Annotated in this window: 44 protein-coding genes (1 of these 44 running past the window's edge); 43 read left to right on the forward strand and 1 reads right to left on the reverse strand. The window is 37.1% G+C overall.

Annotation, left to right across the window (positions count from 1 at the left end; genetic code table 11):
• Window positions 1–20 precede the first annotated feature (20 nt).
• Together HALSA_RS02305 and galU are read left to right on the forward strand one after the other, a co-directional pair.
• Window positions 21–1895, forward strand: coding sequence for a patatin-like phospholipase family protein (locus HALSA_RS02305; protein WP_013405029.1), 1875 nt, complete (start codon window positions 21–23; stop codon window positions 1893–1895).
• 26 nt (window positions 1896–1921) lie between these two features.
• A complete protein-coding gene (gene galU / locus HALSA_RS02310) occupies window positions 1922–2791 on the forward strand; it encodes a UTP--glucose-1-phosphate uridylyltransferase GalU (RefSeq protein ID WP_013405030.1) in 870 nt (289 codons plus the stop codon).
• Window positions 2792–2874: 83 nt separating this feature from the next.
• Here galU and HALSA_RS02315 read toward each other — a convergent pair whose 3' ends face one another.
• A complete protein-coding gene (locus tag HALSA_RS02315; RefSeq protein WP_013405031.1) occupies window positions 2875–4512 on the reverse strand; it encodes a radical SAM protein in 1638 nt (545 codons plus the stop codon).
• Window positions 4513–4796: 284 nt separating this feature from the next.
• Here HALSA_RS02315 and HALSA_RS02320 point away from each other — a divergent pair, with 284 nt between their 5' ends.
• From HALSA_RS02320 to HALSA_RS02520, 41 genes are all read left to right on the forward strand, one after another.
• On the forward strand, window positions 4797–6896 hold the full coding sequence (locus tag HALSA_RS02320) for a phosphodiester glycosidase family protein (RefSeq protein WP_013405032.1): 2100 nt from the start codon (window positions 4797–4799) through the stop codon (window positions 6894–6896).
• Between the two features lie 74 nt (window positions 6897–6970).
• Window positions 6971–7498, forward strand: a complete 528-nt coding sequence (locus HALSA_RS02325) for a hypothetical protein (protein WP_013405033.1) — start codon at window positions 6971–6973, stop codon at window positions 7496–7498.
• A 14-nt stretch (window positions 7499–7512) separates the two neighbouring features.
• Window positions 7513–8523, forward strand: a complete 1011-nt coding sequence (locus tag HALSA_RS02330) for a bifunctional heptose 7-phosphate kinase/heptose 1-phosphate adenyltransferase (protein WP_013405034.1) — start codon at window positions 7513–7515, stop codon at window positions 8521–8523.
• On the forward strand, window positions 8513–8992 hold the full coding sequence (rfaE2, locus tag HALSA_RS02335) for a D-glycero-beta-D-manno-heptose 1-phosphate adenylyltransferase (protein WP_013405035.1): 480 nt from the start codon (window positions 8513–8515) through the stop codon (window positions 8990–8992). The genes HALSA_RS02330 and rfaE2 overlap by 11 nt, the downstream gene beginning before the upstream one ends.
• Before the next feature lie 168 nt (window positions 8993–9160).
• The gene (gene sigH, locus HALSA_RS02340; RefSeq protein WP_013405036.1) at window positions 9161–9787 is read left to right on the forward strand and encodes an RNA polymerase sporulation sigma factor SigH; all 627 of its coding nucleotides are present in this window, start codon (window positions 9161–9163) and stop codon (window positions 9785–9787) included.
• A 1-nt stretch (window position 9788) separates the two neighbouring features.
• On the forward strand, window positions 9789–10529 hold the full coding sequence (locus HALSA_RS02345; protein WP_013405037.1) for a ComF family protein: 741 nt from the start codon (window positions 9789–9791) through the stop codon (window positions 10527–10529).
• Window positions 10530–10630: 101 nt separating this feature from the next.
• Entirely contained in the window at window positions 10631–11221 is a 591-nt protein-coding gene (gene hpf, locus HALSA_RS02350; RefSeq protein WP_013405038.1) for a ribosome hibernation-promoting factor, HPF/YfiA family, read from the forward strand.
• A gap of 351 nt (window positions 11222–11572) precedes the next feature.
• Window positions 11573–13873 (forward strand): inverse autotransporter beta domain-containing protein, encoded by a 2301-nt coding sequence (locus HALSA_RS02355; protein WP_013405039.1) that lies wholly within the window; start codon window positions 11573–11575, stop codon window positions 13871–13873.
• A gap of 449 nt (window positions 13874–14322) precedes the next feature.
• Entirely contained in the window at window positions 14323–16182 is a 1860-nt protein-coding gene (locus HALSA_RS02360; protein ID WP_013405041.1) for a S8 family serine peptidase, read from the forward strand.
• Between the two features lie 31 nt (window positions 16183–16213).
• Window positions 16214–19405, forward strand: coding sequence for a YjgP/YjgQ family permease (locus HALSA_RS12335; protein ID WP_013405042.1), 3192 nt, complete (start codon window positions 16214–16216; stop codon window positions 19403–19405).
• Window positions 19406–19426: 21 nt separating this feature from the next.
• The gene (locus HALSA_RS02370) at window positions 19427–20074 is read left to right on the forward strand and encodes an LptA/OstA family protein (RefSeq protein ID WP_013405043.1); all 648 of its coding nucleotides are present in this window, start codon (window positions 19427–19429) and stop codon (window positions 20072–20074) included.
• Between the two features lie 24 nt (window positions 20075–20098).
• The gene (lnt, locus tag HALSA_RS02375; RefSeq protein WP_013405044.1) at window positions 20099–21568 is read left to right on the forward strand and encodes an apolipoprotein N-acyltransferase; all 1470 of its coding nucleotides are present in this window, start codon (window positions 20099–20101) and stop codon (window positions 21566–21568) included.
• 71 nt (window positions 21569–21639) lie between these two features.
• The gene (locus HALSA_RS02380; protein WP_013405045.1) at window positions 21640–22392 is read left to right on the forward strand and encodes a hypothetical protein; all 753 of its coding nucleotides are present in this window, start codon (window positions 21640–21642) and stop codon (window positions 22390–22392) included.
• A 125-nt stretch (window positions 22393–22517) separates the two neighbouring features.
• Window positions 22518–23180 (forward strand): hypothetical protein, encoded by a 663-nt coding sequence (locus tag HALSA_RS02385; RefSeq protein ID WP_013405046.1) that lies wholly within the window; start codon window positions 22518–22520, stop codon window positions 23178–23180.
• A gap of 148 nt (window positions 23181–23328) precedes the next feature.
• Window positions 23329–24750: a Na+/H+ antiporter NhaC gene (gene nhaC / locus HALSA_RS02390; RefSeq protein ID WP_013405047.1), complete on the forward strand. Its 1422-nt coding sequence runs from the start codon at window positions 23329–23331 to the stop codon at window positions 24748–24750.
• Entirely contained in the window at window positions 24734–25630 is an 897-nt protein-coding gene (locus tag HALSA_RS02395; protein WP_420795043.1) for an MBL fold metallo-hydrolase, read from the forward strand. Before nhaC ends, HALSA_RS02395 begins: the two co-directional genes overlap by 17 nt.
• Window positions 25631–25741: 111 nt before the next feature.
• Entirely contained in the window at window positions 25742–27070 is a 1329-nt protein-coding gene (locus HALSA_RS12340; RefSeq protein WP_013405049.1) for a GGDEF domain-containing protein, read from the forward strand.
• Window positions 27071–27221: 151 nt separating this feature from the next.
• A complete protein-coding gene (gene secA / locus HALSA_RS02405) occupies window positions 27222–29801 on the forward strand; it encodes a preprotein translocase subunit SecA (protein ID WP_013405050.1) in 2580 nt (859 codons plus the stop codon).
• Between the two features lie 5 nt (window positions 29802–29806).
• Window positions 29807–30905, forward strand: a protein-coding gene (gene prfB / locus HALSA_RS02410; RefSeq protein ID WP_238524770.1) for a peptide chain release factor 2 whose coding sequence is annotated in 2 segments (ribosomal slippage) — window positions 29807–29875 and window positions 29877–30905 — 1098 coding nt in all. Because the reading frame shifts where the segments join, the coding sequence is not laid out codon by codon here.
• A 9-nt stretch (window positions 30906–30914) separates the two neighbouring features.
• On the forward strand, window positions 30915–32897 hold the full coding sequence (locus HALSA_RS02415; protein WP_238524771.1) for a DUF5693 family protein: 1983 nt from the start codon (window positions 30915–30917) through the stop codon (window positions 32895–32897).
• Window positions 32890–33951 (forward strand): polysaccharide pyruvyl transferase CsaB, encoded by a 1062-nt coding sequence (gene csaB / locus HALSA_RS02420; protein ID WP_013405053.1) that lies wholly within the window; start codon window positions 32890–32892, stop codon window positions 33949–33951. Before HALSA_RS02415 ends, csaB begins: the two co-directional genes overlap by 8 nt.
• A complete protein-coding gene (locus HALSA_RS02425) occupies window positions 33948–34682 on the forward strand; it encodes a WecB/TagA/CpsF family glycosyltransferase (RefSeq protein ID WP_013405054.1) in 735 nt (244 codons plus the stop codon). The genes csaB and HALSA_RS02425 overlap by 4 nt, the downstream gene beginning before the upstream one ends.
• Before the next feature lie 78 nt (window positions 34683–34760).
• Entirely contained in the window at window positions 34761–35609 is an 849-nt protein-coding gene (locus HALSA_RS02430; RefSeq protein WP_013405055.1) for a YitT family protein, read from the forward strand.
• 36 nt (window positions 35610–35645) lie between these two features.
• Window positions 35646–36869, forward strand: coding sequence for a S41 family peptidase (locus tag HALSA_RS02435; protein WP_420795044.1), 1224 nt, complete (start codon window positions 35646–35648; stop codon window positions 36867–36869).
• Window positions 36870–36885: 16 nt separating this feature from the next.
• Window positions 36886–37548: an L-serine ammonia-lyase, iron-sulfur-dependent subunit beta gene (gene sdaAB, locus HALSA_RS02440; protein ID WP_013405057.1), complete on the forward strand. Its 663-nt coding sequence runs from the start codon at window positions 36886–36888 to the stop codon at window positions 37546–37548.
• A gap of 12 nt (window positions 37549–37560) precedes the next feature.
• The gene (gene sdaAA / locus HALSA_RS02445; RefSeq protein ID WP_013405058.1) at window positions 37561–38433 is read left to right on the forward strand and encodes an L-serine ammonia-lyase, iron-sulfur-dependent, subunit alpha; all 873 of its coding nucleotides are present in this window, start codon (window positions 37561–37563) and stop codon (window positions 38431–38433) included.
• Between the two features lie 137 nt (window positions 38434–38570).
• Window positions 38571–39347 (forward strand): PRC-barrel domain-containing protein, encoded by a 777-nt coding sequence (locus HALSA_RS02450; protein WP_013405059.1) that lies wholly within the window; start codon window positions 38571–38573, stop codon window positions 39345–39347.
• A gap of 266 nt (window positions 39348–39613) precedes the next feature.
• Complete coding sequence (uvrB, locus tag HALSA_RS02455) at window positions 39614–41635, forward strand: excinuclease ABC subunit UvrB (protein ID WP_013405060.1); 2022 nt, start codon at window positions 39614–39616, stop codon at window positions 41633–41635.
• Window positions 41636–41703: 68 nt separating this feature from the next.
• A complete protein-coding gene (gene uvrA, locus HALSA_RS02460; RefSeq protein WP_013405061.1) occupies window positions 41704–44514 on the forward strand; it encodes an excinuclease ABC subunit UvrA in 2811 nt (936 codons plus the stop codon).
• Window positions 44515–44692: 178 nt separating this feature from the next.
• Entirely contained in the window at window positions 44693–46294 is a 1602-nt protein-coding gene (locus HALSA_RS02465) for an ABC transporter substrate-binding protein (RefSeq protein ID WP_013405062.1), read from the forward strand.
• Window positions 46295–46391: 97 nt separating this feature from the next.
• Complete coding sequence (locus tag HALSA_RS02470) at window positions 46392–47381, forward strand: ABC transporter permease (RefSeq protein WP_013405063.1); 990 nt, start codon at window positions 46392–46394, stop codon at window positions 47379–47381.
• Window positions 47381–49177, forward strand: coding sequence for an ABC transporter permease (locus tag HALSA_RS02475; RefSeq protein ID WP_013405064.1), 1797 nt, complete (start codon window positions 47381–47383; stop codon window positions 49175–49177). The genes HALSA_RS02470 and HALSA_RS02475 overlap by 1 nt, the downstream gene beginning before the upstream one ends.
• Window positions 49128–51407, forward strand: a complete 2280-nt coding sequence (locus HALSA_RS02480) for an ABC transporter ATP-binding protein (RefSeq protein WP_013405065.1) — start codon at window positions 49128–49130, stop codon at window positions 51405–51407. The genes HALSA_RS02475 and HALSA_RS02480 overlap by 50 nt, the downstream gene beginning before the upstream one ends.
• Window positions 51408–51554: 147 nt before the next feature.
• Window positions 51555–52172, forward strand: coding sequence for a glycerol-3-phosphate responsive antiterminator (locus HALSA_RS02485; protein ID WP_013405066.1), 618 nt, complete (start codon window positions 51555–51557; stop codon window positions 52170–52172).
• Window positions 52173–52370: 198 nt separating this feature from the next.
• Window positions 52371–53105, forward strand: coding sequence for a glycerophosphodiester phosphodiesterase (locus tag HALSA_RS02490; RefSeq protein WP_013405067.1), 735 nt, complete (start codon window positions 52371–52373; stop codon window positions 53103–53105).
• 57 nt (window positions 53106–53162) lie between these two features.
• On the forward strand, window positions 53163–54191 hold the full coding sequence (locus tag HALSA_RS02495) for a C4-dicarboxylate TRAP transporter substrate-binding protein (protein ID WP_013405068.1): 1029 nt from the start codon (window positions 53163–53165) through the stop codon (window positions 54189–54191).
• A gap of 104 nt (window positions 54192–54295) precedes the next feature.
• Complete coding sequence (locus HALSA_RS02500; RefSeq protein WP_013405069.1) at window positions 54296–54832, forward strand: TRAP transporter small permease; 537 nt, start codon at window positions 54296–54298, stop codon at window positions 54830–54832.
• A gap of 33 nt (window positions 54833–54865) precedes the next feature.
• On the forward strand, window positions 54866–56146 hold the full coding sequence (locus HALSA_RS02505; RefSeq protein ID WP_013405070.1) for a TRAP transporter large permease: 1281 nt from the start codon (window positions 54866–54868) through the stop codon (window positions 56144–56146).
• 53 nt (window positions 56147–56199) lie between these two features.
• Window positions 56200–56607 carry an MgtC/SapB family protein gene (locus HALSA_RS02510; RefSeq protein ID WP_013405071.1) on the forward strand — a complete coding sequence of 136 codons (408 nt, stop codon included), beginning with the start codon at window positions 56200–56202 and terminating at the stop codon, window positions 56605–56607.
• 91 nt (window positions 56608–56698) lie between these two features.
• Entirely contained in the window at window positions 56699–57418 is a 720-nt protein-coding gene (locus HALSA_RS02515) for a glycerophosphodiester phosphodiesterase (RefSeq protein ID WP_013405072.1), read from the forward strand.
• A 169-nt stretch (window positions 57419–57587) separates the two neighbouring features.
• Window positions 57588–57671 carry the 5' portion of a transposase gene (locus HALSA_RS02520; protein WP_013405073.1) on the forward strand. The gene runs 459 nt beyond the window's last position, so the window shows 84 of its 543 coding nt (coding positions 1–84); it begins with the start codon at window positions 57588–57590; its stop codon lies off the right edge, out of view.

The raw sequence follows: 57671 nt of genomic DNA on the forward strand, positions 1-57671 counted from the left end.
TTTTAGAGGAAGTGATTTGTTTGAAAAAAATTCTTATGGCCTTTATGTTTGTTATAATTTTCACTATTTCTTTTCAGGCTGCTGCAGCTGATGTTGATGAGCAGCTGCTTTTAAGTGATGATGCTCAAGAAATAGAATTTGGGGGCGAAATATATATTGTTCAGGATTTAAAGGGCTTTCAGGAGAGATTGAGAGTTGATGATAGACCTGTTGTTGGGCTGGCCCTTGCCGGGGGAGGAGCTAGAGCTATTTCCAATCTGGGAGTGATTAAAGCCCTGGTAGAACATGATATTCCCATAGATTTAATTGTAGGGACGAGTATGGGTTCTATTATCGGTAACCTCTACAGCAGTGGTCTTTCCGTAGAACAGTTAGAAGAAATTATGACAGATACACCCTTTTCTGACCTCTTTCAATTTGGTGGGGGTAGAGCTCTGCTTGAAACTAAAAAGTTAAATCTATTTGCCGAGAGAGTGGCACCAAATAAAAGTTTAGAAGAATTTTTGATTCCAACGGCTCAGCTAAGTTTTGACCTTAAAGAAGGCAGGAAATATTTACTGACCAGGGGAAAAATTTCTGAGGTGCTTCAGGCTGCTTATTCTATTCCCGGTTATTTTCCCATTCATGAATTTAATGACCGCTATTTTATGGATGCCGGGGTTGTTGAATCATCACCTGCCAAGTCGGCTGCTCTATTGGGAGCAGATTATGTGATCGCTACTCATATGCCAACAGATGAAGAGGATGAAGATTATGGTGGTATATTAGCCTCTAGTGGTCGCTTCATTCAGATTCTCCAGGATAAATATACAAGTGAAATCTTATCTGAATATGCAGATTTTGAGATTTCAATCGATGTTGGTAATTATACCTTTATGGATTTTAATTATGCGGCTCGGCTGGTTGAGCTTGGTTATCAACAGACCTTAGAAAATATAGATGAAATCAAATCTGAGCTTGCTGTAAGGAATATTCCTCTCCAAAAAACAGAAGCAAGAGAATACTATGATGTGGATCAGACCTTAAGGGATTTAGAATTTGACAGGCTGGTTACAGAAGCACGTGGTATTAGTCCTTTAATTCATTATGGAAGGGATTATTCATTTTTCCAACCTGAACTTTTCCGCAGTCCTTTAAATGAATTTCAGCTGGGGCTGGAAGCCTATCACAATAGATTGAATTTCTCTCTTTTAGGGCCTGGTTCATCCAGCTGGACCGAAAATTATGAGGCCTCTTTTAGGTTTAAAAAGCTAACAGATAGCCTCGATTATAATCTTCTCTATGGTAGAAATGAGGAGCAAGCTGATGATTATGAGAGTAGACTGAAATTTTTTGGTCAGCGCTTTAATCTTTCAGCCGGTTTTGGCCGTAGAAAAGAAGAAGAATATTATCTACTGGGGAGTAATTTCCGCTATATGGGAGATGATCTACAGTGGAGATCAGAAAACAGTCTTTTTTATCGTAAAGAAGCAAGTGGGTTTGGGGTTTTGAGTTCCCATCTGATTAATTATGATTTAAGTCCTGCCTGGGGAATTGGTTTAAAATCTGTTTACAATAATACCGAGATTGCCAGATCACCTCTGATCTATAAGGGGCAGGAATTAGATGATTATCAGCCTAAATTTCAGGCTGCTTTAAATTTAAATTATAATTATGAGCTTTTGATTCCCTATCAGATTTCTAATTTCTTTCAGATGACCGATATTGGCGGTTACTTTTTTATCGATTATTTTCACGAAGAAAGTTGGGGGGATGGCAGTTTTGCTATCGGCCCGGCCCTGAATGCAAAACTCTATTTGCTCGGTTTAAAACCACTCGAATTAGATCTTTATGCAGCTCACGATTTTGAAGAAAATGATCAGCGTTATGGGATTCAGATAAGTTATAGTTTTTGATTAAAAAATCAATAGGAGGTCAAAGGATGAAGGTAAAAAAAGCAGTGATTCCGGCAGCAGGCTGGGGAACCCGTATGCTACCGGCGACAAAGGCACAGCCAAAGGAAATGATTCCTATAGTAGATAAACCTACTATTCAATATATAGTTGAAGAAGCGGTAGAGGCAGGAATCGAAGATATTTTAATCATAACCTCTAAAGACAAACAGAGTATTGAAGATCATTTTGATAAATCAACCGCTTTAGAAAAAGCCCTAAAAGAAAAGGGTAAAACAGAAATGTTAGAAACTGTCCAGAATATTTCTGATATGATCACCATCCATTCTGTAAGACAGAAAGAACAGAAGGGTTTAGGCCATGCAATCTTATGTGCTAAGACCTTTGTTGGTGATGATCCTTTTGCGGTTCTTTTGGGGGATGATATTATCAGATCAGATAAAGCGGTTATCAAACAGATGATAGAGATCTATGAAGCCAAAGAAACAGCTGTTTTAGGCTGTCAGACAGTTGCTGAAGAAGATGTCAGCAAATATGGAATTGTTAAATACAGCAGCAGGGAAGATGATATTTATGTGGTAGAAGATATGGTAGAAAAACCGGCTTTAGATGAAGCTCCATCAAGGCTTGGGATTCTGGGCCGCTATATTATTACACCTGATATTTTTGAGATCCTAGAAAAAACACCTCCAGGTAAGGGAGGAGAAATCCAGCTTACAGATGCTTTAAGGACTTTGTTGGAGCAAAGAACTGTTTATGCTTATGATTTTGAGGGTAAGCGATATGATGTTGGTAATAAGTTTGGCTTTTTACAGACAACGGTAGAATTTGCTCTGGCCAGAGATGATCTTGGTGAAGATTTTAAAGAATATTTAGTAGAGTTAATGGAAGAACTTTAAATTTAAAGAAGAAAATGCTCAGCTGCTGATCTTAAAAGCGGCTGAGCTGCTTAATATAATCTACCTGGTGAAGAAAGTGGGTTTTAAAAGCGGGAAAATTCCTCTAATTGCTTAAAGTTAAAACTTTCTCCCAGTATTTTTTTAAGTTCCTTTTTAGATTGCGGTTGTTCAACTATTATTTTGGCCGCTCTTTTGGCACCGATGCCGGGCAGGGCTTCCAGTTCTTTTTGTTTTAAATCGCTAAATTTCTGTGGCCACTTAAGGGCGGTAATCGATCGATAACCATGGTCGATGACCTTTACCTCTTTAAAGAAATCATCATTTTTTCCGATCACAGCAGTTAGAATCGGATAGGTTCCCAGCTGTCTGCAGTAATTTAAAGAACCCTTTTGTTTTTCAGAATAGAGGTCTTTAAGGATTACCCCCTTCGGGAAAACCTGCTGCAGCATTTTTTGGTTTATATTTTTATTGATCTTCTGTTTATACTTTTTAAACTGGCCCTGACTGTATTTGACTTCAGGGTAGCTGCCTAAACGGACAACCTGTCTGATATTGATCCTTCTTAAAAGCAGACCATCTTCAAGCAGCTTTTTTAAGAACTGATAGTTGTGATCAAAAGTTTTTTCGCTTTCACCGATAAGTCCATGGATAAAGTTGATTCCAGGCAGTAATTTGGGGATACCTTCTTCCCGCTGCCCGCCGATCTCATTAAGCATTTTGATGGCAAAGTAGTTTTCTTCTACAGTACTGTCGATATTGTTTTTATTGAGGACCACCGGATCTGCTGATTCCAGGCCGAAGGCGGCTGTATCACCGGGGGTATTATAGCTGCTGATGGTTTCGATGATTTCTGCAGCAGTTTCTGGATTTTTGGCTATCTGGGCCGGGTTCATATTATCCATATGCAGTACCTTTAGCTGAGGGTCAGCTTTTCTGATCCCCTGATAAAGATCTTTTATCTGAGCCGGGTTTAAATTAAAACTGCCATTTTTAAGTTCAGCTCCATAGAGGAGGATATCTGTTTGGGCACCCAATCGATAATGGTGAACACCTTCTTCAGCCATTGCTTTAACTTCTCTGCTGATCTCCTCTGGAGAACGGCTATAACTTATTTTTTTTAATCTTTCACTACAGAAGGCACAGTGTTTGGGCCTGGGACAGCCCCTGAAAGTTTCTAATTCTGCGAGCAGATGGGGATAATTGGGATGCTCTTTGACAAGTTTTGCCCCTTTGATAGCCCAGTCACTTATTTTTTCTGCTATCATTTCTTGAGGGATTTCCTTTTTTAGCAGCCGCTGGTAGATATCAAATGCGGCAACTTCTGAGCTTAAAATATCAAAATCATTTTTAAATTTTTCTCTCATTTTCTCAATCAGGGTGATGGGACCACCTAAAACCTTGGTCGGATAAAACAATTTCTGACCGATTTCTTTAATCTCTGCTGCAGAGGCAGGTTGGCCACCAAGATAATGACCGGGCACAGTTGTTCCCGCAATCAAAATGACAATATCTTCTGCTTCAAGTTGATTGAGATGATTTTCTTTATCCTGGCGCAGGGAGTCGATCGTTAAATAGCTGAGCCTGTCTGTTTCGATTCCCGCTTCCAGGAGGGCACCCCAGAGATAACGCACATGGGGTGAAATATATGGTGGTACACCAAGACAGGATGGTTCATCTAAATATCCATCTATGATGCTAACTTTTAATCTGGAATTTTCCATAATTAAATCCTTTCTGAAAAATATTGCCTGCAGTTTGTATTTCTTTTGCTTTTAGTTCTTATCAATCATTATATTATATGAGGCCTGTTGATTAAAGAGAAAATTGGTGAGGGGCGTAAATTCAGTATTTTTTTAGGTATTTTTTGAGAATATTTTTTAATTTGGGCAGGATTTAGACCTTTAAGATGAAATATATATAAGTAGGGAAATAATATTAATTAATATTATTAATAAGAGCTGGTTTACCGCAAACCTGCTTAAAATTCAATTCTGGGGATGAAATTATGCAAAAGCTAAAAAACCTTAAAAAAATTGGTAAATACCTGTTTCTTTGCTTAGCTTTACTCTTGCTTTTCAGTCTGCAGGCAGAGGCAAATTTTTTTGAAAATGGTCTGCAGCACTATATTAATAGTAATCACTGGCTTTCCATACCTGTTTTCCAGCCTGCAGATAGAATTGAGATCAGGGCAGAAAAAGATACAGTTTTAAGGGCTTCCGGACAGGAAGAATTTGAGCTGGAAAAGGGTAGATCATATTTCATCACCCAGGCAGCTCAGAGTAAAGCTGATGGTTGGGCCATTCAACTTTATGCGACCGCAGAGGAAGAAAACGCCCTGCAGATGCAGGAAGAACTTGCTGTACAGTTTGCCGAGGAGATTACTATTGAAAAAGAAGATGAACTTTACAAGGTTTTAATCGGTAATTTTGCCGAACGGGCTGAGGTAGATGAGTTCAGGGAAGATTTAAGGGCCGAAGGTTATGAAGGCTGGCCCAGGTTGATTGATTCAGAAGCAGAGCAGATCAGCAGTGGAGAACTGGGATTTTATACAGCCCTGGGAGAAAGGCTGATGACAGCCTCAATTTTTGAAATAGAGGGCTCTTTTGATGCTAGAGCCAATAAGCTTGAAGGCAAATATTCTTTTAGTCTTTTAGATGATCAGGTTTCTATCCGCCGGCAGACAGATTTAGAAGGCTTAACAGCTTCTCTACTGCAGAATTTTCTCTCAGCTGATGATCCACCAGAAGCTTTAAAGGCCCAGGCAGTCTTATATAGGACTTCCCTCTTATATCAGATTGAAACTCAAGGCACCCAAATGCAGGGGATTAATAATATCGTTTTAAGAGAAGCTGACCCCGTATTTAAAGAGGCTGCAGCAGCAACTAAAGATCTTGTTTTGATCAGAAATGATAGCTTTTTCTATGATGCAGATTTAAGCCTGAGGGAAATCAGAAAACCTAGAGCTGGTATAGTACCTCTGGCAGATGCAGCTTACAATTATCAGGAGATCATCAACTACTATTATGGTCGGGCAGAGATCGCCAATTTAAATGATTTAATGGACAGGGAAAGCAGATTCAAGACCAATATCAGCTATGGTTTAAGCTTTGAAGAAATCAGGGAGATGAGCTGGGAAGGCCCCCGGTTTTTAACCATTATGGAATTGAATCTTAACCTGGATCGGATGCAGTTAAAACCCGTTCTGGCCAGAGATATAGTACAGGGTAGAGAAGATTTAAGCGATCTGGTAGGAAGATATTCTGCTCTGGCAGGTATCAATGGTGGCTTTTTTGACCATACAGGAAGACCTCTTGGTCTGGTATATTTAGATGGTCAACTTGCCAGTGAGCCTCTTCACAGTAGGACCGCTCTCTTGATAGATGAGTCTGGAAAAGCGATGATAGAACCGGTGGACTGGCAGGGGAAAGTTCTTATACCGGAGCTGGAAGCAGAGATCAGCCTGGATGGAGTTAACAGAAAAGCTGAATCAGGTGAGGCTGTAATTTTTAACCGCTATTTTGGTGATCGCATGCCTGAGTTAGAAGACGATTATTATGACATTGTGGTTCGTTCAGATAAAATACTGGGGGTTGAAAATAATTCTAGAAGCAGGACTCCTATTGCACCAAACGGATATATTATCAGGGTTCACAGGGATAAAGAAGCCGTGCTGGCTTTGATTCCTGAACTAAAGGATAAAGAGATCGACCTGGAAATGAAATTTCAGCCTGATTTTGAGCTAAATAATATTCGCTATGGATTAGGAGGAGGACCCCAGCTGCTCAGGGATGGTGAAATAGAAATTACTGGTGAAGCAGAAAGATTCCAGTCTGATATTTTAAATTACAGGGCTCCTAGAACAGCCCTTGGTATTACAGAAAATCAGCGTTTAATAATGCTGACAGTTGATGGTAGACAGCAGGACACGAGTATCGGGATGACCTTAGAAGAACTGGCAGAATTTCTACAGGAACTTGGCGTCAAAGATGCCATGAACCTGGATGGAGGTGGCTCATCTAGAATGGTCGTCCGTGGTTTTACGATGAGTCGTCCCAGTGAACAGCGTTTAATAAGCAATGGAATCATAATTGAAAGTACAAATTAAATTCAAGATATTATTGCTTTAATAGGCTATAATTAGGTATAATAAAAATACAAAGAGATAAAGGAGAATCAAGTATGAAAAAAAAGCTAATTACTTTAATTTTAACCCTATCATTAATTTTAAGCCTCTCAGCAGCAGTTGGGGCAGCAGAACTGGATTCGGTAAACTACATATTGTCAGGTGATTCTTTTGATGTAGATGCGATTCAGATCGAACCTGAATTCCTACTTGACAGCGGGCACTCGATAAAAACCAACTTTGCCTTTGATGGTGATGATTTTTATCTTGGTGCTGATATGGGAATCAATTTATTTAGAGAAGAAGAGTTTAAATTGGATCTTCATCTGATGGTTACCAATGATGTAGATGGTCAAAGTTTTGGTAAGGCCATCGGTGCTTCTGCTAGAACCTTAAATCCTGATGTTAATTTTTACTGGCACACCTACTATTTTATCGATAGTGACCTCGATAACCATGCATATTACAGAGGTGGAGTGGATTATCCGATCAGTGATACGGTTAATTTAGATGTCAGTGTGGGTAATTTTTACTGGGATTTAGATTCAACTGTGCTCAATTTAGGTTTAAAATTTAAATTATAGTTCAGGAGGATTCCATGCAGAAATATGCTTCAGAAGATCTGATTAAATATATAAAGCGTTTTAACGAGAAAAAGATTATGGTTTTAGGTGATGTAATTGCTGACCGTTTTGTGATTGCCGATCCTGACCGCCTTTCCCGGGAAGCCCCGGTTTTAATACTGCGCCACAAAAAAGAAAAAGTACTTGCAGGTGGTGGTGCAAATGCTGCCGCTAATATTGCCAGTCTGGGTGCAGAGGTAGATTTATTGGGGATCAGAGGAGATGATGCCTCAGGTAGAGCATTGATTAAAGAACTGCAGGGGAAGAATATTATAACAGAGGGGATCTTTGTTGATGGTTCCCGTCCTACTGCCGAAAAAACGAGGATTTTGGCCGGAGGAGAACAGATTGTAAGACAGCAGGTCGTCAGGGTTGATAAGCTTGAAAGTTCGGCAATATCTTCAAAACTGCAGTCTTATCTGCTCAAATATTTTAAGGAAAATATTAAAAGAGCAGATGCAGTGCTGTTTTCTGATTATGGTAACGGAATATTTTCTAAAAAAACTTGCAGCAGGTTTATCGATGAGGCAGCAGCTAATGAAAAAATAACTGCTGTTGACTCCCGCTATCAGCTTGATGCTTTTAAGGGGGCGGTAATAGCTACTCCCAACTTAGAAGAGGCTTCTCAGGTTTATGGTAAAGAGATAAAAACTCAGGCTGAGGTAGAAGAGGCTGGAGTTGAGATGAGAAAAAGGCTTAATTTAAAGTATCTGCTGATAACTCAGGGTGGAGCTGGGATGACACTTTTTGCTCCAGATTCTAAAATAGAGCATATTCCGGCTGCTAATTTTTCTGAAGTTTTTGATGTGACAGGTGCGGGTGATACTGTTGTTGGGACATTGATTCTGGCTTTAGCAGCTAAAGCCCCGGTTGAGATCGCGATCAGGCTGGCAAATTATGCTGCTGGAATAGTGGTTCGCAAAAGTGGAGTTGCGGTTGTTAGTGAAGAAGAATTGATAAAAGAAGTGATTAAAAATGGCAGCTAAAATTATGGAACTTGCAGAATTAAAAAAAGAGATCAGGGCAAAAAAGGCGGCAGGTGAGTTGATAGTTTTCACAAATGGATGTTTTGATATCCTTCATGTAGGCCATATCCGTTATTTAAAAAAGGCTGCATCTTTGGGAGACAAACTTGTACTTGCAGTTAATAGTGACAGTTCGGTAAAAGAGATCAAATCAAAGAACAGGCCCTTTGTACCAGAAGAAGAGAGAATGGAGATTTTGGCCGCTCTTGAGATGATCGATTATTTAATACTTTTTTCTGAGCCCAACTGTAAAAAGCTCCTGGGTGCGTTAAAGCCACAGATCTATGTTAAAGGTGGAGATTACAGGATCGAGGATCTACCTGAGGCAGAAACAGTTTTTGCTTATGGTGCTAAGATCGTTCTGATTACTGAGGTTAAGGGTCGTTCAACAACTAATTTAATAAAAAAAATCAGGGAGAGCAGTGATTGAGATGAAATTTATTAAACTGCAGCTTATGATTGTCCTGGTTTTAGCATTACTTGCTGCTGCAGTGCTGGAATTGGGGATCAGTTTTCGGGAACTAATTACTTTTTAAAAGCAAAAGGTAAAAGCAAAAGCAAGTTTAGATTTATTGTTGACCAGATGGGGGGGATTTTCTTGTTTAAAGAGAAGGAAGAAGAAGAGATTATTGAGATGGCCCAGGCTGGCAATGACTTTGCCATTGAGTATTTAATAGACCAGAACATGGATATCGTTTATGCAAAAGCCAGGTTCTTTTTTATCAAAGGTTTAGACAGAGACGATGTTATTCAAGAGGGAAGAGTGGGTTTATATAAGGCAATCCGTGATTACCGGGAAGGAAAAGGAGCTTCTTTTCGAGGTTTTTCACAGCTATGTGTACACAGGCAGCTGGTATCAGCTATTAAAAAAGCTAATAGACAAAAACATATGCCTTTAAATACCTCTGCTTCACTTGATAAAAGTCTTGATTATGGTAATGAAACAGGGAGAACTTTTAATGAAATTTTGCCTGATGAGGGAGAAAATTTAGAAAGAAAATTTATCTGTCAGGAAACCCTAACCACAATCGTTAAGGAACTTTCCAGGGATCTTACAGATCTTGAATGGAATGTATTCATGCTTTATCTGGACAGCAGGTCTTATCAGGAGATTTCAGATCAACTTGATATCAATGTTAAAACCGTGGATAATGCTCTGCAGAGGGCAAGAAAGAAAATTGAGGATCTGCGAGAACATTATAATCTTAAAGGAGTAGTGGGCTAATTTGTTAGAGTTTTTAAAAGATCTTTTTTATCCAGAAAAAAAAGTCTGTCTTGCCTGTGAGCGCAGGTATGACCATTCCGAAATCGAGGGGATGTGTGACCGCTGTTTATCGCGCTTTAGTTTTATCAATCATTTTTGTTCGGTCTGTGGTCGGGAGGTCATTCCTGCTACATTGATCGGTGATCACCCATGTCCTGAGTGTCAGGAAAAGAGGCCACCTTATAATTTTGCCAGAAGTGTATTTACCTATGCAGGTTATCCTAGAGAAGTATTGCTGGAATTCAAATATGGTCATCGACCTGATTTAGCGAAACCTTTTGCTCATATGCTGAGGCTCTATTATCTGGAGTATTTTTCTGATCAAGATATTGATTTTATTATTCCGGTTCCGATGCATGCAGATCGCAAGAGCTACCGGGGCTATAATCAGACAGAAAGGCTGGCTGAAGAGCTGGCAAAACTGCTGAAAATAGAGTACAAGGATGTGTTAAACAGGATAAAAAACAGTTTACCCCTTTATACCCTGGCCAAAGAAGATCGGAAAATAGAATTAGAAGGGGCATTTCAGCTTAAAATTAATCGTGATCCTGAGCTTTTTGCAGATAAAAATATTTTGGTTGTAGATGATATTATCACCACCGGAACAACAGCTTCAGAAATCTCTCACTTTATACTGGATGAACTAAAAGCAAAAAATGTTTATTTCATGACTCTATCTTCTGTACCCGTTCATGTGGAGTAGACATTATTGCATTTTTAAGCAGGAATTGATTATAATTTGTAGAATATAATATATAACAGGTGAATAGTATACAATACTAGATGTGAGAGGATGTGATTTTGATGAAAATTATGACCTATGGTAAAAACATCGACGTAACACCTTCATTAAAAGAACACGCAGAGGAAAAGGTAAGGAAACTGCAGAAGTATTTCAATGGAGCCAGAGAACCACTAGAGTTTAACATTACCATGGAGGTAGAAAAAGAGCGCCACATCGTTGAGGTTACAGGTTATGTACACGGACTTATTTTACGGGCAGAAGAGTCCACAGGTGACATGTATGCTTCTATTGATGGTGTTATGGACAAATTAGAAAGACAGCTTAAAAAATATAAAACAAAGATTAATGATAAATTGATAGAGCGCAAACAGGAATACAAGGAAGAATATAAGGAAGAAAGAAAAGAACAGATTCTTAATAAGGGTATGGAGGCAGAAGAAGAAAGAATCGATACCGAGGTCTTTGAACCCCAGGTTGTAAAAACTAAAAGCTTTCCAATGAAACCAATGAATGTCGAAGAAGCCTGTATGCAGATGGATCTGATAGGCCACGACTTCTTTGTTTTCTATAATGGTGATACAGAAGAAACCAATGTTGTCTACAAGCGTAATGATGGCAATTATGGCTTGATAGAACCAACAATTGGTTAAAAGTATCATAATAGAATTTAATCATTAACTGAATAGCTTGACTTTAAAGCCGTCCTTTAAAAGGGCGGTTTTTTTTATGCTGTGTACTTAAAAAACAGAAGAAGTGTTTATTCAGTAGAGATATATTTTCTATTAATTGTAAAATAAAGAATATATTTTTTTAAAAAATAAATTTTTGCAGGGATTTATTATATTGTATAGAATGTTTATATTGTATAGAACAAAAAATTATTTAGTTAGATGAAAGCCTTTTTTACTTCTAACATAAGTTTAAAAAAATTCAAAAAAGAGGGTGATCGAAAAAACTGCAAGTAGTTTGACGTAAGTTAAATCAAATTGGGAGGAAATAGTATGAATTTTAAGAAAATAACAATAATTACAATAACGATCTTATTTATTATGTTTACAATTATGACAGCAGTTTCTGCAGCAGATGTTCAGCGTTCTCCAAGGTTTAACTTAAGAGGAATTACAGGAGATGACTTTATCGGTCAGGCAGGGATTCTTTATCCTTTTAGAAACAAAGAAGATTCGCTTTGGTATACTGATTTTAGGTATAGAATAAGTGATGATGATGCTGATGAGTGGAATTTAGGGATCGGCTATAGATATAAGTTGGATAATGTTGATGATCATATTGCAGGTGTATATCTTTTCAGAGATAAAAGAGAGGAATATGATTATGATTGGGGTATGTGGACAATTGGTGGAGAGATTTTAACTGATCAGTGGGATTTAAGGCTCAACGCCTATATCTCAGATGATGATGTTCTTTCAGCTCCTGAACTTGATGAAGTAGTAGTCAAAGACAGAAGACTGTTATATCAACAGGGAGCCTATGCGAGTATGCATGGCTTAGATTTTGAAGTGGGAAAAAGATTTACTGATACAGAAGGTATTTTTAATGATGTAGGTATTTATGCAAAGGCTTTTAGATTTTTTGAAAGCAGTACAGAAACTATGACAGGAAAACAACTCCGAGTAGATAAACAGTTTGGTGATCGAGATAAAACCACCTGGAAGCTCGGTTTGCAGTGGCGCGATGATAACATTAGAGGTAGTGATACAGAAGCAACCTTTGCTGTTTCAATCCCATTTGGTGGTAGTTCTGATCTAGAAGAAAGAGCAGGCCAGAACGAAGGGTACAACAGTGAAGATATTTTAGAAGCAAGGATGACAGAACTACCAGAAAGAGACCTTGATATAATAGTTGGAGAATCAGATGCACTTCAGTCAAATAATGATGAAGAAAATACTGCCTTTGATTTTTCAGGTGGAGTAAGACTGGGAACAGTTTGGTATGTTACTGCTGATGGTGATAGTGAAGGTGATGGTTCAAGAGAAGATCCGATCGGTATTGCTAATATAAGTGGAACACAATTGGCAGTTGCTGAATCCAGTAATTCCCCTGGAGAAAATGATGTGATTATTTTACTTGGTGATGATGGCTCTATGGAATTAAATGATGCTACTATAAATCTTCAGTCTGGACAAAAACTTCTCTCACCTGGAGGCTTTCTTACTGTAGCAGCAGATGCTGAAGGCAGCAGGAAAACCCAGTTTAGACCAGAGGGTGAAAGGGCAAAGCTGGAAAATTTAAGTATTCGGTCTGAAGAAGTGGAATCTCAGAGGGTCTCTGGAAATTTAATTGTTTTAGCTGATAATACTACAGTTTCTGGATTGGAAATTAATGTTCCAGGATATACTGGATCTATTATAGGTGGCTCAGGAATAAGTGGAGAAATAAATGTCACCAATAATATTATATCTGGTAGTTATAGCAGTGAATCAATTTTTGAAGAAAATGAAAGTGTTGTATTTAAAGATTATAATGCTATTTCAATTTTACTGCAGCAGGACAAAAATGCTGATATAAATATCGCTGGAAATGAGATTTCTAATTTTTCAAAAGGCATTGAAGTTAATTCGCCAGAAATTCAAGAAAGAGGAGTTAATACTAATCAAATAGATATTAATATTTCTGATAATAAATTAAAGGATATTTTTGCTGTTAACTTTATTAAAGGCGATAATTATATTCTTAATGAATTCAATGCAAATGCAATAGGAATAGCTGTAGATATAAGTAGTAATAATTCAAATGTCAATATTTCTGATAATGAATTAAAGGGGATAATTGCAGCGAACCTTGCTCCTAATATTAATGAAAATGGTATTCTTGTTATTGCAGAAGTAAATGCAGACTCAAATGCAGTTGCAAAAGGTATAGATTTAGATGTTAGCAGTGATAATTCAACTATAAATATTGCTAATAATGAATTAGAGAATATATTTGCTGCTAACTTAATAGAAGGTGATATTAATGCTGATGTAAAATTCAATGCAGTTGCAATAGGTATTGTAGATATAAACAGTGAAAATTCAACTGTAAATATTACCGATAATAAATTAGAGAATATATTTGCTGCTAACTTAATAGAAGGAGATATTAATGCTCCAACAGACTTAATTGCAGTCGCAATAGGTATTATAGATATAAAAAGTGACAATTCAAATGTAAATATTACTGATAATGAATTAAAAGAAATCATAGCTATTAATGCAATTGAAGGTGATAAAAACAATGATACTTCTAAAAAGGATTTTGTAGCAGATATGACATCATCTATTCCAAACATATTTGGCAATTAAAAAATACTTACTCTGCAGGATAATGAATTGAGAGATATGGATTATGGTGTGTGGTTTACAAATATTCAATCAAATGAAAATCTTAGAAATAAAATTATAGAATCCAATATCTTAGATGAAATAAAAGAAAATAAAGTAAGATTTAAAACATTCGAATAAAGTAATTTTCAAAACTAGGCTATATATAAAAGTAAAGAGCCGCATTTTTTAAGAGTGCGGTTTTTTTGCTTTGATGAAAAATGTATTTTATAACTATTTACACTTCATTTCTCCAATAATCTAGGTTTAAATCTTCTATTTTGAGAAATTTAATTATTTCATTTTCCAATTTAAGAAAATAATTGAAATTTTAATCAGGAATCATTGCTAGAATTAAATCACCTGTGTTATAATTAAATTAATATTAGATTAAAGATTGCAATTCAATTCTGCAGTAAAAGGAGATAACTATGAAGCTGAAATCCATTCATTCAAAATACATATTATTATTCTTTCTCATCTTAGCAGCACTTTTATTAATCAGTGGTTGTGATAGGGGTTCAGGTTCTAGCTCCATTTCCGAAACTGCTGTTGTTGTATCATCTGATATAGAATCAGTACAGAGCTTTTATGCTCCACTGGGCTTAAGTGCTGCAGAGATTATTGAAAATTATCTACCTAAAAAGGCAGAGATAACTTTAAGTGATGACAGTACTCAAACTGTTGAACTGCACTGGGAGGCTCCTGAGAACTATGATAGTCAGACAGAAGGAGCCTATTTTTTTAATGGTTATTATTATTTACCCGATGATAGTATTAAAGAAATTACTGCTGAGGTGATTTTAAAAGAAGATATTGCTTCTGTTTCAGGCCGACTGAGCTTTGACTTTGCCTTTGCTTATTCTACTTCAGCTGCTAGCTTTAGTACTTCTACTACTTCTCTCAATAGTGATTCATTGCTCAGCAGCAATGAAGAGGAGTATATCATTGCCTTCAAATCTGGAACTAAGCGTGAAGAAAGAGAAAAAATCATCAGGTCTCAAGGGGCAGAACTAATAAAAGAGCTGCCTTCATTAAATGCTGCGGTAGTAAAATTCCCTCCTTTTGCTGTGAATGCAGAGATGAGTCTCGCAGCTGACAGCAGTGTAAGCTATATTGAGCCTAACTATCAGGTACATATTTTAAGTTATGAAGAACCAAATGATCCCCGGTTTGCTCAGCAGTGGAATTTAGATATGATAGATCTGCCTTATGCCTGGTCATCTCAAAAGGGCAAGAGCAATATTAGAGTGGCTGTAATAGATACCGGAATTGAGCTTGAACACGAGGATTTGGCTGCCAGAATAGATAGAGAATATGCCTATAATTTTATTAGTCAAAATTCTAATGTTAGTGATGGTCATGGTCACGGCACCCATGTTAGTGGTACCATTGGGGCTTTAACAGATAATTCTTTAGGTGTTGCCGGGGTTAGCTGGGCGGGAGAGATACTTCCTTTAAAAGCATTAAATGACAGAGGTTCTGGTAATGTTAGTGATCTTGCAGCTGCCATTTTATATGCGGCAGGACTTGATGATAGAGCTGGCAATATGGAGCCGGTTGATATTATTAATCTTTCTCTGGGAACTAGTAGTGACTCAAGTACCTTAAGAAATGCAATTAATGATGCTGCTGCAGAAGGTGTTATCTTGGTAGCTGCTGCCGGGAATAATCAGGGTAGGATTAATTATCCAGCTGCTTATGAAAATGTCATTGCTGTGGGAGCAGCAGATCAAACTGGGGAGTTGGCATATTATTCAAGTTATGGCCCGGAACTGGACTTTATTGCTCCAGGAGGTAATGACAGCAATTTTGGGATATTGAGTACATATAAAAATAATAGTTATCAAGAATCATCGGGTACTTCGATGGCAGCTCCTCATATTTCTGGACTGATAGCTCTACTGCTATCTGATAATAATTCAGCTTCTGAAGTCAAAGAGATTTTAGAACAGGCCAGTATTCATCTCGGTTTTGAAGAGGAGAGCGATAAAATTGGCTATGGTTTGGTTAATGCCAATTTTGCACTTAATAGGATTGATAAAATAAAAATTATTGTTGGTGAGCGCAGTGGAGATAGTATTGAAGCTGCAGCAGAAACCGAGATATCCATAAAGGGTGGAGATTATTTTATTGGTGATATACCTATAGGTGAGTATTCCCTATTTGCCTGGATAGATATCAGAGATAATGGTCTCATTGAAGCAGGAGATTATCTATTGGAAATATCAGAACTTGATTTCAGCCAGGAAATTAACATTGAGCAGGATCTAAGACTGGTTTTTGATTAAAAGAGCTTTATCAGGGTAGAGGGGTATGTTTATGGACGTTAAATTAATGGATAAATACATCTTAAAAGAAGTAAGCTATCCTTTTTTGCTGGGAGTTTTTATCATAACCATTATCTTAGTTGGCAGCTATTTTTTTCATCTGGCTGATTTAATCATAGTGAAAAATGTGCCCTTTTCCCTTGTGTTCAGACTGCTTTTATACAGGCTGCCGGGGGTGATGGTAGAAACCTTTCCCATCGCTGTTCTCTTTGCAACTATGACTGCTATTAATCGCTTAAATAGAGAAAATGAAATAACAGCCCTGAGGATGGGTGGGGTCAGTATTTTTCGTTTGGTGCTTCCCCTTTTTATACTTGGACTTCTAATAAGTTCATTCACCTTTTTGCTTAATGAGAACATAGTGCCCTGGACCAACCACCAGGCTCAGAATATTATCAGACAGACAATTCTGAAAGATGCGATGCCTGATCCGGAATCAGAGGTCTTTTTTCAGGGGCCTCGAGGCAGGCTTTTTTATGTGAGCAGCTACAATCAAAGCAGTGGAGAATTAAAAAATATAGTTATCTATCAGCTGGCATCTGAAGCTGAGTTTCCGGAGGTGATAACTGCTGTTGATGGTTTGGTAGAGGATAATGCCTGGCTGCTTAACACGGGAATAATCCACCAGTATAATCAGGGTGGAGAAATAATTTTAGAAAGCAAATTTAATCAGATGGAAATAGAGCTGACTGATCAGATGCGGGAGGTTATGGGGACCCAAAAGAGTACGGCCGAGATGAGTCGTGGAGAACTGGGTAGGAGGATTGAGCTTTTTAGAAGAAGTGGGATTGGAGTTAACTCCTTACTGGTCGATTATCATCTTAAACTGGCAGAACCACTGGCAGCTCTACTGTTTATTTTAATCAGTCTTCCGCTGAGTTTAAGTTCTAAAGAAAGCAGTACCTGGAATTTTATTTTAACTATTATAATAGTCTTTTTATATTATGTTGTGCTTTCATTTAGCCGTTCATTTGGGCGAAATGAGGTTTTGTCACCACTGCTTGCTGCCTGGCTGCCAAATCTAATCTTTCTTTTCCTGGCTTTAATCTTAATGTTATGGCGTGATTTCTGGCAGAGAATATTAAATAAAAGTCTGGCTGTGTTTGGGATTACTGCTGTGGTAGCTTTTCTAATCCTTTTGCCTGGTAGTGTTAGGGCTGAAGAGCTGTTTTTAAGTGGAGAAAGTTTAAGTTATGATCAGGCTAATAATCTGCTGGAGATCAGCACAAATATCAGTGGTAGGTACGGGAAATATCATATTCGTTCAGACAGAATTGAGATTCAGCTCAAAGATGGAGAGAGGCAATTATTAGATCAGATCGCAAAGGCGGAACTGGAACCGGGGATTATTTCTGGCTGTGATTTTGATCAACCACATTATTTTTTTGATGCAAAGCGGGTGATAATTAAGCCCGGTGATTATATTAAATTATATGGGGTCAGCTTTAAAGAATTAAATGGGAGGCTGCCCCTTTTTTACTGGCCCTATTTATATATTCCTCTGGATAGAGAACAGCAAAACTTTTTTCCAGCGGTGGGATATCATCAAAGACGGGGCTGGTTTGTTAAAACTAAATATTTTTATAATACCCGCTTTAATCTGCCTGGCAACCTCTATTTAGATCGTTACAGTATTTCTGGTTATGGTGGTGGTATCAAACAGTATGTTATTTATGAAGCCGATCAGCAGGCTTACCTCTATTACTATACTCAGGAAAACAGGACAGATCTCAGCGGGCTTTTTAACTGGGAAGCCGAATATAATCATCTCTATCAAAGTGATAACTGGGATGCAGAATTTAATTATCTTTATCAGGATTATGATGAAAAAACAGAAATAGAAGCAGAGCTTGATTTAAGACGTAGAAAAGATAGAAGCTACAGCAGGATTGAGCTTGATTATGATAAAATAGATTATTTTGAGGCTGATTTTCGTGATTCAGAAGAATACGGGCTTGATTTCTATCAGCGGGATGTTATTTTGGGAGGCTTAAATTATATTATTGATTATCAGCTTGACTTTGATAAAGACCCGGAACTCGGACTATCCAGAGAGGAGAATCGAAGGCTTGATCTTGGCTATAGGTTTGAGAGCGGCTGGAATCTGGGTCTGGAATATTATGATGGAGAAAAAGAAAGTCCTGAGCAGCCATTTTTGAGCCGCTGGGGAGGAGAAGTTTCAGCAGAGAAACTTTTTGGTGATTTTAGGCTCGATATTTTAGTGGAAAGGTATGCTCCTTCTTTTGCTGAAGAAGATGAGGATGAGGTTCGTTTTTCTCGTCTGCCTGAAATAGAGCTCAGCTATAATCCCCGGGGTAGCTTTGATTACCTTTTAGCCTATGGTAATTATTATGAAGATATCAGTGATACTGAAGCTCAGCGTTTTAAGGCTCAGGGCCGTTATAGGAACACCCTTAATGTTTTTTCTAATACATATTTTCGGCAAAATCATCTTTTAGCAGCCAATACATATCTAGTAGAGGGTTTTGATGGCTATAAAAATCAGATCTACAGTGAGAATAATCTGCGTCTGGTCAATAATCTGACGGATAAGTTGCGGTTGACCAATGTTTATCAATATGATCAGCTCTGGTATGAAAGCCCTTTTCGTTTTGACAGTAAAGAAGAAAAAGACTTACTGCAAAGTAGTTTGCGCTATAGTCTTCGTGATAACTATGATTTTAGATTTTCTTCTGGCTATGATTTTTTAACAGAATTATATTCACCGCTTGAAGCCAGACTGGAATACTATCCGGTTAAGAATTGGCAGCTTAATCTTGCCACAAGTTATGACTTGAATGAAAAGCTATATGATGATAATTTAATACTAAGAAGTATTTATCAGTCAAAACGTTTTGAACATAAATTAGGAATGCGTTATGATCTAAATAATTCAGAGTTAAAAAGACTTGACAACAGGCTGGTCTTTGAAATAAGTGGTGATTATGGCTGGTATATTGAGGCAAATCTTAGCCTTGATTATGATTATGAAGAGTGGATTAGGGAGGGGAATATTCAGCTCAAAAAGAATTTTCACTGTCGTGAACTTGCTTTCAGTTATGATTATGTTAGAGAGGAGTTTACCCTACAGTATTCGATAAACCTTTTCCCTTCTCAACCAATTGGTATTACAAAAAGTGATGATGATATGATTTTTGATCTCGGTATAGAAGAACTTTTATAATCTGGCTAGGAGGTGCCATAATTGCATCAAAGCAAAAGGGTTTTATATATTTTAATTATTCTAGTTATTTTTTCACTTTCAATTGGGGCTGAAGAAGTGGTTGAGCCTAGAGAAAGTCAGAGTGTGTATATCAATGCAGAAAGTCTGAGCTATCAAGAAGAAAAGACCATTTTAAGCGGTGGAGTAAGAATCAGAAAAGCTGACACCCTGATAACAGCCCTTACTGGAGATCTTTTTCGTTCAGAACAGCGGATTTTTTTAGAAGATGATATCAGGGCAGAATATCCAGATGGTATTGTAACAGCGAGTTTTTTAAATGCATTCTTAAATGAAGAAGAATATATATTCGAAGAAACAGTCCTTTTAAATTATCGGCTATCTGCAGAAAAAGATATTTTAGTCTTAACAAGTCAGTATCTCAAACTATTTGGGAGTGATAATTCTTTTACAGCAGAAAAAGATGTTGAGATAGATTATGAGGGCCAGAATTTTAGGGGAGATAGGGCAGATTATGATGGTCAGACAGAGATCCTTTTGTTAAGCGGTAATGTAGAAATTGAAGAAGATGGTGACTGGATAAAAAGTGATCGGGCCAGCTTTAATTTAGCAGAAGGAGAAGAAGGTTATACTGCTGAAGGTAATGTGGAATTGATGATCAGGATCGATTAATACTTTTTAGATAGGGGTAATTCGATGAGTTATTTGCTTTTAATAATATCTGCACTTTTATTAAATATTCCCAATTATTTTCCAGGGCTATATTTTTCTGTCTGGTTGGGTTTTATACCATTATTTTATGTTTTTGATAATCATCGAAGCAGGGTGTTTTTTAAAGGCTGGTTGTTTGGCTTTGTTTATCTCACAGCTGCAGCATTCTTTTTAGTAAATCCAGTCAAAATATATACAGAATTAAATATTATGATCATCATTTTAATGCTGCTTATAGTATTTGCAGGATTGGGATTGATCTTTGGACTCTTTTTCAAAGCTTACTTTAGTATTTTTAAGGCTAAAATTAATCCTTTTTATTTTGCTTTAGCCTGGCTAGTTTTTGTTTTTTTAAGATTCAGGCTGCTTTACTTTTTCCCGATTGCTTATCTTGCTCCTACTCAAGCGGAGTTTTCAAGCTTTATTCAGCTGGCAGATATTGGTGGATTCTGGCTTCTGAGCTTTGTCCTGGTTTTTCTCAGTGGATTGCTCTACAGAGTAATTTTTGAGCGTAAGTTAAAAGATTTTTTTCTCTTTGTCTTGATTTTTTTATTAATTTTTGGCTATGGGCAGTTTAGACTAAGACAGTTTAATGACTTTGCAGATCAGATTCAGCTGACAACGATAATTACTAATCTTAGCCAGGACGAGAAATGGGAGGCTGAAGATCAGGGTTCAGATATTGATTTTTTGTTGGATGCGGCCGATTATTCAGAACAAAGCAGGGTTGTAATTACTCCTGAAAGCAGTTTAACTTTTGATTTTTATCGGCATCGACGCGGAAGTGATTTATTAAAATCTGTTGCAGAAGAGTTTGAGACCAAAATTCAGCTTGCTTCACTGGCCTCCCATTCTGATTATGAAAATAGGCTTAACAGTTCTTTTCTCATTTCAGCTGAGGGTGAAATACTGGATAGGTATAATAAAACTAGGCTGGTTTATTTTGGTGAAATATATCCTCTGCAGAATTTATTGAATACCATAACTTCGTATCAATTTTCTTCCCTGGAAGCTGGAGAAGAAATAAGAATCTTTTCTGATGATGGTTTAAGCTGGCAGACATTAATCTGTTCAGAGGTTCTTTACACTGATCTTCTTTACTCAGAAATGCAGGAAGTTGACTTTTTAATTAATCAGTCAAATGAAGCCTGGTTTGATAACAGTTTAGCTTTAAAAAACTTGATGTGGAATTCAGCAGTATTGAGGGCTGTAGAAAGCAGAAGACCACTTGTTAAGGCCGGTAACCTTGCTTTTAGCGGCAAAGTTGAGGCTTCTGGTCTTTATCAAAAAACAGAGTTAAACAGCAATTATCATAACTTAAACATAACTTTAAGTGAAAAAGATTCTTTTTACAGCAGTTATTATAGCTTAATTGAGATCTTTCTTTATTTATTGACAGGGCTATTTATTATAATGTTGTTATTGGTACCAGGTACCAATAACTTTGATCTGTAGTTAAGCTTAGCGGCAGCTCAAGGATTTAACTTTTAGTACCAGGTACTAATCATTAAAAGGAGCTGATTTAAATGGCTAAAGAGAAGAGTTTAAAAGAGAAATTAGAAAAGAAAATGTTGACTAAGTCTGACATACCGATTATTGTTCTATTAACAGTTCTTTTTAGTTTTTTTGTTATCTGGCGGTTGAGGGTATATAGTCCTGATCTTTCTCTTAATCTTTTTTCAGAACTGATTGGTGTTGCTTTCACCCTCTTTATTATTGACACTCTGCTTGTGAGATCTAAAAACAAGCTCTGGAAGCTGGTTCATAAAGATATTGATTATTTAATCAGTCGGAATGTTAACAGATTGAGAGATGGAATTGCAACACGAGTCTTTAAGTTTGAGCCAGATCTAGATTCTCAAGTTTCATTTAATGAAAAGATAGAAGCTCTCAGCAAAGAAAGAGCAGACTTTTTGGCTGAAATGGATGAGCTGGACAAAGATGAGCTCATTATTAAAATCAAAGAAAATGATTTCTTCAATCAAGAAAATTATGATTATTTTGATGAGAAAGCAGAAGACTTTTGGGAGATATTAAATATGAAGTATTCTGAGTATTTGGCACCTGAATTGGTTTCAGAGCTGATTGAACTTCATACTGGACTTAAAGATCTCTGCAGTGCAATTAGACAGCATGCTAAAAGTGATATCCTGAAGGAAAACAAAGACTATTATCGCAGTCTTGGTGTGGAATCTGCAGCCCAAAGTTTGGTTGTTATAATTGAAAATTTAAACCAGCTGAAAGCAGCCGGCTATTCAGAAAACGCAAAAGTCAGCTAATATAGTAGGTACCTGAGTAGGTACCTGGTACCAATAACTTTGATCTGTAGTTGAACTTGCCGGCAGCTCAAGGATTAGAGTTTTGGTACCTGGTACATAAAGTGATGTAAAGAGGAGTGGTAAAAATGGATATTTTAGCAAATAATAATCTATATGAGGTTGAAAAGATAAAGGGGGAGAAGATATTTTTAACTGCGATTTTGGGAGATAAAGAGCAGAAGAAAGAGTTAAACTCAAATGATTATAAAAAAGAGGTTGTTATAGGTGATCTGTTTTTTCTAAGTTCAGATAATAATGGAGATCAGGCAGAACATTATGCCGTTCAAAAAGTTAAGGGAAGATATTCAGAACTTAAAGAGTATATTTATTTAAAAATGAGGATAATGCTGGATTTTTATCGCTATAATTATGCTAAGGCTATTTTTCATGCTGAAGAAAAGCCGGCAGCTTATCAAGAATTCGAAAAAATATTGGCTGAGAACAAAGAAAAAATCGATAACTTCACCACCTATAACAGTGATGAAAAGGTTAAGGCTTTTAACCATACAAACTATGAGCTAACAGAGATCTTAGAATCTGAACTTATTTTTGAACAGGAGGAAGGAATACCTTTTGACTGGCAGTGGAATCTAATGCGAATCTATAAATTGGCTGAAGATCAGTATGTCAGCTTTAAGCAGAGCAGTATTTTTAAAGAAAGACAGCGGGGAGAATATTTTAAGATAGAGAAAAAATATGTTGATACCATGCGAAATTTAGAAGAGGATAAGGATTACTTTCTTGATTAATCTCCCAGCTAATCATTTTCTTGACAAAACTTCTTCTACTGAGATATAATTTTCTTGAACGTCCATAATATTAGGACGTTTTTTTGTGTAAATATATTAAATCATAGCTTTAAATAAAACAGAGATAAATCAAGGAGAGATAATAAAAATGACTACTAAAAACACCAGAGAAATTTCATTTCAAATGGCTTTACTGCCGGTTTTTGTGCTACTTTTAGCTGGAGCTTTATCGGTTTTTGTCTGGGAAGTCGGGATGTTGATTCCTTTAATAAGTGGTGTAGTTGCAGCTGCATTACTGGGAATGTATTATGGGAAAAGCTGGAACGAACTTGAAAACGGACTTAAAAATGGGGTCAGCCAGGCATTACAGCCGGTTTTTATTTTGATTATTGTTGGTTCTATTATTGGGACCTGGATTTTAAGTGGTATCATACCAGCCTTAATATATTATGGCTTACAGATTATTAATCCGGCTATATTTTTACCTCTAGCAGCTTTAATAACTGCTGTAGTTTCTACCAGTACAGGGACTTCATTTACTTCAATCGCCACAGTTGGTATTGCCTTAATGGCGGTTGGTAATGGGATGGGATTTGCATCTGCAGTTACTGCAGCTGCTATAATTTCTGGAGCTTTTTTTGGAGATAAAATTTCTCCATTATCTGATACAACAAACATAGCACCAGCTATCGTGGGGTGCGAACTTTTTGAACATATTCAACATATGCTCTGGGATACCATACCAGCTTTTTTAATCTCCCTTGTTTTATACTATTTTGTTGGGATAAATCAGCTGGTTAGTGCTTCAGCTGGAACTGAAGAGATCGCCAGTTTAATTCAGGGCTTAGAAGGAATTTTTAATATAACACCAATTTTAATTTTGGTACCTATTTTAACAATAGTACTTGCCTTAAAGAAAGTTCCTGCCTTACCAGCTCTAGTCTCGGTTTCATTTATCGGTGGATTATTTGCTTTTATTTTTCAGGGTTCAACTTTAAGGGAGATATTTGAGGCCTTTAGTTTTGGTTACAGTATTGATTCAGGACAGCCGATGATCGATAATTTATTAAGTAGAGGTGGGATCACTTCTATGGGAAGTACTATAATATTGTTGATCACTGCAACTGCACTTGGAGGTATAATGAGGGAAGCAGGAATTCTGGATGCAATTTTAAATAAATTTATTTCATTGATAAAAAATCAGAAGATGCTTGGTTTAAGTGCGATTTTTTCAAGTATATTAATTGGTTTTAGTACAGGAGCCCAGATTTTAGCCATAATTATACCTGGGAGTTTGTTTAAAGAATCATATAAAGAGTTTAATCTCCATACTAAAAATTTAAGTAGAGCTGTTGAAGCTGCAGGTACTGTTGGAATTACCCTTGTCCCCTGGAGTGTACCGGCAGTTTTTGCTGCTAATATGCTGGATGTTGATCCATCAGCCTTTATCCCCTATTTGTTTTTCCCGATCCTGGTTATTTTAATTAATGTTTTATATAGTATTACAGGTTTTACCATGGCTGAAGGAGAAAGTGAAGCAGATTTAAAAGGGAGTGAGATGGTTGGTTGATAGAGCTTTAATTAAAGTTTTAGGAACTGCCCAGGATGCTGGTCATCCTCAGCTTAATTGTCAGTGTTCTCACTGCCAGGCTGCAAGGACTGATGCTTCATTAAAAAGGCTGCAGAGTTCTCTGGCCCTAATCGATAAAAAAGAGCAGAAATCCTTTGTTTTTGATGCAAGTCCTGCTTTTTCTGAGCAATTAGATAATTTAAATGAACTTGTTCGTAAAAAAAATTATAGTGTTGATCACTTAAGCGGAATCTTACTTAGCCATGCCCACCTAGGTCACTATCTAGGTCTACTTTATCTAGGAAAAGAAGCATTAAACACCTCTCAATTACCGGTATATTTAAGCCAAAAAATGTTTGATTTCTTAAAGAATAATGCTCCCTGGTCAGACTTATTTAAAAATGGGAATATCAAAGCTGAAGTTTTTGAATTTGAAAAAGAATATAATTTAACAAAAGAGATTAGATTTAAAGCAGTAGAAATAAAGCATAGAAATGAATATGCAGATACGGCAGCTTTTATAGTTAATACTCAAGAAAAAGCTTTTTTCTATCTGCCTGATCTCGATAGCTGGCAGGGCTTTGAGAGAAAATTTAGAGAAATTCTTGCTGAAGTAGATTATGTGTTTTTAGATGGTACTTTTTTCGATAAAAAAGAGCTGGGTGAACTGAGGGGAAGAGATTTAAAAGAAGTTCCTCATCCTCCAATAATAGAGACGATTAAATTATTTTCTGATTTAAATAAAGCTGAGAGATCAAAAATTTATTTTACCCACTTTAATCATACTAATAGAATACTAGATTTAGATGCTAATAAGTTTGAATATGTTAAAAGCAAGCATTTTAATTTGCTGGAAGAAGGTCAGGAATTCAACCTTTAAGCTAAAACTTCCTTTAGAAAAATAATACTTTTAAGGGAAGTTTTTCTTTTTACAAAGCTGTTCTGATTGTTTATAATTATAATGATACCTTATCGAGAGAAGTTGATATTAATGAAGAAAAATATTTTTAACAAAATTAAATATCTAACGGTCATTATAATAATTATGCTTATTTTCTTTTTCTACTTTTTTGTCTTTCAGCCCCTTAAAAGTGAGCTGGAATCCAGTTTAGATGAGAATTTCAAAAACTCTGTGTCGATTATTGAGCTCAATGTTGAAAATAAATTCAGCAGATTTAAAGAAGGTACAGAAAGCTTATCAAGCAGGACAATGATTAAAAATGAATTATTAGCTTATCGAGATGGAGAGGTCACTTTTAAGGAACTGCAGGATTATACAGAAGATAAGTATGCAGATGGAGCAGGTGTTCTGGATAATGTTATGGCTGCTTTTAGAATTACAGAAGGAGAGCTTGTCACGGCCTGGGGAGATAAGGATTTTTCTAGTTATACTGGGTATTTCAATTATGACAGCCAGGAAACTGAACTAACTGTAATTAGAGATCAGTGTCTGGTGCTTGTTAATTCTCCGATTTTTTGTGATGATAATCAGAAATTGGGCAATGATATTGTATTATTTAATTTAAAAGATTTGATGGAAGAAATAAATCGGCAGGGTTTTGAATGTGTGATAGTTGAAAAAAGCGAACTAGAAAATCCGGGTTTTATTACTAATGAAACAATTAGAGATCACAGAAGAATTTTGGACACAGATTATTATTTACAGGCTGAAATGTCCAAATCTCAACTTTATGAGAGGGTAAATAATCTTTCCACTAGGATTATTGCTTCATTTTCTATTCTTTTATTATTAATTGCTTTAGCTTTTTATAAAGTTGTTAAGGATACTTCTAATGAGGTCATAACTGACTTAGAGAATAAGGTAGCTAAAATAACCAAGATTTCTGAAACCGATGATATGCTGGGTATTTATAATCGCTCTAAATTTATAAACATCTTAGAAAAAGAGATTTACAGAAGTCGAAGATATGATAATGATCTTTCCCTTATCATGTATGATATAGACTGTTTTAAAGAAATCAATGACAATTACGGTCATCAGGTCGGTGATGAGATTTTAATAAAGGTGACTAAAATGATAAAAGATCAGATTAGAAAAATAGATTCTCTGGCCCGCTATGGGGGAGATGAGTTTATGATCATCAATCCTGAAACCAGTTTAGAAAAATCCTATCAGCTTGCTGAGCGTTTGCGAAAAGAAGTCAGCAAAATAGAAACAGAAAAAGTAGCTAGTATAAGCTGTAGTTTTGGTGTTGTGGAATTAGAAGCAGAAGATGATATTGACTCTCTGCTTAAAAGAGCAGATGACGCACTATATCAAGCCAAAGAAAACGGAAGAAACAAAGTCTGCAAATTATAGGTACCTGGTACCTATAATTTTTTTTGAATATTTAATTTAATTCTAATCAAAGCCTGGGCCAGATTGATTGAGTTTTGACCCTTAAGATGGTATAATTACTTTGATTGCAGGAATATTAAACTGTGATAAAACTTTAATAGGAGGAAATTCAATGATTAAGTTCCTCAAGAACTTGTTTAAAGATAAGAATGAGGTAGAATTAGAAAAATTACAACCAATTGTTGATGAAATTAATGAATTAGAACCAGAAATGCAGGCACTTTCAGATGAAGAATTGAAGGCGAAAACAGATGAGTTTAAAAATAGACTTGCAGAAGGTGAGACTTTAGACGATCTTTTAACAGAAGCATTTGCAGTCGTAAGAGAGGCAGCTCAACGCTCAACCAAGGAAAAATTCCGTCATTATGATGTTCAGTTGATCGGTGGAATCGTACTTCACCAGGGAAAAATTGCAGAAATGAAAACCGGTGAAGGTAAAACTCTTGCTGCAACTCTGGCAGTTTATTTAAATGCCCTTACAGAAAAGGGAGTTCATGTTGTAACGGTTAATGATTACCTGGCCGAAAGAGATAGTGAATGGATGGGCCAGATTTATCGTTTTTTAGGGATGTCGGTCGGAGTTATTTTAAGTGGAATGTCACCTGCTGAAAGGCGGGAAGCCTATCAGTGTGATATCACCTATGGTACAAATAATGAATTCGGTTTTGATTATCTCAGGGATAACATGTCATATAAGGAAGAAGACTTAGTACAGCGCGAACACCATTATGCGATTTTAGATGAGGTAGACAGTATTTTAATCGATGAGGCCAGAACCCCACTTATTATTTCTGGTCCGGTCCAGGAAAAAAGTTCAGATTACCGGAAATTCAACCGGGTAATCCCCTATTTAAAAAAGGATGAACACTATGAAATGGATGAGAAAAACAAGCTGGTGACCCTGACCGAAGAAGGTGTTAAAAAGGTAGAATCAAAGCTAAATATAGATAACCTTTATTCAGAAGAAAATTTCAAATTGAACCATCAGCTCAATCAGGCTTTAAAAGCCCATACCTTAATGAAAAAAGACCGCGACTATATTGTTAAAGATGGAATGGTAAAAATAGTTGACGAATTTACCGGTCGGGTAATGGAAGGTCGCCGCTATAGTGAGGGTCTTCATCAGGCTATAGAGGCTAAAGAAGGGGTAGAAGTTCAAAAAGGAAGTCAGACCTTTGCTAAAATTACCCTGCAGAACTATTTTAGAATGTATGATAAGCTGGCCGGTATGACGGGTACAGCTGAAACCGAAGAAGAAGAGTTTATCAAAATATATGATATGCCGGTAGTGGTAATTCCTACCAACAAGCCTCTGGTAAGAGATAATATGCCGGATCTGGTCTTTACTTCAAAAGAGGCCAAATATAATGCGGTAATTAAAGAGATCAAAAGACTTTATGAAAAAGGACAGCCTGTACTGGTCGGTACAGCTGATATAGAAAACTCAGAGACTTTAAGTAGAGCTTTAAAAAGGGAGCATATTCCCCATCAGGTTTTAAATGCTAAAAACCATGAACGTGAGGCAGAGATCATCAAAGATGCGGGCCAGAAAAAAAGTGTCACCATCGCTACTAATATGGCCGGTCGTGGTACAGATATCGTACTAGGTGAAGGAGTTAAAGAACTTGGTGGACTGCATGTCTTAGGTACAGAAAGACACGAAAGCCGTAGAATCGATAACCAGCTTCGTGGCCGTTCTGGAAGACAGGGAGATCCAGGCTCATCTCAGTTCTATGTTTCTTTAGAAGATGATCTATTACGTCTCTTTGGCTCAGATAAAATTAATGGTCTGCTTGATAAAATCGGTGTTGATGAAGATCAGCCTGTAGAACACAAGTTGATCACCAACTCCATAGAAAGAGCTCAACAGAAGGTAGAATCACGCAACTTTGATACCAGAAAAGCTATTCTGGAATATGATGATATCCTAAATAAACAGAGGGAAGTTATTTATGCTCAAAGACGCAAGCTTTTAGAAACAGATGAGCTGCAGGAAAAAATCAATGGAATGCTCAAACAATTAGTTGATGATGTACTGGAGATGTTTATGTCAGATGACCTTCACCCTGATGAATGGGATTTAGAAGGGATGCTGGAATATCTGCACGGAAACGGTCTTGCTAAAGGAGTTGAAGCAACTAATTTAGTTGGTAAATCCAGGGAAGAAATAAAAGAAAAGATCATCATCAATTCTCTGGCTTCCTATCAGGAAAAAAGAGAAAAAGTAGATACAGAGCGTTTTGACAGGATTATTAAATTCCTGGCTTTACGGGTTATTGACAGAAAATGGATGAGCCATCTTGATAATATGGATGAATTAAGACAGGGAATTGGACTTAGAGCCTATGGGCAAAAAGATCCCCTGACAGAATATAAATTCGAATCATTTGATATGTTCAATGAATTAACAGCTTCGATCAGAGAAGATATAGTAGAAACTACCTTTAAAGTCGAAGTAAGAGAAGAAAAAGAAGTGGACAGAGAAAAATTCAATCAGGCACAGCTTAATTATTCTTCACCTGATGCAGCCCTTAGCGGCAATAAAGCAGCGGGTTCAAGTTCAGCCCAGGCCAGCAGAGGTGGGGATGGCAGTGTCGGTCAGCAGACAATCGTTAAAGAAGAAGAACCAGGACGTAATGATCCCTGTCCCTGTGGCAGTGGTAAGAAATATAAAAAATGTTGTGGGAGATGATAACTATGGCAGATAGCTTTGAAGATAGATTAGAAGATCTAAAATCCAGGTTTAAGGATTTGAGTGATTTACTTTGACAAGGATGAACTGGAATCTGAAAAAGCAGCGATAGAAAAAGAAATGGCCCAGAGTGGTTTCTGGGATGATAAAGAAAATGCTCGCCACAAATCTCAGCGTTTAGATAAATTGAAAAAAAGGCTTAAGGTGATTTCTGAACTGGAAGAGAAATTTGATGAAATAGAGATCTATCAGCAATTAGCTGCCGAGGAAGGTGAAAACCTAAGAGAAGAACTGGAACAAAGTTTTTCTCAACTGGAAAAAAAACTGGATAACTTAGAGCTAAAACTGCGTTTAAATGAACCATATGATGACCATAATGCGATTCTCTCTATTCATCCGGGAGCCGGTGGTACTGAATCTCAAGATTGGGCAGAGATGCTGCTCAGGATGTACAGACGCTGGGCTGAAAGTAGTGGTTATCAACTGGAAACACTGGAGTTTTCTGCTGGTGATGAAGCAGGGGTCAAGAGTGTTACCCTGCTGATATCTGGTGACTATGCCTTCGGTTATCTCAAAGGAGAAAGAGGGGTTCACCGGCTGGTCAGAATTTCTCCCTTCGATTCATCTGGAAGAAGACACACATCTTTTGCCTCGGTTGATGTTTTACCTGAGCTTGATGATGAGCTTGAGGTAGATATTGATGAAAATGATTTAAGAATAGAAACCTATCGAGCTAGTGGTGCCGGTGGTCAGCATGTTAATAAAACTGATTCGGCTGTTCGGATAACCCATCAGCCCACAGGGGTTGTTGTTCAGTGTCAGAGCCAGCGCTCCCAGCATAAAAACAAAAATGTAGCGATGAAAATTCTTAGTTCCAAACTGCTGGAATTAAAAGAAGAGGCTCAGGCTGAAAAAATTGAAGATTTAAGAGGGGAACACAAAGAAATTGCCTGGGGGAGCCAGATCCGCTCCTATGTTCTCCATCCCTATAATATGATTAAAGATCATCGGACAGATTTTGAAGAAGGTAATGTGGATAAGGTTTTAGATGGATATCTGGATGAATTTATCGAGGAATATTTAAAATATAAATCAAGACAATAAATGAAATAGGTGAATTACTTGAAAAAGCTATTAATCGCCATAATTTTAATTACAGTTATTGCTGCCGGATTTTCTTTAAGCGGTAGAATAAGAGATATAGATCAGACCGATCAGGTAGAGATAGTTCTGGATGGTGAGGGATATCAGGAATTAAAATCCCTGCTTCCAGAACTTAAATTATCTGAGTTGAAAGAGAATGGAGTAAGTGCTCTGGCGGTTTATCAGCAGAGCATCGAAGATTTAATTGAGATCGGCAGTTTAAGAAGGCTGAAAAATATTGATCTGGCCATGCTTGATAGTGAACTGCGGTCTGAACTGGCAGCTGAGGGAATTGAAAACAACACTTTAAGTGGAGGAGCTCTCTTCGTTCTTCTTTCTGATAGTCTGACAACCCAGGTAGAAAATCTTGGCTCACATTTAAATGAAGACTTTGCCGCTGAAATATTTAAGGCTGGCGATTACAGTTTTCTATATTTTCCCAACTGGAGTGAAAGTTTGCTTGAGCTGAACCTTGCCTTTAATAATCAACACCTCGAAGCTGCCAGAGAGGCAGGCCTTGAGGTTGTTTACAGAAGTGGAAACAAGGTTAATGCAGCAGCTGCTTTGGAGAAAAATCTGCAGCTTATTAACCCTAAACTGATCCTTTTTTCTGGAGAAGAGGTGAGCGGTTTTCCTGCTGAGCTGGTTTCTACTGCCAGGGTAATGCAGGAACAGCAGATCAGCTTTGCTTTTGTAGAACCATTTATAGTCAATCAGGCGGGCTCCAGAGAATTAGCAGAGCTCAATAATTATAATCTTTTAAGAACTCACAGTATGCAGCAGGATGAGGTCGAAAAAGCTTCTCCTCAGCTGATAGTAGACCGTTATTTAAGATCCATCAGAGAGCGAAATGTAAAGGTGATTCTTCACCGCCCTTATTTAGAAGGTACTAATCTTTTTGAGAGGAATTTAAATCTTCTCACTTCATTAACTACTGATTTAGAAAGAGCAGGTTACAGAATCTCGGGAGCTGAAGCCAGCCCCTATTTTACCGGCTCACTTTATAAACTACTTTTAGCTCTGCTTGGTGTAACAGCAGCCGGTATTTTAATGCTAAATTATTTTAGTAAATTTAAATATCAAAAGTTTTTAAATATATTCTTCCTTATTTCAGCAGCCGCTTCCCTTGTTTTAATCCAGGGTGGCCAGATTGTCTTACTCAGACAGATAACAGCCTTAGGAGCTGCGATTATTTTTCCTACTTTAGCTATTATGGTTTTTTTGTTAAATGATCAGCCAGGTGGAGAAGAACTGAGTAGAACTTCTGCTTTACTGCAGATAACAAAACGGTTTACAGCTGCTGTATTAACAGCCCTGCTGGGGGGAATATTTATCAGTACAGCTTTAAATAGCAGTGATTTTATTTTTCAGGTTGAAAAATTTAGAGGAGTTAAACTGACCTTTTTAATGCCCCTGATTTTAATTTCATTTTATTATCTTTTTAAACTGGGAGAAAGCGAACTGAAAACGGAACTTCCAAGGTTTTTGGAAACAGCAATTAAGGTTAAACACCTTGTTTTAGCTGCTATTTTAGCTCTAATAGCAATTGTCTATATCGGTAGAACCGGGAACTTCCCCCTTTTACCTGTACCAGCCTGGGAACTAACCTTCCGCAGCTTGATCGAAAGAATACTTTATGTCAGGCCGCGTTTTAAGGAATTTTTAATCGGTCATCCTCTCTTAGTTTTAGCCCTCTGGCTTGGCAGAAAAAAGAGAAATCAGCTATATTTTTATCCCCTGCTTTTATTAGCATCTGTGGGAGTTATTACAACTGTTAATACTTTTTCTCATCTGCACACTCCGATCATGATTTCACTTTTAAGGACCTTTCATTCCTATTGGCTTGGTCTGATCATCGGAGCTATTTTCGTGATTTTTTATCAGCTGATCCAGCATTTTTATAAAAAATATCATTTAGATGAATATCTAAACTGGGGCTATGATAATGAATAAAATTGTAATTTCAGGTTACTATGGATTTGATAATCTTGGTGATGAAGCAATACTGGCAGGGATAATCTCCCTGCTTAAAAAAAAGAATAAAGAACTAAAAATAACTGTGCTTTCAGCTTCACCAGAGCAGAGTGCTCAACGTTATGGTGTAGAAGCTGTCAGTAGAACATCAATTCCAAAAATTCTTGCTCTGCTAAAAGAAGCTGATCTTTTCATTAGTGGAGGCGGAAGTTTGCTTCAAGATATAACAGGATCGGGCTCTGTGCCATATTATCTTGGTCTTTTCTGGCTGGCAAAGCTGCAGAATTGCAAAACAGCCTTTTATGCCCAGGGAGTAGGTCCATTAAATAAAAAGCGGAGCCGATTATTAACTGCTTTCAGTTTAAATAGATTTGATTTTATTGGGGTCAGGGATAAGGCTTCTCAACAGCTTTTAAAAGATATCGGGTTAAAAAAAGACATAAAGCTGACTGTTGATCCGGTTTTCGCACTTTATAAGCGGGAAAACGTTGTTAGACAAAAGATCAAGGGAGAGCTTAAGATCGGGGTTTCTGTGCGCCCCTGGCCGACAAGCTATCTGAACGAGCTGGCTAAAGGTCTTAATGGTTTTGCTCAAAAATATAAGGTGGGTTATCAGCTTTTTCCGATGCACAAAGGCTCTGATGAAAAAACTTCTCAAGAGCTCAAGGAGCTGTTAGATGCTGACGGGGAAATAATTGATCTAGCAGCTGAGCCTGAAGCTGCCTTAAAAGAATTTTCACTGCTTGATCTTTTCCTAGGGGTTAGACTTCACAGCCTGATCTTTGCTTTGATAAATCAGATCCCCTCACTTGCTTTAAGCTATGATCCTAAAATTGAAGGTTTGATTGATCCTATAGACTATTTACCCTTACTAAAACTGGAGGGATTGAAGGCAGAAGAAGTTGAGCAGAAACTTGAGCAGCTGCTTTCTGAGCGTTATACGGTCCGCAAAAAATTATGGGATTTTGCCCTTAAGAAAAAGGCTAAAGCCGAGGAATTTTTAGAACTCCTTTTTGAGGAGGTTTCACTTTGAGAGATTTTTTAACAATATTAAATGTAAAGATTGATAAGCTTGATCTGGATGGGGCAACAGCAAGAATTCGTTCTTTGCTTGGTGATGACAATTCCTCACTTGTGGTAACTCCTAATTCTGAGATGATAGCTATGGCTGCAGAGGATTCGGAGCTTGCTGAGATACTAAATTCTGCAGCACTGGCAACCGCAGATGGAGCTGGAGTCGTTCTGGCTTCAATGATAATGGGAGATAAATTACCGGAAAGGGTAGCAGGATTTGATTTGATCAATCACCTTTTTTCAGATTTAGAGCAGGAAGACTATAATTTCTATTTTTTGGGCAGTAAACCAGGGATCGTTGATAGAGCAGTGGTAAATCTAAAGCAGAAATATAAAAATTTGAATATTGCCGGTTATCACCATGGTTATTTAGATAAAGAGCTGCAGGAAGAAATAATAGCTGAGATAAATGCGAAGGAGATCGATCTTCTTTTAGTAGGAATGGGAGTTCCCCTTCAGGAAAGATTTCTGGCCAACAACCTGGCTAAGCTCAAGGTCAAAGTTGCCATAACTGTGGGGGGAAGTTTTGATGTACTGGCAGGTGAAGTAAATCGGGCTCCACTCTGGATGCAAAAAGTTGGTCTTGAATGGTTTTACAGGCTTATCCAGGAACCATCGCGTTTTGCAAGGATGCTGGCCCTGCCGAAATTTATTTATCTTGTTACAAAAAAACGCTTTTTAAAAAACTGAGATTATGATTAATGACTATGCTAAAATAGAGGCAGAAATTTGCTGAAAATAAGTAAATAAAAACAGGGGGAGCAGCAGATGGTCAAAAGGAAAATTCTAGAATACATAGGGATGACAGTGGGAAGTTTTTTAATTGCAGTTGCTTTAACTGTTTTTTTAGTACCCAATAGAATTGCTGCTGGTGGAATAAGTGGGCTGGCAACAGTAATATATTATTTAACTTCTTTTCCAATCGGGATTACTATGCTGGTGATAAATATCCCTATCTTTTTAGCAAGTATGAAGATTATGGGCACTGGCTTTGGGATGAAAACAATTTATGGAATTATAACTTTTTCTCTTTTTACTGATCTTTTACAACCCAATGTGGTTGCTTTAACAGATGACCTTTTACTTGCCTCTATTTATGGAGGTGTCCTGGCAGGAATCGGGCTGGGAATAGTTTTTCGATCTCGGGGAACAACCGGTGGTACAGATATGATTGCTACCCTGATCAATTATTTTACCGGGATTACAGTTGGGGAGGGTCTTTTGATCGCTGATGGGATAGTTGTTATCCTTGCCGGAATATTTTTTAACTTAGAGGCAGCTCTTTATGCAGCGGTGACCATTTTCATTACCTCTCAAACTATTGATGTTGTTCAGGAAGGTTTACACATTAAAAAAGCGGTGTTGATAATTTCTGATCACTCTGAAGAGATCAATAAAAAAATTGTAAATGAGTTAAATAGAGGTACAACTAAATTCAAAGGTGAAGGTGGTTTTACCGGTCGGGATAAAAGTGTACTTATGTCCATTATTTCCCGTTCTGAGGTATCAAGTTTAAAAAAGATTGTGGCTGAAATAGATAAAGAGGCCTTTGTGGTGATTAGTAATGCTAATGAGGTTATTGGTGAAGGATTTGCAGACATTGCTGAGAAAATATAGACCTTAAAAAATATCGATTTAAAATAATGGAAGAAGGTGGATAAATTGATAAGCAAAATAAGAGAAATTTATCAGAATAAATTTATTGTTTTTATGCTGGCCCTGTTTTTAATGGCAACTATACTGGGTGGAACACTATCAGCCCAGGAAGTAGAGCTGGATGAACCTGTAACTGAAGAGTCACTGGAAGAATCAGATTATACTAAGGCAAATGCTTTTCAGGATATAATGTTTTTGCTGCAGAACTATTATGTAGAAGATGTAGAGCTTGATACTTTGATCGAAGGTGCTATCGAGGGGATGTTAAATAAGGTTGACCGTTATTCATATTTTATGACCCCCAAAGAATTCGAAGAAATGCAGGAGGAATATGAAGGTAAATATGGTGGAATTGGAATCGTAATTACAACTCGTGATAATGAGCTGACAATTGTTTCTCCGATCAACAATACTCCTGGAGAGAGGGCAGGCCTACAGTCTGGTGATGTGATTAAAGAGATTGATGGCCAGGATACTTCAGAAATGTCACAGATGAAGGCAGCTGATTTAATGAGGGGTGAAGAAGGTACAGATGTTATTTTGAAGATTAAAAGAGGTCAGGAAGATCCCTTCGAAGTTGAGCTAACAAGAGAGGATATTGAAGTACCCTATGTAGAATCTGAAATGAAAACAGATCAAATAGGATATATTAGTCTGGCCCAGTTCATAGAAAATGTTGGTAGTGATATAGAAAAAGAATTGGCCGAATTAAAAGAGGCTGGTGCTCAGGGAATAATTCTTGATCTGCGCAATAATCCGGGTGGTATTCTTTCTGAATCAATAGATGTAGCCTCTGTATTTTTAGAAGAGGGTGATATTGTTTCTGTAAGACAGAGAGACGAAACCGAAAGGATACTTGAAGTAAATCAGGAAATGAACTCTGACTCTGAGATTCCTTTGATTGTATTGATCAATAGAGGATCTGCAAGTGGCTCAGAAATAGTTGCTGGAGCTTTTCAGGATTACGAAAGAGCAACTATTATGGGGACAACCAGTTTTGGTAAGGGAGTAGTTCAGTCTGTAATACCTCTGCAGGATGGTTCAGCAGTTAGCTTAACAACTGCCAGGTATTATACTCCTAAAGATAATTATATCCACGAATTAGGTATCGAACCTGATATTAAGGTTGAGTTTGATGCTGATGCTGCAGCTGAAGAAATTGATAATCAGCTGGAAGCAGCTATTGAAGAAATGCAGAGAATTTTAGCTGAAAGAGAATAAGTAGGAGCTGAAATAAATGGGTATATTTGAAATTATGGGGCCGGCGATGATCGGCCCTTCAAGTTCTCATACTGCAGGTGCTGCCAGAATAGGTAGGATGGCTGCCCTGCTTTTTGCAGAAAAAATAGATAAGGCTGTTGTTAAACTCCATGGTTCATTTGCTGATACGGCTGTTGGTCATGGTACAGATAAGGCAATTATCGGTGGGCTTTTAGGATTTAAGCCTGATGATGAGCGGCTCAGAGACTCTTTTAGCCAGGCTGAAAAAAGCGGGATGGATTATTCAATTCAAGAAGTCAAGTTAAGAGATGTTCATCCCAATACAGCTTTAATTGAATTATATAATCAGGCAGCAGATAAATCTATTTCCGTTCTGGCTTCCTCTATCGGTGGAGGCAGCATAGAGGTCAGGGAGATCAATGGTAGTGCGGTTAAATTAACTGGTAGGCTGCCTACTCTCTGGATCAGGCATAAGGATAGACCGGGAGAAATTGCGTTGATAACCTCAGTTTTAGGAAAACATCAGATTAACATTGCTTTTATGCAGGTTTATAGGAATCGGAGAGGGGACATAGGGTCTTCGATTCTGGAATTAGACCAAAAACCTCCCCAGGCTGTGTTAGATGAATTAGAAAAGTGCAAAGATATCTATCAACTTAGATATCTGCCTGCACTGTAAGGGGGATAGCAGATGGAGTATAGAACAATAGAAGAACTTTTAAATTTAGCTGAAAAAGAAAATACTTCTCTCGCCGAAATAGTTTTACGGGTGGAGATGGAAGAAAGTGAACTCAGCAGAGCCGAGATAGAAAAGATGATGGTGGATAATTTAAAGGTCATGCAGCAGTCAATAAAGAGAGGCTCTAATAATAAGATCAAAACAGGTGGAGGTCTGGTTGGTGATGAAGCCTTAAAGATGAAAAAATACTATCAAAATTCTCCTCAGGGTCTGGGGCTCTATAATAAGGTGATTACCTATGCTCTGGCAGTGGCTGAGGTAAATGCTGGGATGGGTAAGATTATTGCCGGACCAACCGCCGGGGCAAGTGGGATTGTTCCTGCAGTAGTAGTTGCCTTAGCTGAAGAATCGGAGCTTGATGATCATAAAGTAATTCAGGCCCTATTTACAGCTTCCGGACTTGGCTATGTTATCTCCAAAAAGGCTACTCTTTCCGGGGCAGCAGGAGGCTGTCAGGCTGAGTGTGGAGCAGCGGCTGCAATGGCAGCTGGGGCAGCTGTTGAGTTAAAGGGGGGTACTCCTAAAATGGTGGTTAATGCCTTTGCCCTGGCTTTAAAAAATATGCTGGGACTTGTTTGTGATCCGGTGGCAGGTTTGGTAGAAGTACCCTGTGTCAAAAGAAACGCCTTTTCAGCAGCTCATGCTTTAACTGCGTCTTCGATAGCCCTGGCAGGTATAGAAAGTGTTATTCCTGCTGATGAGGTAATCAATGCCATGACCGATATTGGAGAGCAGATGCCAGGTTCATTAAAAGAAACTTCAAAGGGTGGGCTGGCTGTTTGTGAAACTGCTTTAAAAATTAAAGATCGACTATTCAATAACTAGGAGACTTGCGGGTCTTCTTTTTTTGTAAATATTTACTTGAATTATTGGGCTCAATCTCCTATACTATTAACACAAATTAAAAGCTGATCAGATTCACCCCTTATATTCTCTGGAGAAGATTTAAGGAGGAATAAATTATGCTGAGGAAATTAAATGACCTTAAAGGATTTACGGTTCAGGGTAAAAAGAAAGAATTAGGTAAGGCCAGTGATTTTTACTTTGATCAAGATCATTTTGTGCTCCGCTACTTAGTTTTGGAAACTGATGGCTGGTTGAAACAGGAACAGACCTTGATTTCTACCGATGAAATTGAAGCTGTTGATTACAATAAAAAAGAAATTAAAACAGCCATGACGGCAGAAGAATTAGAAAATGGCCCCAGCCTGGAGAAAAATAAGCCGATTTCTAAAATAATGGAGGAAAAGGTAGTAAAATATTATGACTGGCCCCTTTATTGGGCGAGTTCTACCCCGGGTGGAGTACCTACTATACCAGCTGGTACAAAAATGAGAGAAAAATTATTTGATTTTGAAACCCTGACTGATGAAGAAAAACAGGAAAAAGAGGAAGAACTTGATTCGAATCTCAGAAGTTTAAATGAGATAAGTGGTTATGAAATTCAGGCTGTCGATAAGAGTTTTGCTAAGGTTAAAGACCTATTTGTCGATGAAGAAGATTGGCTGATCCGTTATTTATTAATTGATACTCGTAAAATATTGCCTGCCAAAAAAGTAATAATTGCCCCTGAATGGATTCGCCATATCAGCTGGGATAGAAAGCAGGTTTTTATTAAGAAAAGTAAAAAAGAAATTAAAAATGCCCCTAAATACAAAGAAGATGATGCTGAAAAACTAGTTGATAGAGAGTATGAAAAAGATCTTTATGATTATTATGATGAGCCTGAGTATTGGTGATGAATTTTAAAATATATTATATTTTTAAAGATTAAGAATCCTTAATTGGATTCTTTTTCTTTTGCAAAAATAGCAAATTAGCATTGAAATTGGACTTTAAATTAGTAATAATTATTGATATAATAGAAAAGTGACAAAACATACATTCACTTTTAATTGAATTTGTTAATAGCTTACGGAAAAAAACAATGATTTGAAGTATAATGATTGTTCACGATTTAAATAATTGTTTAAAATTTAATTCAAACTATTGGGGGAGATATTTTGTGAAAGACGGAGAATTTAAACTTAAAGCCCCTTTTGAAGCAAAAGGAGATCAGCCAGAGGCGATAAAAAATCTGGCTAGAGGAATAAACAAAGGCTATAAACATCAGACCCTGCTTGGGGCAACAGGTACAGGTAAAACATTTACCATGGCCCGGTTAGTTGAAGAGGTCAATAAGCCAACCTTAGTTATTGCCCATAATAAAACACTGGCAGCTCAGCTGACCAGTGAATTCAAAGAGTTTTTTCCTGAGAATGCTGTTGAGTATTTTGTCAGTTATTATGACTATTATCAACCAGAAGCTTATGTGCCCCAGACTGATACCTATATAGAAAAAGATGCTTCCGTTAATGAGGAGATAGAGAAGCTTAGACTTTCAGCTACCACTTCACTTTTTGAGAGAAGAGATGTGTTAATTGTGGCAAGTGTTTCCTGTATTTACGGACTTGGTTCACCTGATGATTATCTTGATCTCTCGCTTCATATTAAGGTGGGAAAAATAATGGAGCGGAAAGAGATTACCAGAAGTTTAACTTTTATGCAGTACAGCCGCAATGATATGGATACCTCCCGCGGCCATTTTAGGGTTAAAGGAGATGTGATTGATATTTTTCCTGCTTACAGGGATGTGGCGATCAGGGTAGAACTTTTCGGTGATGAGATCGAAAGGATCACTAGAATAAATACTGTAACAGGAGAGGTGCAGGCAGAAATTGATGAGATGACAATTTATCCTGCTTCTCACTTCGTAACACCAGAGGATAAAGTTAAAAGAGCTATCAAAACAATTTCTGCTGAGTTAGAAGAACGATTAGAAGAGCTCAGATCTGAAAATAGACTTGTAGAAGCCCAAAGGCTTGAGCAGAGAACCCGCTATGATTTAGAAATGCTTGAACAGATGGGTTTTTGTTCAGGAATAGAAAATTATGCCCGCCATCTGGCAGGTAGAGAAAAAGGTTCAAGACCGATGGCCCTCTTAGATTATTTTCCCGATGATTTTATGGTGATCATTGATGAATCACATATGACTGTTCCACAAATTGGCGGGATGTTTGCGGGGGACCGTTCTCGTAAAGAAAAACTTGTTGAATATGGTTTTCGGCTTCCTTCTGCTCTTGACAATAGACCATTAAATTTTGAAGAGTTTCAGGAGGTTGTACCTCAGGCGGTTTATGTATCTGCAACACCTGGCCCTTATGAGAAAAAACACAGCCAGCAGATTGTAGAACAGATAATTAGGCCGACAGGTCTGGTTGATCCTGAGGTCGATGTGAGGCCTACTAAAGGTCAGATTGATAATTTATTGGAAGAGATAAGACAGGTTGTTAAGGATGAAGAAAGGGTTCTGGTTACAACTTTAACTAAAAAGATGTCAGAAGATCTTACAGAATATCTGGCAGAGGCTGGAATCAGAGTTCGTTATCTTCACTCAGATATTGATACAATTGAAAGATCTGAGATTATTCGTGATCTCAGGCTGGGAGAGTTCGATGTTCTGGTGGGTATTAATCTACTGCGAGAAGGATTAGATCTCCCTGAAGTATCCAGAGTTGCCATTCTCGATGCAGATAAAGAAGGCTTTCTGCGTTCAGAAAGAGCCTTAGTGCAGACAATTGGTAGGGCTGCCCGTAATGTTGGTGGTAAGGTTATTATGTATGCTGATAAAATAACTGATTCAATGCGTAAAGCCATAGATGAAACCAGGCGGAGGCGAGAAATTCAAATTGAATATAATCAAGAACATGATATAACTCCAGAGACGATTATAAAACCTGTTCGTGATGTGCTAAGACCGGTAGAAATGGTTGTCTCTGAAGATAAAAGTCGCTATTATGACAAAAGTAAAGCTGGTGAAAGTGAAGAAGAAAGAAAAGAAAATTATGCTCAAATGAGCAGAAAAGAGATCCACCAGTTGATTTTAGATTTAGAAGAAGAAATGGAAGAAGCTGCAGGTAACCTAGAATTTGAAATCGCAGCTCAGATCAGAGATGAAATAGAAGAACTAGAAGCAGAACTAAGTTAAAAAATATAAATAGGTACCAGGTACTTTGGTACCAGGTACCTATAACCTATAATACAAGAGGTGTAATAATGGCAAAAGATCGAATAATCGTTAAGGGTGCTGAGGAGCATAACCTTAAAAAAATAGATTTAGAAATTCCGCGTGATAAATTAATAGTTATAACAGGCTTAAGTGGTTCTGGTAAATCTTCCCTTGCCTTTGATACAATTTATGCAGAGGGACAGAGGCGCTATGTTGAATCACTATCTGCCTATGCAAGGCAGTTTTTAGGTCAGATGGAAAAACCTCGGGTGGAATATATCGAGGGTCTTTCTCCTGCAATTTCTATCGACCAGAAAACCACCAGTCGTAATCCCCGTTCAACTGTGGGAACCGTTACCGAGATTTATGATTATCTGCGTCTGCTTTATGCTAGAGTTGGGATTCCTCACTGTCCTGAGTGTGGTCAGGAGATAAACTCTCAAACTGTTGATGAAATTGTAGATCAGGTCTTAGAACTTCCGGAAAGAACAAAGATTATGGTAATGGCTCCAATTGTAAGGGGGCGCAAGGGTGAACACGAGAGAACCTTTCTCCAGGCGGTAAGAGATGGTTTTGTCAGGGCCAGAATCGATGGCGAAATCATGCTGCTCGAAGATGCCCAAAAACTGGACAAAAATATTAAGCATGATATAGAGGTTATAGTTGATCGTTTGATAGTTAAATCAGGGATCAGAGAAAGACTGGCTGATTCGGTTGAGACCGCTTTAGAATATGCTGATGGCCTGGTTATGATCAATGAGGTTGATGGTGAAACAACAACCTACAGTGAAAAGTTTGCCTGTGTTGATTGTGGGATCAGTTTAGAAGAAAAATCCCCAAGAATGTTTTCTTTTAACAGTCCTTATGGGGCCTGTGAGAATTGTGGTGGTCTGGGGGTTAAAAAAGAATTTGACCCGGAATTGATCCTGGATCAGGACAAATCAATTGCTGATGGAGGGATAATCCCCTGGAAAAACTCTTCCAGCCGCTATTATCCAGCCCTTTTAGAGGCTTTAGCTGAAAAACATGATTTTAGCCGTCAGACTCCACTTAAAAAACTGGATGAAGATTTAATTAAACTGCTCCTTTATGGCAGCAAAGAAAAGATCACCTTCCCTTATACCAATCGTTATGGTAGGACCAGGGACCATACAACTAAATTTAAGGGGGTAATCGGCTATTTGCAAAAACGGATGAGTGATTCTGATTCACCCGGAACCCATAAACGGATGGAAAGATATATGAACGAAATACCCTGTCAGGTTTGTGGGGGCCAGCGTTTAAAGCCGGAGGTACTCGCAGTAACAATCGGTGGACTTTCTATAGCAGAATTTACTTCTTTTTCTATTAAAGATGCCTATGATTTTTTAGAAGAGGTAGATTTTGATGAAAGAAGGGCTTATATAGGCAAAGAGATCCTCAAAGAAGTCAAGGCCAGACTGCGTTTTTTACTTGATGTTGGTCTGGAATATTTAACCCTTGACCGTTCTGCCGGAACTCTTTCTGGAGGAGAGGCCCAGCGAATCAGGCTGGCAACCCAGATAGGTTCAGGTCTAGTCGGGGTATTATATATACTTGATGAGCCGAGTATCGGCCTTCATCAAAGAGATAATAATCGTTTGATCAACACCTTAGAGCATATTCGTGATCAAGGTAACACAGTAATAGTGGTTGAACATGATGAAGAAACTATTCGTTCAGCTGATCATATTATTGATATTGGACCTGGAGCAGGAAAACACGGAGGAGAAATTGTTGCTGAAGGCAATGTTGATGATATTATCAATGAAAAAAGGTCTTTAACAGGTCAGTATTTAAATGGCAGTAAGAAGATCGAGATTCCTGAAGATAGATATCAACCGAATGGTAATTGGTTGACTATTGAAGGGGCCAGGCAGCACAATCTTAAAAATATAGATGTTGATATTCCTCTGGGAACTTTTACCTGTGTTACAGGAGTTTCAGGTTCAGGTAAAAGCACTCTGGTCAATAATGTTTTAAAAAGAAGATTGATGCAAGAAATCTATGATTCTACCCTTCATCCCGGAGATCACGATGGGATAAAAGGTTTAGAACAGGTAGATAAGGTGATCAATATTGATCAGTCACCAATCGGAAGAACACCGCGATCTAATCCGGTAACCTATACCAAGGTTTTTAACTATATTAGAGATGTATTTGCCAGTACTCCAGAAGCCAAACAGCGTGGTTATGAAATTGGCCGTTTCAGCTTTAATGTTAAGGGAGGCCGCTGTGAAGCCTGCAAAGGCCAGGGAGAAGAACAGATAGAAATGCACTTTTTGCCTGATGTTTATGTTCCCTGTGAGGTCTGTGATGGCAAAAGATATAATAGGGAGACCTTAGAGATAAAATACAAGGGTAAAAGTATAGCTGATGTTTTGGATATGAATGTAGAGGAAGCTCTTGAGTTTTTTGAGAATATTGAAACCATCAGGCGAAGACTGCAGACTCTTTATGATGTTGGCCTGGGTTATATTAGATTGGGCCAGCCGGCAACAACACTTTCCGGTGGAGAAGCTCAACGGGTTAAAATTGCTAAAGAGTTGGGTAAAAGAAGTACCGGTCAGACAATTTATTTATTAGATGAGCCGACAACCGGACTCCATTTTGATGATGTAAAAAAACTTCTAAGTGTACTTCACCGTTTAAGAGAAGATGGTAATACAGTCATCGTAATCGAGCATAATTTAGATGTGATAAAATCTGCTGATTATATTATTGATTTAGGACCAGAAGGTGGAGAAAAAGGTGGACAGTTAATTGCCAAAGGTAGCCCGGAAGATGTTGCAAATAATGAGAGCTCATATACAGGTAGGTTTTTAAAAGATATACTTTAGATCAATTTAGAATTAATTGACCCCAGCATTTTGTTGGGGTTTTTCCTTTTTTTGTTATTAATAATAAATATTAATCCTTGAATAAGCGTATCCATAATTGACGGTGGTTGAAAATTATAATATAATAAAATATAGTATTAAAAATATTTTCACAATTTAAACAAGGAGGAGATCGAAGATGCGAAGCAAGTTTTTACTCTACTTATTTGTACCAATTCTTGTAATCGGATTGAGTTTGGGAGTCTCAGCAGAAAGGGTACCTGAATTAAATATCATGACAACTACGGAAGGTTATGATCCGGTTCGTTATGAAGCGGCTTTTTTAATTCAGGAAAATTTAGCTGAATTGGGAATTGAGGTCAATGTTTCTCCAACCGAATTTAGTACATTAATTCAAAATTTCTATAATGAACAGGATTTTGAAATTGCTATTGCAGGTTGGTCAGGCAGGGTTGATAGACTTGATCCTCAGCACTTTTTAGGCACTTTAGAGTCTGGACAGGCTGATCTTGGTGGTAATAATCCGGGTGGCTATGTAAATGAAAGATATGATGAGCTATTTCAGATGCAGTCAAAAGAATTTGACCAGGATTTAAGAAGAGAATATGTTCTGGAAATGCAGGAAATAGCTATGGATGAACAGCCTGTTAACATACTCTTTTTTAGAGATGAGGTTGTAGCATATAATAGAGATAATTTCACAGGTTTTGTGCCAATGGCAGGAGAAGCTATTTATAATGAATGGATTCCCTTTGATGTTGAGCCTTTAACTGATGATAGAAGTCTAACAATCGGAACAACCCAGGAGCCGGATAATATTAATCCTCTTGATTCCACAACAGTTTGGGGCTGGAAATTCATGAGGATGTATTATGATAAATTAATCCGTCTTTCCCCAGATATTGAGCCTTTACCATGGGCTGCAGAATCTGTAGAAGCAATTGATGATAATACGATCGAGATAGTTTTAAGAGATGGAATGTACTTCCATGACGGTGAACCTGTAACTGTAGATGATGTTAAATTTAGTTATGATTATTATCAAGAACAGGATTTTGCTTACTTTAGGCCTTTTTATCAGCCTTTAGAAGAAGTTATAGTTGTTGACGATAATACATTGCATTTTGTTCTCGAAGAACCAACATCATTCTTTATAACAGTAACTTTAAGTCAGATTCCTATTTTACCTAAACACCTCTGGGAAGACATCGAAGCTGCAGATCAGCTTTCTCCAGAAGATGTACCAACTGTAGGAAGTGGACCACTGGTATTTGATCAATATGATCGTGGTGAGTACAAACGACTGGTTAAAAATGAAGATTACTTTAAAGCAGATGAGATAGATATTGATGCAGTTGATTTTAATATTTATGCCGATTCTGAAGGGGTTTATACTGCTTTAGTAACAGAAGAAATTGATATGACTGCCTGGAGATTGGAACCAGCTCAAATTGATCTTGCCGAACAGGAAGATCACCTTGAAGTAGTTAGTGTTCCTGATTTTGGGTATTATCATATGACCTATAATTTAAGAGTTCCTCCAATGGATGATATAGAATTCAGAAGAGCTTTAGCCCATGCGGTACCTTATGAAACATTTATAAATGTTCTGCTGGATGGCTTAGGTGAAAGAGGGACTTCAATAATTGCTCCTGTTAATTCTTTCTGGCATAATCCGGATGTTCCTCTCTATGATTATGATCTCGATTTAGCCAGAGAAAGATTAGAAGAAGCAGGTTATTGGTGGGATGATGAAGGTAGACTGAATTTCCCTCAATAAAACAATAATATAATTCAATATTAAAATAGGGAGGGGGTTCCTCCCTATTTTTTTTCAAATCAGAAATTGCATACAGAAATTTCAATGAGGTGAATTTATGGGTAAAGGACAATTTTTCGCAAAAAGAATAATTCAATTAATAATAACTTTTTTTATAATTTTAACTATACTATTTTTTCTGTTTCGTTTGGCTTTACCTGATCCAACTGCAGCTCTGGTTATGGATGGACTTTCTGCAGAAGAGCAGGCACTGGTCAGGGCTCGTTTTGGTCTTGATAGGCCATTAGTAGAACAGTATTTTATTTATTTAAGGAATTTTATGACAGGTGAATTTGGGATGTCATTTCATTATAAGTCGGCTGTTTTTCCGATTTTGATGGAAAAACTTTTTAATACCCTGGCTTTGATGTTGCCAGCAATTTTTATTTCTTATTTGATAGGGCCACTTTTGGGAGTGTTATTATCCTGGAAAAGGGGAAGTAACACCGAATTTGCAGGTATAGTAGGGGGGCTCTTTTTGCGTTCTGCCCCTGTATTTTGGACCGGTATGATTTTTATTATGATTTTTGGGATCTGGCTGGGTATATTACCAACCAGTGGGATGAGAACCCTACCTTACACAGCAAGTGGTAACTTTGATAAAATAATGACTTTAGATTATTTGCGGCATCTTATCTTGCCGATGACGACTATAGCCCTCTATTATCTTGGTCTACCGATGCTGATAATGAGGAATACTATGTTGGAAATTATGGGTGAAGATTTTATAGAATTATGTCAGGCAAAGGGTTTAAGTGAACGCAAGATAATGTATAAACATGTTGCCCGTAATGCTCTTTTACCTGTTGTGACCCAGGCTGCGATTACAATTGGCCTTGCGGTTGGCGGACAGGTAGTAGTAGAGGTGGTCTTTTCCTGGCCGGGATTGGGTAGAGAAATGATCCAGGCTGTTCGGACAAGTGATTTTCCGATGGCCCAGAGTGCTTTTATGATGATGGCCGGTCTGGTCTTAATTATGAACACAGCAGCTGATTTGCTTTATAGTTATTTAGATCCCCGGGTTGTACTTAAGGGGGGAAATAAATAATGGCTGATAAAAAAGCTTTTAAAGAACGGCTGAAATATTTCAAGCCGATGCTGCTTAATCTTTTTGAACCATTTAAAATAATATTTAAAGATCCTCTGGGTAGAATTGGAGCGGTAATTTTATCGATAATAATTTTAACCGCAATTTTTGCACCTTTACTTGCAACCCATGATCCCAATCAGATGAATGAAAGAATTGAGGGAAGCTTAATACCCTTTGATGAAGATGGTGAGTGGAAAGATTATCAGGTTGTTGGAGAATATCCCTTTAATGAAGTTGCAATCGGTGAGGATTATGAAATAGCAGCTGCAGATGGTGGATATATATATTTGAAAGAGATTGGTGAAAGCTGGCAGGAATTTAAAATGGAATTAGATATTGATTTTCTGGCTGCCGCTGTTTATCAAGAAATGAAATTTGTGGCAGGAGAAGATGGTATAATTTTAAGGGAAGTAGATGGCAGCTGGCAGAGGATGCCTACAGATACAGATCAAGATATTAATGATTTAGTTATAATCGGTTCTGATCAGGCTTATGCTGTAGGTGATAATGGTCTCTTTTTGCGCTGGGATGGTGTAGAATGGAGTCAAATCGATAGTGGTACGACCAGGAATTTGAGGGAAATATCATTCAGTGCTCCTGAAGATGCTATAATAGTTGGTGATAGAGGTAGTATAATTCATTACAGGGATGGTGAATTATCTGAACCTTCTTATCGTGGATTTATGGATTCAACTTTTAGAAACTTGCTGGCTGTTTCCTATTTCAGTCCCAATCAGGCTATAGCTGTTGGAGAAAGAGCAACAGTTATGATCTATGATGGTGAAAATTGGTATGCAGATGATAGTGGAGCTTCCCGCTCTCTTAATGGTGTTATCCATATTTCTGAATCGGAAGCATATGCTATTGGTCTTAGAGGTACTATTTTAAAATATGATGGCGAAACATGGGAAACCCTTGATCGGATTACAAGAAGAGATTATCGTGGAATCAGTTATGGCTCAGAAAAGGGCTATATTTATGGAGTAGAACCATATGTTAATGAATTGGCCACTCCTTCTCGTGATCACTTTTTTGGGACAACCCACCTGGGGCGTGATATTTGGAGTCAGGTTATGTATGGAACAAGGACAGCTCTGATGGTTGGTATTATAGCAGCCCTGGTGGTTAATTTTATTGGTGCAACAGTAGGTTTGATTGCAGGATATTACAGGGGTGGTGTAGATAATTTTTTGATGCGAATTGTTGATATAATGTACGGTTTGCCATTAGAACCATTTGCAATAATCCTGGTTTTAATCTTTGAACCCAGCCTCTGGATTATAATTATGGCGATTGGGCTCTTGACCTGGAGAACCAATGCACGGATAATACGTTCTCAGGTTTTATCTCTGGTAGAAAGACCCTTTATTAAAGCAGCCAGGGTTGCTGGAGCCAGTGATGCAAGGATAATGCTTATTCATATAACCCCCAATATTTTACCACTGGCATTTTTACAGTTGGCAGTTGCAATGGGATATGCTATTACAGCAGAAGCAACACTAAGTTTTCTAGGTCTTGGGCCACCACAGATTTACAGTTGGGGAACAATACTTCATTCAGCTCGACTGTCTGGAGCCTGGCGTACAGCCTGGTGGTGGGTAATTCCACCTGGATTATTTATCTGTGTGACAGTGGTCTCAGTCTTTTTAATTTCTAGATCACTGGAAGTTTTAACAAATCCAAGATTGAGAGGAGGTAGAGATAATGCTCCTGAACCTGAAGAATCTGAAGACATATTACCGAATGGACAATAAAATAATCAAAGCAGTAGATGGAGTTTCTTTTCAACTAAAATCAGGAGAAAATCTCGGCCTGGTTGGAGAAAGCGGCTGTGGTAAAACTACAACCGCTAAATCTATAAATCGTATTTTACCAACAAATGGTGGAATAGTAGCCGGTGAGATCAATTTTCAGGGTAGAGATCTGGCCCGCTTAACAGAACAAGAATTAAACAAGGTGCGCTGGCGTGATATTGCCATGGTTACTCAAAGTGCTATGAATGCTTTAAACCCGGTATACAAGATAGGTGAACAGATGGTTGAGGCTTTTCAGACCCACATTAATATTTCTAAACAGGAGGCCCTTGATCGCTCAGCGCATTTATTTTCACTGGTAGGACTGGAAAAGAGCCGTTTAAATGATTATCCCCATCAGCTATCTGGAGGTATGAAACAAAGGGTTGTTATTGCGATGGCGATGGCCTTAGATCCACCTTTAATTATAGCAGATGAACCTACCACTGCTCTGGATGTTGTAGTTCAGGATGGGATTTTAAAGCAGTTTGTCTACCTGCAAAACAAAATTAATTCTTCCATAATTTTGGTTACTCATGATATTTCAGTAGTTGCAGAACTATGTCAGCGAACAGCAGTTATGTATGCCGGCCGGATCATGGAGCAGGGAAGTACTAGAGAGATTTTTAAAGAGGCCTATCATCCCTACACATTGGGACTTATTAATGCCTTTCCAACCCTAGAAGCGGCGAAAGAAGAGCTGATTTCTATACCTGGTTCTCCACCAAATTTGGCCAGAGAATTAAATGGCTGCAGGTTTAAAGAAAGGTGTCCTTTTGCTACAGAACTCTGTGAAAAAGATCCAGAGATTCAAGAGGTTGCAGATCAACATCTAGTAGCCTGTCATTATCCTGGCCGGGTACAAGAATTTAGAGAAAAAGCTGTGTTGCCTGCTACCTGGGATCAAGAGATGAATACTATTAAAGTGAAAAGCAAGAAAAAAAGGAAATCAGTTCTGGAAGTAGATGGTTTGAGAAAAGTGTTTGAGTTAAAAAGCAAAGATTTTTTTGGTCGAAAAAAAAGATTGCTTAAAGCAGTAGATGGGGTTAATTTCAAGGTCAAAGAAAAAGAGATACTCGGTTTTGCTGGAGAAAGTGGTTCTGGTAAATCAACCTTAGGAGAATTGGTTGCTCGACTGCAGCAGGCTACTGAAGGGAAGATTCTTTATCTGGGTAGGGATATATCAGATCTAAAAAGGAAAAGATTAAAATCTTTCAGAAAAGATCTGCAGGTTGTTTTTCAGGATCCCTATGAAACCCTTAATCCCCGCTTTACAGTGATGCAGACGATTATGGAGCCTTTAAAAATTCATAAGATAGGTGATAACTTTTTTGAGAGGTTAGAAAAGGTAAAAGAAGCTCTTCATAAAGCTGAATTAAGACCTGTAGAAGATTATTTAGAGCGCTTTCCTCATCAGTTATCCGGTGGACAGCGTCAGAGGGTGGCCCTGGCGAGAGCAATAGTTTTAGAACCAAAGTTTATCATAGCTGATGAACCTGTATCTATGCTAGATGTTTCAGTTAGAGCTGGGATCCTTAATTTGTTGAAAAAATTAAGAGATGAACTGGGAGCATCTATAATTTATATTTCTCATGATCTGGCAACAATCCGCTATATTTGTGATCGGACAGCTATATTGTACTTAGGTAGGATCATGGAAATTGGCGAGACCGAAACTGTGATTTCAAAAGCATGTCATCCTTACACTAAAATGCTGCTTGCAGCAGTTCCAATTCCAGATCCTGATCGAAATAGAGAAAGGGTGGATCCAAGAGGAGAAATACCAGATCCAATAGAATTACCTAATGGCTGTCGGTTCCATGCTCGCTGTGCTCAGGCAACACCGAACTGTGGTTTTGAAGCAAAAGATGTTGAAAAGGTTATTATTAAAGCTAAAAATCATCCGGATTATCCTGAAGTTTATAGTCAATTTGAACAGATCAAAAAAATAGAGATCAAGGCTTATAATCTGGAGTTGACCGTTGAGCTTAAGACTGATGATAAAGAAAGTTTTGAAGAATATCTCTGGAAAATAGCTGCCGAATGGAATAAATCACTTCCCAAAGCAGTAGTTGATTCCAGCTGGCAGGGAAATAAACTGATGATAGAATTTGCCGGTAAAGATGAGCCTGAGTTAAGAAAAAGCAAAACAGGTCAGGATGTAGCCTGTGTACTTTATCCAAAAAAATAATTATTACGTACCAGGCACCAAAATTGGAACCTGGTACAATTTTGGTGCCTGGTACATAGAACTAACTTTTTTAACTTGTAATTAATAAGATAATATGTTATAATATATGAGCATGTAAATTTTAATCGATGCTAGAAAGGATTTTGTATGCTCTATATTGAAGGACTGTTAAAAAAATCACCCGTTATACCAGCTGTCAAAAGTTTAAGTGATATTCAAAAAGTCCCAGATCATATTAATGCTATTTTAATATTGGATGCGGATATTCTTTATGTAGAAAAAATGATAGATCTTGCTGTACAGAAGGATCTAATAATATTTTTACATATAGATTTATTTAAAGGTATCAGCAGAGATGAATATGGAATTAGATATTTAGCTAGAAAAACAGGGATTGATGGTATTGTCTCAACTAAGGGATATTTGATTAAAATGGCCAGGGAAGAAAATTTAATTGCCATTCAAAGATTATTTATTATCGATTCTTCCGCCTTCGATAAAACTTTGCGGATAATTGAAGATGCTAAACCAGATATGATAGAAATATTACCGGGTTTGGTTTATCCGAGGTTAGCAAAAATATTGAGGCGAAAGATTAAACAACCCCTTATTGCCGGTGGGATGATAACAAATAAAAAAGATGTTGAAGATATTCTTCAAAAGGGTGCAACTGCTATATCCTCTAGTGACAAAAATATCTGGAAATATAAAGATTTTCAAAAAAATGAAAAAATCTCTTCACAATCCTTTAAATACTCTTTATAATTGTATTTGTCGTATTAAATTTTTGCGTTTATTTTAAATATTCAAAATATAATAAATACAATAGGTGAATCAGAGAAGCCCTATTTGTTTAATTAGAATGACTGTTTAGAAAGTTTAAGCAGCCAGCACCCCAACTATGCCTAATTAAACAGATAGGGATTTTTTATGCCTAATTTATAGAGGGAGGTGAAAAGAAGCTTGTCTGAAATTTTAAATATAGCCCACAAGGGAGCCTGTGGTTATTATCCAGAAAATTCTCTGCTGGCTTTTGAAAGAGCTGTAGAAATGGGCTGTGATGCTTTTGAAATAGATGTACAGCTGAGCAGTGATGGGAAAATAGTGGTCTTCCATGATGAAGAGTTGGATAATGTTAGTGATGGATCAGGTTTTTTGAAAGACCATACCTGGGCAGAATTAAAAAACTTAGAAATAACAGATAATAATGAGGATGAAAAATATGGAGTGCAGAGAATTTTAAGTTTAAAAGAGTTGTTAAAAATGATGCAGAAAAATGACATTATTTTAAACTTAGAACTCAAAAATGATCTTATTGATTATCCTGGAATGGAAGAGAAGGTTTGTGAGATGCTTAAAGAGTATAAAATGCTCGATAGGGTTATTGTTTCGTCATTTAATCACTATTCATTAAGAAAATTTTCAAAAATCTGTCCAGAAATTGATCTGGGAATACTCTATATGACGACCCTTATCAAACCTGAGAATTATGTTGATTCTTTAGATTTTAAAGTGAGATCACTTCATCCAGCAGCTAAAACTTTGGATCAAGAAGTTGTTAAGGGAATTAAAGCTTCTGGTTATGAGATATATCCTTATACGGTCAATGAAAAAGAAGAACTAAAAAAAATGATCGAATTAGGAGTAGATGGAATTATTACTGATTATCCAGATAGATTAAAAGAGATATTAAAATAAAAATATATTTTGAGTAATTTCACAAAAATAAATAAGAGATTAACAAGGAGGAGAAAAATGAAAAAGTTAAGTTTAGTTATGGCAGTAGTTTTATTTACAGGTGTTATTTTAATAGGTGTAGGTGGCAGTATGGTTTCAGCCGATGATGATTTTCAACTTACATTAAGATTGAGCCATGTTTTCAGCCCAGAAGAACAGCTAACTAAGTCAATGGATTTAGTTGCCGACAGCATTAGAGAAAAAACTGATGGGGCTATTAATATTCAGACATTCCCTCAGGGCCAGATCGCCGCTTATAAAGATGGTGTAGAACAGGTTGCAAGAGGTGCTAACTTTATTTCTGTAGAAGACCCAACTTACATAGGTGATTACGTACCTGATTTTACAGCTATGGTTGGACCGATGCTTTACAGTAGTTTTGATGAGTATGTAGCTATGACTGATACAGAGCTGGTAGAAGAATTGAAAGAGGAATTAGCAGAAGAACATAATATTAAAGTTTTATCGCTTGATTATGTTTTTGGATTTAGAAATGTGATTACAGATGAAGTTATAGAAACGCCTGAAGATTTATCAGGGTTAAGAATTAGAGTTCCAGGAAGTCAGCTTTTCATCGAAACTTTAAATGCAATGGGTGCTAATGCAACTCCACTACCCTGGGGAGAAACGATCTCAGCTATGCAGCAGGGTGTTGTAGACGGTATTGAAGGATCAGAGTTTACAAATATAGGTAACAGTATTTATGAAGTAAGACAAAATGTTGCTTTAACCCGTCACTTCTTAGGAGCTTGTGGTGTTTATATCAATACAGATGTATGGGACAGCATTCCTGAGAGATATCAGACTATTATTCAAGAAGAATTTGATGAAGGTGCAGTACATATGGTTGAATTGCTTGATTCTCAACATGCTGATGTAGTAGAAGAATTAGAATCCCATGGTGTAGAGTTTAATGAGGTAGATTATGATGCTTTTGTTGAAGCTACTGAAAGTATTTATGATACTTTCCCAGGCTTTAGTGATGATATTTATGAAAGACTACAAAATGAACTAGAAATTATCCGTCATGATTTAGAAAATCAATAAGCAGAAAAACCTTAGTTGGTTCTAGTCCTAACAGATGAAAATTAATTTTGGATTCTGTTAGGACAAAATTAATTATTCAATTAATTGAGGAGAAATTAAAAATTATGAAAAAATTTATTAAAAATTTTGAGGAATATTTAAGTTGTTTTTTTATATCAATCACGGTTATTCTCGTAATTATTAATGTTATTATGCGTTATATTTTTAATTCTGGTATTTTTTGGACTGAAGAGCTTGCAACATACTCTTTTGTCTGGAGTGTTTTTATAGGGGCAAGTGCTGCCTATAAAAAAAGAATGCATATTGGAATTGATTTATTAACTAGAATAGTTCCAAAAAAATTAAAAGAATTAAGTAAAATGTTGATAAACTTTTTTATGGTATTGATAAATGGCTATATCGCATATTTAAGTGTGATTTTTGTTTTAGAATCTGTTGGAAGGCCAACACCAGTTTTGGGTATCTCTTCAGCTTTCGTAAATGCATCTCTTTTAGTGTCATTTTCTTTAATGACTTTTCATGCTGCTCACTTTTTTATTAAGAACTTATTAATCTTTCTGAGTGATGAGAAAGAGAAAAAGCTGAGAAGAGCAGAAAAAAGTGTGGGAGTAAAGACTGAGATTAAAGAAGAAATTATATAATATTATTTATTTAAAAAGAGAGGATGGTTTTTAATGCAATATGCTCCAGTTGCTGTTGTATTTTTGTTATATTTTACAGGAATTCCAATCGCATTTGCTTTATTCGCAGCAGCTATTTATTATTTTGCCTTTATAAATGTTGGGATGCCTGTAGATCTTGTCTTGCAGAGATTTATTAGTGCAACCGCTTCATTTCCTTTGCTTGCAATTCCATTTTTTATAATGGCAGGAACAATTATGAATTATTCTGGAATTAGTTCTAAGTTAATGCAAATGGCCGATGTTTTAACTGGACACATGACAGGTGGTCTGGCCCAGGTAAATATAGTTTTAAGTACTCTTATGGGAGGTATTTCTGGTTCTGCTAATGCTGATGCAGCAATGCAGTGTAAGATTCTTGTACCAGAAATGGAAAAGAGGGGTTATGATAAAGCTTTTTCCACTGCAATCACTGCAGCTTCATCTGCAATTGCACCAGTTATCCCACCTGGTATTAATTTAATTATTTATGCTTTAATTGCCAATGTTTCTGTTGGTAAAATGTTTATAGCTGGTTATACACCTGCTTTAATTATGGCTTTTACATTGATGCTTACCGTGGCAGTTATTTCTAATAAAAGAGGTTATAAGCCTTCCAGGGAAAAAAAAGCCACTTTTAAAGAAATTTTGATTCAGGTTAAAGAATCAGTTTGGGCATTATTTCTACCTTTTGGTATAATATTAGGATTAAGATTTGGAATGTTTACCCCGACAGAAGCAGGAGCTATAGCTGTTTTATTTACTACTTTGGTTGGTTTATTTGTTTATAAAGAATTGGAATTAAAGCATTTCCCAATTATTTTAAAAGATACTGTTTATGGAACCAGTACAGTTATGTTCATAATTGTTGCAGCATCTGTGTTTGGTTATTATATGAGCTGGGAAATGATTCCTCAAGCCATTTCAGCCGTAATGCTGGGAGCAACTGAAAGTAGAGTTATGATGCTTTTATTAATTAATGTTCTATTTCTAGTTGTAGGAATGTTTTTAGAAGGGGGAGCTGCTTTAATTATATTAGCCCCTTTATTGGTACCAGTAGTGACAGGTTTAGGAGTTGATCCAATTCACTTTGGAGTTGTTGCTATCGTTAATATAATGATTGGAGGTATTACCCCTCCCTTTGGTTCGATGATGTTTACATCCTGTAGTATAACAGGTGTAGCAATAAATGATTTTGTCAGAGAGGTTATACCATTTATTTTAGCCTTGATAGTTGCATTATTGGTTGTAACTTATCTACCTGGTATAGTAATGTTTTTACCCAATCTTTTTTAGGGGGTTAAGTTATTAACATGATCAATTTTTCGAGTTAGGAGGAAGTTGAAATCTTGCTAGAATATACAATTAGAATTATATTATCGGGAGTGCTAGGTGGAGTAGTAGGCTATGAAAGACAAACTAGAGATAAGGCAGCTGGTATAAGAACTAATATACTCGTGGCTGTAACATCCTGTTTGATTATGATAACTTCATTTAGGTTAGCAATGGATCTCGGGCCAACTGATGCTTATGCAGATGCAGCAAGAATCGTTGCTCAGGTAGTTAGTGGAGTTGGTTTTATTGGAGCAGGCACTATTATAAAACATAAAGATAAGGTAAAAGGGCTTACAACTGCTGCAGGATTATGGGCAGTTGCAGGTTTGGGTATAGCAGTAGGGCAAGGTTATTATTTTATTGCAATTGTTGCAACTTTAGTAATCCTCTCTACCCTGGCTTTAAGTTCTTTGTTCCATTAAATTTTAAATTCTTGATATAGTCATATTATGATAAATAACAGCTGTCGTTTTTTGGCAGCTGCTATTTATTGAATAAGGAGATGATAAGCAAGTGGCTAAAATATTAAATATTGCTCACAGGGGAGCCAGTGGAGCCTATCCAGAAAATTCGATGTTGTCTTTTAAAAAAGCTATAGAAATGGGCTGTGATGGACTGGAAGTTGATGTCCAGCTCAGCAGTGATGGGGAAGTTGTGATTTTTCATGATAAAAAACTTGATAGGGTGACTAATGGTAGTGGATTACTCTGTCAGCACAGTTTTGCCGAGTTAAAAAAACTAGAAATTACTAATAATAATCAAGATAATAAATTTGCTCTGCAGCGTATAGTTAGTTTAAAAGAACTGCTAAAAATGCTGCAGGAAAATGAGATATTTTTAAACATAGAACTTAAGAATATATACATAGATTACCCGGGCTTAGAAGAAAAAGTTTATCAACTTTTAAAAGAATTTGAAATGATAGATAGGGTAGTTATTTCATCTTTCAATCATTATTCTCTGCAGAGATTTGCCCAGATAAGCAAAGAGGTTGGTTTAGGAATTATATATTTGGCTAATCTTATAGATCCAATTGCTTATGCAGAATCTTTAGGCTTTAAACTTAGATCATTTCATCCTCTCTACAGCAGCTTAGATAAAGAGAGGGTAAAGAAAATTAAAAATGCAGGTTATGATATTTTTACTTATACCGTTAATGATAAAAATGATATTACATATGTCTCTGATTTAGAAGTAGATGGAATAATCACTGATTATCCAGACAGAATATAATAAGTACCAGGTACCGCCAGTAAAAACACTGCTATCTGGCGGTACCTGCTTCATTTTAAACCTATACGTACCTGGTACCAAAAACCAGGGTTTTTTATTAAGTTTAATGGAAATTATTGTAATTATATGGTATAATTATATAAATAACTTAATGAAAGGTTGATGAAGTATGCCAAGAAAAAAACGAATTTGGTATCCGGGAGCTGTATATCACATTGTGAATAGGGGAAATAGAAAATCAGAATTGTTTAGG

Origin of the sequence: Halanaerobium hydrogeniformans, from assembly GCF_000166415.1 — a bacterium.
Lineage (GTDB): Bacteria > Bacillota > Halanaerobiia > Halanaerobiales > Halanaerobiaceae > Halanaerobium > Halanaerobium hydrogeniformans.

Coding starts and splice junctions, on each gene's coding strand:
- uvrA (WP_013405061.1), top strand. CDS start 41,704: ATGGCAAAAGATCGAATAATCGTTAAGGGTGCTGAGGAGCATAACCTT.
- HALSA_RS12335 (WP_013405042.1), top strand. CDS start 16,214: ATGGACGTTAAATTAATGGATAAATACATCTTAAAAGAAGTAAGCTAT.
- secA (WP_013405050.1), top strand. CDS start 27,222: ATGATTAAGTTCCTCAAGAACTTGTTTAAAGATAAGAATGAGGTAGAA.
- HALSA_RS02385 (WP_013405046.1), top strand. CDS start 22,518: ATGGATATTTTAGCAAATAATAATCTATATGAGGTTGAAAAGATAAAG.
- sdaAB (WP_013405057.1), top strand. CDS start 36,886: ATGGGTATATTTGAAATTATGGGGCCGGCGATGATCGGCCCTTCAAGT.
- HALSA_RS02485 (WP_013405066.1), top strand. CDS start 51,555: ATGCTCTATATTGAAGGACTGTTAAAAAAATCACCCGTTATACCAGCT.
- HALSA_RS02475 (WP_013405064.1), top strand. CDS start 47,381: ATGGCTGATAAAAAAGCTTTTAAAGAACGGCTGAAATATTTCAAGCCG.
- HALSA_RS12340 (WP_013405049.1), top strand. CDS start 25,742: ATGAAGAAAAATATTTTTAACAAAATTAAATATCTAACGGTCATTATA.
- HALSA_RS02320 (WP_013405032.1), top strand. CDS start 4,797: ATGCAAAAGCTAAAAAACCTTAAAAAAATTGGTAAATACCTGTTTCTT.
- galU (WP_013405030.1), top strand. CDS start 1,922: ATGAAGGTAAAAAAAGCAGTGATTCCGGCAGCAGGCTGGGGAACCCGT.
- HALSA_RS02325 (WP_013405033.1), top strand. CDS start 6,971: ATGAAAAAAAAGCTAATTACTTTAATTTTAACCCTATCATTAATTTTA.
- HALSA_RS02505 (WP_013405070.1), top strand. CDS start 54,866: ATGCAATATGCTCCAGTTGCTGTTGTATTTTTGTTATATTTTACAGGA.
- HALSA_RS02330 (WP_013405034.1), top strand. CDS start 7,513: ATGCAGAAATATGCTTCAGAAGATCTGATTAAATATATAAAGCGTTTT.
- hpf (WP_013405038.1), top strand. CDS start 10,631: ATGAAAATTATGACCTATGGTAAAAACATCGACGTAACACCTTCATTA.
- HALSA_RS02470 (WP_013405063.1), top strand. CDS start 46,392: ATGGGTAAAGGACAATTTTTCGCAAAAAGAATAATTCAATTAATAATA.
- sdaAA (WP_013405058.1), top strand. CDS start 37,561: ATGGAGTATAGAACAATAGAAGAACTTTTAAATTTAGCTGAAAAAGAA.
- HALSA_RS02450 (WP_013405059.1), top strand. CDS start 38,571: ATGCTGAGGAAATTAAATGACCTTAAAGGATTTACGGTTCAGGGTAAA.
- HALSA_RS02465 (WP_013405062.1), top strand. CDS start 44,693: ATGCGAAGCAAGTTTTTACTCTACTTATTTGTACCAATTCTTGTAATC.
- nhaC (WP_013405047.1), top strand. CDS start 23,329: ATGACTACTAAAAACACCAGAGAAATTTCATTTCAAATGGCTTTACTG.
- HALSA_RS02355 (WP_013405039.1), top strand. CDS start 11,573: ATGAATTTTAAGAAAATAACAATAATTACAATAACGATCTTATTTATT.
- HALSA_RS02315 (WP_013405031.1), bottom strand. CDS start 4,512: ATGGAAAATTCCAGATTAAAAGTTAGCATCATAGATGGATATTTAGAT.
- HALSA_RS02495 (WP_013405068.1), top strand. CDS start 53,163: ATGAAAAAGTTAAGTTTAGTTATGGCAGTAGTTTTATTTACAGGTGTT.
- rfaE2 (WP_013405035.1), top strand. CDS start 8,513: ATGGCAGCTAAAATTATGGAACTTGCAGAATTAAAAAAAGAGATCAGG.
- HALSA_RS02360 (WP_013405041.1), top strand. CDS start 14,323: ATGAAGCTGAAATCCATTCATTCAAAATACATATTATTATTCTTTCTC.
- HALSA_RS02500 (WP_013405069.1), top strand. CDS start 54,296: ATGAAAAAATTTATTAAAAATTTTGAGGAATATTTAAGTTGTTTTTTT.
- HALSA_RS02380 (WP_013405045.1), top strand. CDS start 21,640: ATGGCTAAAGAGAAGAGTTTAAAAGAGAAATTAGAAAAGAAAATGTTG.
- HALSA_RS02480 (WP_013405065.1), top strand. CDS start 49,128: ATGCTCCTGAACCTGAAGAATCTGAAGACATATTACCGAATGGACAAT.
- lnt (WP_013405044.1), top strand. CDS start 20,099: ATGAGTTATTTGCTTTTAATAATATCTGCACTTTTATTAAATATTCCC.
- HALSA_RS02430 (WP_013405055.1), top strand. CDS start 34,761: ATGGTCAAAAGGAAAATTCTAGAATACATAGGGATGACAGTGGGAAGT.
- csaB (WP_013405053.1), top strand. CDS start 32,890: ATGAATAAAATTGTAATTTCAGGTTACTATGGATTTGATAATCTTGGT.